At 68.7% G+C, this 56,844-nt stretch carries 54 protein-coding genes and 2 pseudogenes; 19 read left to right on the forward strand and 37 right to left on the reverse strand.

Translation table 11 applies throughout. The features are described 5' to 3' along the window. Window positions 1–42 precede the first annotated feature (42 nt). The 9 genes from NN2_RS14245 to NN2_RS14285 form a co-directional block, all read right to left on the reverse strand. On the reverse strand, window positions 43–861 hold the full coding sequence (locus NN2_RS14245; protein WP_063013860.1) for an NAD(P)-dependent oxidoreductase: 819 nt from the start codon (window positions 859–861) through the stop codon (window positions 43–45). Between the two features lie 29 nt (window positions 862–890). Continuing rightward, the gene (locus NN2_RS14250) at window positions 891–1,412 is read right to left on the reverse strand and encodes a DoxX family protein (protein WP_030517534.1); all 522 of its coding nucleotides are present in this window, start codon (window positions 1,410–1,412) and stop codon (window positions 891–893) included. A gap of 7 nt (window positions 1,413–1,419) precedes the next feature. After that, window positions 1,420–2,316, reverse strand: coding sequence for an alpha/beta hydrolase (locus NN2_RS14255; RefSeq protein WP_174554970.1), 897 nt, complete (start codon window positions 2,314–2,316; stop codon window positions 1,420–1,422). Window positions 2,317–2,579: 263 nt separating this feature from the next. Then, the gene (locus NN2_RS14260) at window positions 2,580–4,241 is read right to left on the reverse strand and encodes a thiolase C-terminal domain-containing protein (RefSeq protein WP_063013862.1); all 1,662 of its coding nucleotides are present in this window, start codon (window positions 4,239–4,241) and stop codon (window positions 2,580–2,582) included. Between the two features lie 52 nt (window positions 4,242–4,293). Next, window positions 4,294–5,670: a cytochrome P450 gene (locus tag NN2_RS14265; RefSeq protein WP_063013864.1), complete on the reverse strand. Its 1,377-nt coding sequence runs from the start codon at window positions 5,668–5,670 to the stop codon at window positions 4,294–4,296. 10 nt (window positions 5,671–5,680) lie between these two features. Beyond that, window positions 5,681–5,872, reverse strand: coding sequence for a ferredoxin (locus NN2_RS14270; RefSeq protein WP_030517538.1), 192 nt, complete (start codon window positions 5,870–5,872; stop codon window positions 5,681–5,683). 11 nt (window positions 5,873–5,883) lie between these two features. Further along, window positions 5,884–6,744: a mycofactocin-coupled SDR family oxidoreductase gene (locus tag NN2_RS14275; RefSeq protein WP_030517539.1), complete on the reverse strand. Its 861-nt coding sequence runs from the start codon at window positions 6,742–6,744 to the stop codon at window positions 5,884–5,886. Between the two features lie 46 nt (window positions 6,745–6,790). Beyond that, window positions 6,791–7,495: an SDR family NAD(P)-dependent oxidoreductase gene (locus NN2_RS14280; protein ID WP_063013996.1), complete on the reverse strand. Its 705-nt coding sequence runs from the start codon at window positions 7,493–7,495 to the stop codon at window positions 6,791–6,793. After that, window positions 7,492–8,298, reverse strand: a complete 807-nt coding sequence (locus NN2_RS14285; RefSeq protein WP_063013866.1) for a TauD/TfdA dioxygenase family protein — start codon at window positions 8,296–8,298, stop codon at window positions 7,492–7,494. The genes NN2_RS14280 and NN2_RS14285 overlap by 4 nt, the downstream gene beginning before the upstream one ends. Before the next feature lie 202 nt (window positions 8,299–8,500). Between NN2_RS14285 and NN2_RS14290 the strand changes: the two genes are divergently transcribed. From NN2_RS14290 to NN2_RS14315, 6 genes are all read left to right on the forward strand, one after another. Beyond that, window positions 8,501–9,979 (forward strand): aldehyde dehydrogenase family protein, encoded by a 1,479-nt coding sequence (locus NN2_RS14290; protein WP_063013868.1) that lies wholly within the window; start codon window positions 8,501–8,503, stop codon window positions 9,977–9,979. Then, complete coding sequence (locus tag NN2_RS14295) at window positions 9,979–11,193, forward strand: CaiB/BaiF CoA transferase family protein (RefSeq protein WP_063013870.1); 1,215 nt, start codon at window positions 9,979–9,981, stop codon at window positions 11,191–11,193. The genes NN2_RS14290 and NN2_RS14295 overlap by 1 nt, the downstream gene beginning before the upstream one ends. A 22-nt stretch (window positions 11,194–11,215) precedes the next feature. Continuing rightward, window positions 11,216–12,403, forward strand: coding sequence for an OB-fold domain-containing protein (locus NN2_RS14300; protein ID WP_063013872.1), 1,188 nt, complete (start codon window positions 11,216–11,218; stop codon window positions 12,401–12,403). A gap of 139 nt (window positions 12,404–12,542) precedes the next feature. Continuing rightward, complete coding sequence (locus tag NN2_RS14305; RefSeq protein ID WP_063013874.1) at window positions 12,543–13,703, forward strand: thiolase C-terminal domain-containing protein; 1,161 nt, start codon at window positions 12,543–12,545, stop codon at window positions 13,701–13,703. A gap of 1 nt (window position 13,704) precedes the next feature. Continuing rightward, window positions 13,705–14,088, forward strand: coding sequence for a hypothetical protein (locus NN2_RS14310; protein WP_063013876.1), 384 nt, complete (start codon window positions 13,705–13,707; stop codon window positions 14,086–14,088). Between the two features lie 84 nt (window positions 14,089–14,172). After that, on the forward strand, window positions 14,173–15,117 hold the full coding sequence (locus NN2_RS14315; protein ID WP_063013878.1) for an alpha/beta hydrolase: 945 nt from the start codon (window positions 14,173–14,175) through the stop codon (window positions 15,115–15,117). 78 nt (window positions 15,118–15,195) lie between these two features. On the opposite strand, the gene NN2_RS14320 is transcribed toward NN2_RS14315, so the two are convergent. Then, window positions 15,196–15,765, reverse strand: a complete 570-nt coding sequence (locus NN2_RS14320) for a CGNR zinc finger domain-containing protein (protein WP_063013880.1) — start codon at window positions 15,763–15,765, stop codon at window positions 15,196–15,198. 102 nt (window positions 15,766–15,867) lie between these two features. Here NN2_RS14320 and NN2_RS14325 point away from each other — a divergent pair, with 102 nt between their 5' ends. From NN2_RS14325 to NN2_RS38945, 5 genes and pseudogenes are all read left to right on the forward strand, one after another. Next, the gene (locus tag NN2_RS14325; RefSeq protein WP_082856994.1) at window positions 15,868–17,130 is read left to right on the forward strand and encodes an epoxide hydrolase family protein; all 1,263 of its coding nucleotides are present in this window, start codon (window positions 15,868–15,870) and stop codon (window positions 17,128–17,130) included. Then, complete coding sequence (locus NN2_RS14330; protein WP_169812410.1) at window positions 17,127–17,759, forward strand: phosphatase PAP2 family protein; 633 nt, start codon at window positions 17,127–17,129, stop codon at window positions 17,757–17,759. Before NN2_RS14325 ends, NN2_RS14330 begins: the two co-directional genes overlap by 4 nt. 76 nt (window positions 17,760–17,835) lie before the next feature. Further along, window positions 17,836–18,741, forward strand: a complete 906-nt coding sequence (locus tag NN2_RS14335; RefSeq protein WP_063013884.1) for a hypothetical protein — start codon at window positions 17,836–17,838, stop codon at window positions 18,739–18,741. A gap of 425 nt (window positions 18,742–19,166) precedes the next feature. Next, window positions 19,167–19,616, forward strand: a pseudogene (locus NN2_RS38940) (M3 family metallopeptidase); the annotation flags it as partial. Between the two features lie 146 nt (window positions 19,617–19,762). Further along, on the forward strand, window positions 19,763–20,746 hold the full coding sequence (locus NN2_RS38945; RefSeq protein ID WP_281208695.1) for a M3 family metallopeptidase: 984 nt from the start codon (window positions 19,763–19,765) through the stop codon (window positions 20,744–20,746). A 15-nt stretch (window positions 20,747–20,761) separates the two neighbouring features. On the opposite strand, the gene NN2_RS14345 is transcribed toward NN2_RS38945, so the two are convergent. Beyond that, window positions 20,762–21,373: an NUDIX hydrolase gene (locus NN2_RS14345; protein ID WP_063013886.1), complete on the reverse strand. Its 612-nt coding sequence runs from the start codon at window positions 21,371–21,373 to the stop codon at window positions 20,762–20,764. Between the two features lie 165 nt (window positions 21,374–21,538). Between NN2_RS14345 and NN2_RS14350 the strand changes: the two genes are divergently transcribed. Beyond that, complete coding sequence (locus NN2_RS14350; RefSeq protein ID WP_063013888.1) at window positions 21,539–22,180, forward strand: TetR/AcrR family transcriptional regulator; 642 nt, start codon at window positions 21,539–21,541, stop codon at window positions 22,178–22,180. A gap of 6 nt (window positions 22,181–22,186) precedes the next feature. On the opposite strand, the gene NN2_RS14355 is transcribed toward NN2_RS14350, so the two are convergent. From NN2_RS14355 to NN2_RS14415, 13 genes are all read right to left on the reverse strand, one after another. Continuing rightward, window positions 22,187–23,491 (reverse strand): cytochrome P450, encoded by a 1,305-nt coding sequence (locus NN2_RS14355; RefSeq protein ID WP_245658702.1) that lies wholly within the window; start codon window positions 23,489–23,491, stop codon window positions 22,187–22,189. Next, window positions 23,488–23,955, reverse strand: a complete 468-nt coding sequence (locus NN2_RS14360; protein WP_063013892.1) for a hypothetical protein — start codon at window positions 23,953–23,955, stop codon at window positions 23,488–23,490. The genes NN2_RS14355 and NN2_RS14360 overlap by 4 nt, the downstream gene beginning before the upstream one ends. After that, a complete protein-coding gene (locus NN2_RS14365) occupies window positions 23,952–25,334 on the reverse strand; it encodes an aromatic ring-hydroxylating oxygenase subunit alpha (protein ID WP_063013999.1) in 1,383 nt (460 codons plus the stop codon). The genes NN2_RS14360 and NN2_RS14365 overlap by 4 nt, the downstream gene beginning before the upstream one ends. A gap of 183 nt (window positions 25,335–25,517) precedes the next feature. Continuing rightward, window positions 25,518–26,768, reverse strand: coding sequence for an acyl-CoA dehydrogenase family protein (locus NN2_RS14370; RefSeq protein WP_063013894.1), 1,251 nt, complete (start codon window positions 26,766–26,768; stop codon window positions 25,518–25,520). Then, a complete protein-coding gene (locus NN2_RS14375; RefSeq protein ID WP_063013896.1) occupies window positions 26,765–27,898 on the reverse strand; it encodes an acyl-CoA dehydrogenase family protein in 1,134 nt (377 codons plus the stop codon). The genes NN2_RS14370 and NN2_RS14375 overlap by 4 nt, the downstream gene beginning before the upstream one ends. A gap of 157 nt (window positions 27,899–28,055) precedes the next feature. Beyond that, window positions 28,056–28,358 carry a DUF4286 family protein gene (locus tag NN2_RS14380; RefSeq protein ID WP_051756868.1) on the reverse strand — a complete coding sequence of 101 codons (303 nt, stop codon included), beginning with the start codon at window positions 28,356–28,358 and terminating at the stop codon, window positions 28,056–28,058. 47 nt (window positions 28,359–28,405) lie between these two features. After that, complete coding sequence (locus NN2_RS14385) at window positions 28,406–29,656, reverse strand: amidohydrolase family protein (RefSeq protein WP_063013898.1); 1,251 nt, start codon at window positions 29,654–29,656, stop codon at window positions 28,406–28,408. A 159-nt stretch (window positions 29,657–29,815) separates the two neighbouring features. Next, window positions 29,816–31,198 (reverse strand): amidohydrolase family protein, encoded by a 1,383-nt coding sequence (locus NN2_RS14390; protein ID WP_063013900.1) that lies wholly within the window; start codon window positions 31,196–31,198, stop codon window positions 29,816–29,818. Then, entirely contained in the window at window positions 31,192–32,520 is a 1,329-nt protein-coding gene (locus NN2_RS14395; RefSeq protein ID WP_063013901.1) for a CoA transferase, read from the reverse strand. The genes NN2_RS14390 and NN2_RS14395 overlap by 7 nt, the downstream gene beginning before the upstream one ends. Before the next feature lie 36 nt (window positions 32,521–32,556). Continuing rightward, complete coding sequence (locus tag NN2_RS14400) at window positions 32,557–33,615, reverse strand: enoyl-CoA hydratase/isomerase family protein (protein ID WP_063014001.1); 1,059 nt, start codon at window positions 33,613–33,615, stop codon at window positions 32,557–32,559. Window positions 33,616–33,774: 159 nt separating this feature from the next. Beyond that, window positions 33,775–35,223, reverse strand: a complete 1,449-nt coding sequence (locus NN2_RS14405; protein ID WP_245658703.1) for a FadD3 family acyl-CoA ligase — start codon at window positions 35,221–35,223, stop codon at window positions 33,775–33,777. Beyond that, window positions 35,220–36,401, reverse strand: a complete 1,182-nt coding sequence (locus NN2_RS14410; protein ID WP_063013903.1) for an amidohydrolase family protein — start codon at window positions 36,399–36,401, stop codon at window positions 35,220–35,222. The genes NN2_RS14405 and NN2_RS14410 overlap by 4 nt, the downstream gene beginning before the upstream one ends. A 35-nt stretch (window positions 36,402–36,436) precedes the next feature. Beyond that, entirely contained in the window at window positions 36,437–37,990 is a 1,554-nt protein-coding gene (locus NN2_RS14415) for an AMP-binding protein (protein WP_063013905.1), read from the reverse strand. A gap of 110 nt (window positions 37,991–38,100) precedes the next feature. Between NN2_RS14415 and NN2_RS14420 the strand changes: the two genes are divergently transcribed. Both NN2_RS14420 and NN2_RS14425 read left to right on the forward strand, forming a co-directional pair. Continuing rightward, window positions 38,101–38,841: an enoyl-CoA hydratase/isomerase family protein gene (locus tag NN2_RS14420; protein ID WP_063014005.1), complete on the forward strand. Its 741-nt coding sequence runs from the start codon at window positions 38,101–38,103 to the stop codon at window positions 38,839–38,841. 167 nt (window positions 38,842–39,008) lie between these two features. Next, window positions 39,009–39,281, forward strand: coding sequence for a hypothetical protein (locus NN2_RS14425; RefSeq protein ID WP_063013907.1), 273 nt, complete (start codon window positions 39,009–39,011; stop codon window positions 39,279–39,281). Between the two features lie 15 nt (window positions 39,282–39,296). Here the strand turns inward: NN2_RS14425 and NN2_RS14430 are convergent. Continuing rightward, window positions 39,297–39,497: pseudogene (locus tag NN2_RS14430) on the reverse strand (ferredoxin); the annotation flags it as partial. Then, window positions 39,494–40,786 (reverse strand): NADH-ubiquinone oxidoreductase-F iron-sulfur binding region domain-containing protein, encoded by a 1,293-nt coding sequence (locus NN2_RS14435; protein ID WP_063013909.1) that lies wholly within the window; start codon window positions 40,784–40,786, stop codon window positions 39,494–39,496. The pseudogene NN2_RS14430 and the gene NN2_RS14435, both read right to left, overlap by 4 nt. Window positions 40,787–40,860: 74 nt before the next feature. Here NN2_RS14435 and NN2_RS14440 point away from each other — a divergent pair, with 74 nt between their 5' ends. Then, complete coding sequence (locus tag NN2_RS14440) at window positions 40,861–41,334, forward strand: hypothetical protein (protein ID WP_063013911.1); 474 nt, start codon at window positions 40,861–40,863, stop codon at window positions 41,332–41,334. Between the two features lie 62 nt (window positions 41,335–41,396). Here the strand turns inward: NN2_RS14440 and NN2_RS14445 are convergent, their stop codons facing one another. The 8 genes from NN2_RS14445 to NN2_RS14480 all read right to left on the reverse strand — a co-directional run bounded on the left by NN2_RS14445 (window position 41,397) and on the right by NN2_RS14480 (window position 49,297). After that, entirely contained in the window at window positions 41,397–42,254 is an 858-nt protein-coding gene (locus NN2_RS14445) for an alpha/beta fold hydrolase (RefSeq protein ID WP_063013913.1), read from the reverse strand. A 102-nt stretch (window positions 42,255–42,356) separates the two neighbouring features. Beyond that, window positions 42,357–42,752 carry a Rieske (2Fe-2S) protein gene (locus NN2_RS14450; protein ID WP_030514582.1) on the reverse strand — a complete coding sequence of 132 codons (396 nt, stop codon included), beginning with the start codon at window positions 42,750–42,752 and terminating at the stop codon, window positions 42,357–42,359. Between the two features lies 1 nt (window position 42,753). Next, a complete protein-coding gene (locus NN2_RS14455; protein ID WP_063013919.1) occupies window positions 42,754–43,908 on the reverse strand; it encodes an amidohydrolase family protein in 1,155 nt (384 codons plus the stop codon). A gap of 27 nt (window positions 43,909–43,935) precedes the next feature. Then, window positions 43,936–45,027, reverse strand: coding sequence for an amidohydrolase family protein (locus NN2_RS14460; RefSeq protein WP_063013921.1), 1,092 nt, complete (start codon window positions 45,025–45,027; stop codon window positions 43,936–43,938). A 272-nt stretch (window positions 45,028–45,299) separates the two neighbouring features. Continuing rightward, window positions 45,300–46,592, reverse strand: coding sequence for a TetR/AcrR family transcriptional regulator (locus NN2_RS14465; RefSeq protein WP_063013923.1), 1,293 nt, complete (start codon window positions 46,590–46,592; stop codon window positions 45,300–45,302). Window positions 46,593–46,657: 65 nt separating this feature from the next. Next, window positions 46,658–48,154, reverse strand: coding sequence for a CoA-acylating methylmalonate-semialdehyde dehydrogenase (locus NN2_RS14470; RefSeq protein WP_063014007.1), 1,497 nt, complete (start codon window positions 48,152–48,154; stop codon window positions 46,658–46,660). Between the two features lie 41 nt (window positions 48,155–48,195). Further along, entirely contained in the window at window positions 48,196–48,414 is a 219-nt protein-coding gene (locus NN2_RS14475; protein WP_063013925.1) for a hypothetical protein, read from the reverse strand. A 58-nt stretch (window positions 48,415–48,472) separates the two neighbouring features. Further along, window positions 48,473–49,297: an SDR family oxidoreductase gene (locus NN2_RS14480; RefSeq protein WP_063013927.1), complete on the reverse strand. Its 825-nt coding sequence runs from the start codon at window positions 49,295–49,297 to the stop codon at window positions 48,473–48,475. Window positions 49,298–49,371: 74 nt separating this feature from the next. Here NN2_RS14480 and NN2_RS14485 point away from each other — a divergent pair, with 74 nt between their 5' ends. The 3 genes from NN2_RS14485 to NN2_RS14495 all read left to right on the forward strand — a co-directional run bounded on the left by NN2_RS14485 (window position 49,372) and on the right by NN2_RS14495 (window position 52,427). Next, complete coding sequence (locus tag NN2_RS14485) at window positions 49,372–50,949, forward strand: methylmalonyl-CoA mutase family protein (RefSeq protein ID WP_063013928.1); 1,578 nt, start codon at window positions 49,372–49,374, stop codon at window positions 50,947–50,949. Then, window positions 50,949–51,362: a cobalamin-dependent protein gene (locus NN2_RS14490; RefSeq protein ID WP_030514574.1), complete on the forward strand. Its 414-nt coding sequence runs from the start codon at window positions 50,949–50,951 to the stop codon at window positions 51,360–51,362. The genes NN2_RS14485 and NN2_RS14490 overlap by 1 nt, the downstream gene beginning before the upstream one ends. Before the next feature lie 324 nt (window positions 51,363–51,686). Beyond that, a complete protein-coding gene (locus NN2_RS14495; protein WP_063013931.1) occupies window positions 51,687–52,427 on the forward strand; it encodes a PP2C family protein-serine/threonine phosphatase in 741 nt (246 codons plus the stop codon). Here NN2_RS14495 and NN2_RS14500 read toward each other — a convergent pair. Then, window positions 52,418–53,518, reverse strand: a complete 1,101-nt coding sequence (locus tag NN2_RS14500; protein ID WP_063013933.1) for a lycopene cyclase family protein — start codon at window positions 53,516–53,518, stop codon at window positions 52,418–52,420. The two genes, NN2_RS14495 and NN2_RS14500, sit on opposite strands and share 10 nt — an antisense overlap. Before the next feature lie 147 nt (window positions 53,519–53,665). Here NN2_RS14500 and NN2_RS14505 point away from each other — a divergent pair, with 147 nt between their 5' ends. Next, complete coding sequence (locus NN2_RS14505; protein WP_146098553.1) at window positions 53,666–54,526, forward strand: hypothetical protein; 861 nt, start codon at window positions 53,666–53,668, stop codon at window positions 54,524–54,526. A 21-nt stretch (window positions 54,527–54,547) separates the two neighbouring features. On the opposite strand, the gene NN2_RS14510 is transcribed toward NN2_RS14505, so the two are convergent. After that, complete coding sequence (locus NN2_RS14510) at window positions 54,548–55,312, reverse strand: SDR family oxidoreductase (RefSeq protein WP_030514570.1); 765 nt, start codon at window positions 55,310–55,312, stop codon at window positions 54,548–54,550. 11 nt (window positions 55,313–55,323) lie between these two features. Then, window positions 55,324–56,754, reverse strand: a complete 1,431-nt coding sequence (locus NN2_RS14515; protein WP_063013937.1) for a DUF1003 domain-containing protein — start codon at window positions 56,752–56,754, stop codon at window positions 55,324–55,326. Window positions 56,755–56,844 lie beyond the last annotated feature (90 nt).

The raw sequence follows: 56,844 nt of genomic DNA on the forward strand, positions 1-56,844 counted from the left end.
GGCCCATCCGCCCGGCGCCGACGAATCCGATCCGCATCCCGGTCACCGCCGCTGATTCATCAGCGCCAGGGTGGCGTCCGCGGCGGTGAGGACGACGCCGGGATCGGCCCCCGCCGCATCGGCCAGGCCAGCCACCAGGGAGACGTCCTTGCGCAGCAGCGCACCGGCGTACTGGGCCAGCCGATCGAGGCTCACCCCGGCGTCGACGATGCGCCCGAGCGCGAAACTGTTCGCGGTGCCGTGCGCGATCACCTCGCCCAGCCGCGCCGGATCCACGCCCAGGCCCGCGCCCAGGGTGAAGGTGCTCATCGCGGTCGCGAGGTTCGCGGTGAACAGCAGATTGTTGAGCAGCTTGGTGACCTGTCCGGAGCCGACCTCGCCGAGATGCACCACCGGGTCGGCGTAGCTGTCGAATACGGGCCGGCAGCGCTGCACGACCTCGGCGTCACCACCGGCCATCACCAGCAGCCGCCCGGCCTCGGCCGCCGGCCCGCCGCCGCTGACCGGCGCGTCGATCAGCGAGATGTTCTGCACCGCAGCGGTTTTCGCAAGTTCGCGGCAGGTGTCGGGATGTACCGTGCTGTGCACGGCCACCACACCGCCCGCGGACATCCCCGCGAGCACGCCGTGTTCGCCGGTGAGGACCTCGCGCACGTCGTCGTCGCCGACCACGCAGACACAGACCAGATCGCTGCCGGCGCCCAGTGCCGCCGGCGTCTCGGCGGTCGCCGCGCCGGACTCCGCGAACGGCTCGAGGGTGGCGGCCCGGCGGGCCCACAGCGTCGTCGGATATCCGGCCGCGATGATGCGCCGCGCCATGGGGCCGCCCTGACTGCCCAATCCGATGAATCCGACTCGCATATCCGTACCTCTTCCGTCGAATGCCGCTGTCACGCCGTGGTTTCCGGCTGCTGCGCGGGAGCCGGTGCCGGACGCCAGAAGGTCGCCAGCAGCCCGGCCGTCGCGACCACGGCCACCCCCGCCGCGATCGCACCGCCCGCCCAGCCCACGACCTCGATATCGGTGGCGTGGTCGAGCGAGAGCCATCCCGGGCCCAGCATGGCCGTGGCCAAGGCGGTGACCGCGAGCACCAGCACGTACTCGTAGCCCTCCTTGAAGACGAAGAATCCGTTGGGGCGATGCGCCAGCAGCCCCGCCACGAGCATCACCGAGATGATCGCCGCACACGCCAGCGGCGTGAACAGGCCCACGATCAGCAATGCGCCCGCACCGATTTCGGTGACGACACTCAGCCAGGCCTGCAGGATGCCGTTGCGCAACCCGAGCCCGGCGAACCAGCGGGCGGTCCCGTCGATGCGGCCGCCGCCGCGCCAATGGTTGTAGCCGTGCGCGATCATGGTCGCGCCGACCACCAGGCGCAACAGCAGCAGTGCCACGTCGGCGACATCCATCTTCGCCTCACCTTCCGGGCCGCGTACCGTCGGCCCCGTCGAATTGGGTTGCAGAGCAGGAGAACCCGTCACCGGCGGCGAGCAGGCACTCCTCGGCGAAGGCCAGCACCCCCAGGTGGTAGGCGCGCGCGGAACGGCCCACGCTCAGGTTGTGCCCGCTGCCCGGCTGCCGGTTGAGTACCACCCGGGGCGCCGCGGTGAACGCCGTGCCGGCATGCGCCATCCCGTCCGGGTCGTTGCGCCACACCCGTTCGTGATCGCCGAGGGTGAAGCGCACCGGCACGCGGATCCGACCGGCGAGGGCCGGGAATTCGGTATCGGCCCAGTCGGTGACGGTCGCCGCTTCCAGCCGGGGTCCGTTCGCGGCGATCGCCGCGCCGCCGACCAGGTCGGGCGGATACAGCCGGGCCGGTTGCCAGAGCAGTTCGTTGAGTCCACGCGGTCGCGCACCGGGCCCGCGCGGCCCGGACAACATCGTCGCGGCCGCGGCGCTGTATTCGCGTCCGGTACCGGCTACTTCGAGGCCCAGCAGGTCGCGGCCGCGATCGTCGGCGGCCATCCGCAGGGCCAGCTCGCACCCGGCCGAGTGGGCGATCAGCAGTATGCCCGCATCGCGCGCGTCGGGAAGCAGTTGTGCCACCGCCGAATACATCAGGTCGACGCGCCGCCGCGGATCCCACAGCCGATCGGCGTGCGGTGCCGACGCACCGTAGCCCGGCCGGTCCAGCGCCAGCACGGTGAAGCCGAGGTCGCGGGCGGTGTGCAGCAGCGACAACTCGGGGTGTCCCGGACAGTCGAAGTAGACCGAGGTGGTAGCGCCGCCGTGCAGCGCGACCAGCACCGCACGCGGCTCTCGCGCCCGCATCAGAAGTCCCGACACCGCGATTTCGCCTGCCTCGGTCACCACCCGCTCCGGTGCCGTGGAGGAACGGTGTGCACCGAGTAGATGCGGCAGTCCGTCGGACGCGGCAGCGATGGGTATGGACGCGCTGTGCTGTGCTCTCGGGCGGGGTGTCGCGGCCGCCACATGGAGATGCCGCGCGGTCCGTGCATGATGGTGCTCCGCCGCTGCCGGCAGCCGGCCGTCCGCCTCCGGCGTGCCGGTCTGCTTCGCTGCCGGCGTGATGGGCCGGCTCGCTGCTGGGGCGGGCTGCTCCGCGGCCGCGGTCATCGCTCGCTCCGCAGCAGCAGCACGCCGCTCGGAGTCAACCCACCGCTGCTGGTGACCGCCACCCGCGCGCCGGCGACCTGACGCGGCCCGCATTCACCGCGCAGCTGGGCGACCGCCTCGTGGATCAGGCCCATGCCGTGGGTGCGTCCGTGCGAGAGCTGCCCGCCGTGGGTGTTGAGCGGCAGAAGTCCGTCGCGCGCGATGTTCTTACCGCCGTCGAGGAAGTCCTTCGCCTCGCCGATCTTGCAGAAGCCCAGTGCCTCGATCCAGGACAGGCAGTTGAAGCTGAAGCCGTCGTAGAGTTCGGCGACGTCGACGTCCTCGGGCCGCAGATCGGTGCGCGACCACAGATGCGCCGACTGCCCGAGCACCTGCGGTTCGTGGGTGAGGGTGCTCTGGTCCCACTCCACCCGCTCCAGGATCTGAGTGCCCACGGCCTCCACGTACACCGGGGGTTTGGCCAGATCGGCAGCGGCATCGGCGGCCGAGACGATCACCGCCACCGCGCCGTCGCAGGGCACGTCGCAGTCGTAGAGGCCGAACGGACTGGTCACCGGGCGTGCCGACAGGTAATCGTCCATGGTGAGCGGATCCCGGTACACCGCAGTGGGATTCAGCGCGGCATTGGCACGCTGGTTCAGCGCGATCCAGCCCAGCGTCTCCTTGGTCGTGCCGTAGCGATGGAAGTGCCGCTGCGCGTTCTGGGCGAGGGTGTGCGCCGCGGAGGTCGCCCCGAACGGCAGCTGCCAGCTGGGGGTGCGGCCACCGCCCAGCGGTGCCGTCGCACCGGTGCGGATCAGTTCGTTGTAGGTGGCCTCCCACACCGTCCGGAAGCACAGCACGTGCCGGGCCAGTCCACCCGCGACGGCCAGCATCGCCGCGATCACCGAGCCACCCGGCCCGAAGGTTTCGATGCCGCCGTTGTACCAGACCGGCCGCAGCCCCAGCGCCGACTCGAGGGCGGTCACCCCACCCTCACCGAATCCGCCGACGTTCCCGCCGCCCGGGTACGAGGAGATTCCGTCGATATCGGCCATCGTGAGCCCGGCGTCCGCGATCGCGCGTTCACAGGCCTGCACGGTCAGCGCCAGCGGGGGAACCATCAGCCGCCGTCCGATCTCGGACATTCCGATGCCGGTCAGCGCCACCCGATCCTCGAATTTGGCGGCGGAGACCCGAGGCCGGACGTGCTCGGCGAAGCGGTCGGGGTCGATCTCGTCGGCCGGCAGCGGTGCCGGCTCCGGTTGTTCGGCCGTGGGCCGGAACAACGGAAGCCACACGTCCTCGTGCTGTTCGAACACCACCTCCATCCGCATACCGAGCACCAGGTCGGCGGCGTCGCAGCCGATGACGGTGGTGGTCAGGCGAATTCGCGGATCCTCCACCAGCGCGACCTGCCCGACCACATACGGCGGTGGCAGCCCCGGCAGTCCGAACCGCTCGTTGTGCGTGAAGCCGATGAGCGTCGCCACACCGGAGACTTCCCGCACCCCCATCTCGGTGCCCCGGCAATAGCGGCACACCGGCTGCGGCGGATGGATCAGCTCGGCGCAGGTCCGGCACTGCTGGATGCGCAGCCGATCGTCGGCGCCGGCGGTCCAGAAGAACTCGTTCTGCGCGGTGAGTTGCGGTAGCGGCCGCCCGGACGCGGTGGTCACCTCACGCCTCCTGCTTGTCGGTGCGAAATGCGAATTCGGCTGTGCGCGAGGCTCAGTGGATGTCGGCCTGTTCCTTGCGGGCGGTCACCGGCGCCGCGAGCTGTTGCTCCTCGCAGATCGCCTGCAACTTCTCCAGCGTCGCGTCGAGCCCCTCGCCCAGCCGCGGGCCCGGGGTGAAGGTCGCCGGCAGATGCCGCATGCCCTGGATGACGGCGATGGTGTCGTAGTGCACCGTGGTGTCGGGGTCGCAGCGGTAGTCCGGCATCCGGTCCAGCACCGCGAGCAGCATCCGCTTGAATACCGTGCGGGCCAGATTGGAGCCGATGCAGCGGTGGATCCCGAGCCCGAAACTGTAGTGCCGGTTGCGATGCCGGTCGAGGATGATCTCGTTGGGGTCCTCGAAGATCGACGGATCGCGGTTGGCCATCGCCCACGACAGCCACAGCCGATCGCCCTCGGCGAATCGTGTGCCGACCACCTCGCAGTCCTCGGCGATGGTGCGGCCGTCGCCCGGGGCCGGCGTGTAGTACCGCAGGAATTCCTCGGTCGCCGAATCGAGCAGGGTCTCGCGCTCCGCGCTGAGGATTTCGCGCTGGTCCGGATGCTCCGACAACCATTCCAGCGAATGCGCGGTGAGCGCCGTGGTGGTGTCGAAACCGCCGCCGATGATCAGTGCCAGCATGCCGAGCATCTCGAGGTCGGGCAGTTGGGCGCCGTTGACCTTCGCCCGCACCACCGCGTCGATCATGCCCGGCCGCGGATTCTCCTTGATCTCGATCAGGTTGTTGAGCAGATCCAGGCCCATCTCCCGGTGCATCGCGGTGATCCGCTCGATATCCGGGGAATCGGGCGGGGTGTAGACCGCGGCATGGACCGGTTCGTTGTAGACCGTCCACTTCTTCAGCGGAATGCCGAGCATCGCCAAGGTGAGAACGGCGGGAACGATATTGGCCAGATCGTCGACGAAGTCGATGCGGCCGGATTCGATCTTCTCGTCGATCGCCGCGCGCACGACCTCGTCGATGAACGGAATCCAGCGGTTGACCGCCGCCGGGGACAGATACGGGTTGAGCGCCGACCGCAGTTCGCGATGCTCGGGCTCGTCCATCTCCAGGATCCCGCCCCGGATGGCGGCGGCGCGTGGCGGTTTCGGAATCGAAATCCCTTGATAGCCACGGCGTTCCCCGGCGGTGTCGTGATCGTTGGACACGTAGGGGCAGCGGGCGAGCTCGAACACCTCGCGGTTGCCGGCGGCGACCCAGTGGCCACCGTAGGTGTCCGACCAGGCGATCGGGCAGTGCTGCTGCATGTCCTGGGTGATGGACAGGAAATTGTCGCGATACTCCGGGGCGTACCGGTCGAACGAGTACTGCGGTTGTTTCCGCTCGTCGTCCGCCGGTCCGGCCTCGGTGATGTTTTCGGCGGTCACGGCGTTCCTCTCAGGTGATGGTGATCGCTCGTTCCGGGCACGACTGGGCGGCCTCGCGGACCTGTTCCTCCTGATCCGGGGGAACGTCCTCGCTGACCGCCGAGGAGTGGCCGTCGATTTCACTGAGTACGAACGACTTCGGAGCGACCATGGCGCACAGGGTGTGTCCCTGGCAGCGCTCCGGATCGACGCGAACCTTCACGGTGTCTCCCCTTAGATGTGATAGTCGTACCACTTGAGGTATCCGCCGGCGTCCACCCGCATCTGCATGCCGGTGACGTAGCGGGATTCGTCGGAGGCCAGGAACAGCACCATGTTGCTGGTGTCCTCCGGCTCGATCCACGGCACCGGCATGGCCTGCTGCACATGGAACGCGGGCTGCGCGTCCTGCAGGGTCGGCTTCTCGAGATCGGGCCGGAACGAGCGGTACATGGGCTCGCTCTGCAACATGTTCGTATTGCAGTTGGTCGGATGGATGACATTGGCGCGGATATTGCGCGCGGCGATATGCGTCGCCAATTCGTGCATGTACATCGACAATCCGCGCTTGGCGACCATATAGGCGATGCCGCCGGGATCCTTGCCGGGCTGATCGACCTTGGCCACATCCATCAACGCCGCGGTCGAGCCGGTGGCGATGATCGAGGCGCCGGTGTCCAGATACGGCAGTGCGGCGTGCACGGTGTTGATCACGCCGATCAGGTTGGTGTCGATGACGTCGGTCCAGGCCTGCCACTGCGGTTCGCCCTTCATGCCGGCGATGCCGGCCTGGGCCACCACGACATCCAGATGCCCCAGCTCGTCGACGCCGCGTTTCACCGCGTCGCGCAGCGCGGCGATATCGCGGACGTCGGCCTGCACGGCGACGATCCGGCGGCCGGTCTTCTCCACCAGTCGTTCGGTTTCCTCGAGGTCTTCCGGCCGCGCCATCGCATAGCCGATGGTCTCGATGTCCTTGCAGATGTCGACGGCGATGATGTCGGCGCCCTCGGACGCCAGCTTCACCGCGTGACTGCGGCCCTGCCCTCGTGCGGCACCGGTGACGAGGGCGACTTTGCCTTCCACGCGTCCCACTGGTGGTCCTTTCGGTTGTGTTGTGCCTCAGCGCGTTTCGCGCCGGTTAGGTATTGCGGCCGCCGTTGACACCCAGGATCTGGCCGGTGATGTAGCCGGCTTCCTCGGAGACGAGGAACGCGCAGGCGGCGGCGATGTCCTCGGGCCGGCCGACCCGGCGGACCGGGGTGCGGGCGATGTGGTCCTCGATGGATCCGCCGAGCAGCTGGGCCTGTTCGGTCTTGCGCAGCATCGGTGTATCGATGAACCCGGGCGGGACCGCGTTCACGGTGATGCCCTCCGGGCCGAGTTCCAGGGCCAGCGATTTCGTCAGTCCGTTGACCGCCGACTTCGCCGAGACGTAGTGCGACATGAAGGGTTGCCCGGAATGGGTGCTGGAGGAGGAGATGTTGACGATCCGGCCCCACTGCGCGGCGCGCATATCGGGCAGGACGGCCTGAATGCTGTGGAAGACCCCGTGCAGGTTCACCGCGATGGTGCGTTCCCACTGCTCGAAGCTCAGGTTGGCGAAGCGGCGGTAGCCTTCGGCGCCGGCGGAGTTCACCAGCACCGTCACCGGGCCCAGTTGTTCCCGGATCGCGGTGAGCGCGGCGTCGATCTGGGCGCGGTCGGTGACATCGGCGGTGTGGTCGAATTCGGACTCGCCGGGTTTGATGTCGAGAGTGGCCACGCGAAAGCCGTCGGCGCGCAACCGATTCGCCACGGCCAGTCCGATGCCGGACCCGCCCCCGGTGACCACCGCTGTTCTCACGCCCACGGTTCGGCTCCCGCGATCGTGGTGCGGTGCAGTTCGCGTTCGGAGCTCGCGTCGTAGTGCAGGGCGCGGTGCAGGATTCCGGTGTTGTCCCACACCACCAGATCACCGACCGACCAGTCGTGGGTGTAGGAGAAGCGCGGCTGAGTCGACCACTCCAGGAGTTCGTCGAGCAGTGCGCGGCTCTCGGCCGCGTCCATGCCCACGATGTGGTCGGCGGTGGCGCCGATGACCAGTGAGCGGCGGCCGTCCCGGCGTTGCCACACCAGCGACGTTTCGTGCGTGGGCAGGTGGCGCCAGTCGGCGACCTGCTCGGCGGTCGGGTCGGGGTGCACGAGGCGCTGGGAGGCCTCGAAGCTGTGCACGACGCGCAGGTTGTCGTAGCGCTTGCGTTCGGCCTCGGACAGTCCTTCGTAGGCGGCGTAGGTGCTGGCGAACTGGGTGCCGCCGCCTTCCATCGCCACATGCCGCGCGGTGAGCACGGTCGCCTTGGCCGGCACGTCGTTGGTGGTGTCGTCGATATGCCAGAAGAAGGTGCCCTCGAGATATTTCGCGGCCCGGTTCTTCTCGGGATCCAGTGTGATGGTGAAGATTTCGCGGCCACCGGGAGCGAGCACCGTGCCCAGGCGCCGGCAGAACGCCAGCTGGGCTTCGTCGTCGAGATGCAGTCCGCGGACCACCAGGACGCCGCGCCACTTCAGGGCCTCGAGGCACCGGCTGATCACCGTGTCGTCGTGCAGATCCTCGACCCCGGTGACCTCCACTCCGATGGTGGGGTTCAGCGCTGTCGTCTCAACCACAAGAATCTCCCTTCCAATTGTGAGAACCGTACTCTCGCTCGGCGTTTCTCCGCAAGGTTTCCCTGGATTCGAGCACGTTCCGAGGGTGACCGGGTAACGGCGGCGATCGGTGGGACGCGTTCGGCCATTGCTGGGGCCGAACCTGCTCGGATACATTATTCTCCATTGTTGAGAATGGAATTTCCATAGACGAGGAGACGGGATGCCACAGGGCAACGCGACGGCCGGCGACGGGCGCGCCGTCACCAGACGAATGCTGATCGACGGTGAACTCGTCGCGGGGGAGCGCAGTTTCGCCTCACTCAATCCGGCCACCGGAGAGATCTACGGGTACGCGCCCGAGGCGAGCATCGCCGACACCGAGGCGGCGATCGCGGCCGCGCGCCGGGCCTTCGACACCACCGACTGGTCCACGAACACCGAATTCCGCGCGCACTGCCTGGAGCAGTTCTACGCGGCACTGCGCGCCAACGTCGAAGACCTGCGCGAGCTGACCATCGCCGAGGTCGGCGCGACCCGGATGATGACCCACGCCAATCAGCTCGAGACACCGTTCGAGATCGTGAACTACTTCGCCGGTCTCACCCGCACCTACCCGCGCACCGAGGAACTCGGCGAGGTGGAGGACCGCGGCCGCATGCACCGTCGCTGGGTGGAGCGCGAGGCCTCCGGTGTGGTCGCGGCGATCGCGGCCTACAACTATCCGCATCAGCTGGCGCTGGCGAAACTGGCGCCGGCGCTGGCCGCCGGTTGCACCGTGGTGCTCAAGGGCGCCCCCGATACGCCGCTGGCCACACTGGCGCTCGGCGAGGTGATCGCGGAGCACACCGACATCCCGGCGGGGGTGGTGAACGTGCTGTCCGGATCCGATGTCGAGGTGGGCAGGACGCTGACCACTCATCGCGATGTCGACGTCGTCAGCTTCACCGGATCGACCGCGGTGGGCCGCCAAATCATGTCGGCGGCCGGCGATTCGCTCAAACGCGTCTTCCTGGAACTGGGCGGCAAATCCGCGATGGTCGTGCTCGACGACGCCGATTTCGGCACCGCCGCGATGTTCGGCGCCTTCAGCATCTGCAGCCACGCCGGGCAGGGCTGTGCGATCACCACGCGCATGCTGGTGCCGCGCGAGCGCCACGACGAGGTGGCCGAGATGGTCGCCGGATTCATGTCCAAGGTCAGCTACGGCGACCCAGGCGATCCGAAAAACTATATGGGCCCGCTGATTTCGGAACGCCAGCGCGACAAGGTGCACGGTCTGGTGCAGCGCGCGGTGGAGGCCGGCGCGAAACTGGTGTGCGGCGGGGAGAAGGTCGACCCCGGCTACTTCTACGCCCCGACCCTGCTCGCGGGCGTCGACCCGGACAGCGAGATCGCCCAGGAAGAGGTGTTCGGGCCGGTGCTGGCCCTGATCCCGTTCGACGACGACGAGGATGCGGTTCGCATCGCCAACAACTCCGTCTACGGGCTGTCGGGCGGCGTGTTCTCCGCCGACGAGGACCGGGCGCTGGCGGTGGCGCGGCGCATCCGCACCGGAACGATGAGTATCAACGGCGGCAACTACTTTCATCCCGATGTGCCGTTCGGCGGCTACAAGCAGTCGGGCATCGGCCGCGAGATGGGTGTGGCCGGGATCGAGGAATTCCTCGAGCAGAAGTCCTTCGCAGCGGTGGTGGCGTGATGAGCGGCGGCAAACCCCTGGACGGCATCCGCGTCCTCGAGGTCGCGATGTACGGGTTCGTCCCCTCGGCCGGTGCCGTGCTGGCCGAATGGGGGGCGGATGTGGTGAAGGTGGAACACGCCCGCACCGGTGATCCGCAGCGCGGGTTGCGCCAGATCGGCCGCTTGAAGGTCGAGGGCGATCCGAATCCCAATATCGAGCACGCCAATCGCGGCAAACGCAGTATCGGACTGGACATGTCGGTCCCCGAGGGGCGCGAGGTGATCTACGAGCTGGCGAAGACGGCCGATGTGTTCCTCACCAGCTTCCTGCCGCAGGCGCGCGCCAAATTCGGCATCGATGTCGACGACATCCGCGCGGTGAAGCCGGACATCGTCTACGCACGCGGCAGCGCGCTGGGACCGCGCGGTGAGGAATCGACCAAAGGCGGTTTCGATATGACCGCGTTCTGGTGCCGTGGGTCGGTCGCCGCGACCATCACCCCGGAGGGGATGGACGGGCTCATCTCCCCGCCCGGTCCGGCCTTCGGCGACACCATCTCCGGCACGAATCTGGCCGGCGGTATCGCGGCGGCGCTGCTGAAACGCGAACGGACCGGCGAACCGTCGGTGGTCGACGTCTCGCTGCTGGGCAGCGGCCTGTGGTCCATGGGCCACACCATCGCGCTGTCGGCACATCTGCGGCAGCCGCTGATCGCGCCCGCACCCGGTTCGCACGGGGCGCCGACCAATCCGCTGTCGGGCCTCTACGAGACCGCCGACGGCCGCTTTCTCTCGCTGGTCATGTTGCAGCCCACCAAGTTCTGGGCCGACGTCATGCGCCACATCGACCGGCCGGAGCTGGCCGACGATCCCCGCTTCGCCACGGCGGAGTCGATCGCCGCCAATACCGAAGCGGGCGTGGCGATTCTGCGTGAGGCGATCGGGCAGCGCACCCTCGCCGAATGGACCGAGAAACTCGCCACCATGGCCGGGCCGTGGGCGCCGGTGCAGGACAGCCTGCAGGTCGGCTCCGATCCGCAGATCCGCGCCAACGACTACCTGGTGCAGGTCGGCAGCCTCGAAATGGTCGCCAACCCGGTGCAATTCGATCTCGCCGCACCCGATACCGGGCCCGGGCCGGAATTCGCGGCGCACACCGAGGAAGTGCTGCTGGAGCTGGGATTGGACTGGGATCGCATCATCGCGCTCAAGACCGCCGGCGCCATCACGTAGTTTCGCCCGCAGGAAGGCTGACATGCCCTGTGTCGCATCGATCGGAACCTATCTGCCCTGCTGGGGCGGACCGCGCGGCCGTGTGCCCGGCGCGGACGAGGACGCGGTGACCCTGGCCGTGGAGGCCGGGCGGGCCGCCCTCTCGGGCGCCCCGCGTGCCACCGCGTATGTCGAGCGCGTCGTCGTGGTGAGCCGGGATCTGCCGTTGCTGGAGAGCAGTAATGCCGCGGTGCTGCTGGCCGGACTGGGTTTGGATCCCGAGCTCGAGGTGATCGAACGACTCGGCGGCGCGCCCGCGACACTGGACGCGCTCAGCTCCGCCCGCCCGCGCACGCTGATCATCGGCGTCGACCTGGATCCGGCCGGTGCGGCCGCGGCGCTGGTCGCCGAGCGCGGACTGGCGGTGCGGACCGCGGCCCGGGTGGCGCGCAGTCTGCCGGTGCGCACCCGCAACGCCACCGGCGATGTCCACGATTACGGTGATCCGCGGCTGCTGCACGAGCGCGGCCTGCTCGCCTCGCTGGCCGCGGCGTGGGTGGATACGCCGGTGATCGTGTCGGGCGTCGACCACGAGCAGGCGGCCCACCTGTGCGTCGGTGACCCACCACGATTGCCGACGACGGGGGCCGGGTCGAGCCTGTTCGCCCTTGCGGCACTGGCCGACTGGGGACAGACGGGGCTGCTCGTCGGGGTCGAGCAGGCCAGTCTGTCGGGGGTCACGGTCTCCGCGGGGCCGGTGCGGGTATACCGGCGCGAGCCCGCGGTGCGAGCCGAACCGGAGGCGGTCGCGGTACCGGGTGCCGACATCCCGATCTCGCTGGCCGCCTACGAGCGGGCCTTCGAGGCCAAGGTGCGCTGGGAGGCCGGTCGCCACCCGGGCCGCGACGAATTGGATTTCCCGCCGCGCTATCGCCTCGGTGACGACGGCCGGCTCAGCACGGACTACACGCTGATTCCGCTGCCGCGCACCGGAACCGTGTACACCGAGGTGACGGTGCACGTGCCGGTGCCCGGTCTGCGAACACCGTATTCGCTGGTGATCGTCGAACTCGACGAGGTGGACGTGCGGGCACTGGTCAAGGTCACCGGCACCGATCCCGGCACGGTCCGCATCGGCGACCGCGGGCGCATGGTCCTGCGCCGGGTCGCGGTGCGCTCCGGAGTGCCGGACTACGGGTACGCGTTCGAGCCGGACACGGAGGCGGCATGAGACATAATCGCGCAGCGCTCGTGGCGCCGAAGGGGGGTGCGGGCGCTCCCGCGAATTACGGAGGCGGCATGAGACATAATCGCGCAGCGCTCGTGGGGCCGACCGGGGTGCGGGCGCTCCCGCGAATTACGGAGGCGGCATGAGACGGGTGGCACTGGTCGGCGCCGGGATGACGCCGTTCGCCGAACATTTCGCGCTCGGGATCAAGGATCTGCTGCCGATGGCCTTCGCCGAATGTGCGGCGTCGGTGGACAAGGGGGTCGCGAAATCGGACCTGCAGGCGGCGTGGTTCGGGGCGATGGGCACCCCGGACGGGTTCCCCTCGGGCATTCTCGCCGACGTGCTCGGGGTGCCGGACCTGCCGGTCACCCGCGTCGAGAATTCGTGTGCCACAGGCAATGACGCGGTGCGCAACGCCCTGTTCGGCATCGCCTCCGGTGCCTATGATGTGGCGCTGGTGATCGGCGCGGACAAACTCCGCGAAACCGCCTCCAAGGACATGTTGTGGGAGTGGGAGGCGATGACCCGCGATATGGCGTGGGACTACCCGCTCGGCCTGATCGCGCCGGCCGGCTTCGCCCTGCACGTCGCTCGCTACCTGCACGAATCGCCCGCCGGACGCGAGCATCTGGGCATGATCGCGGTGAAGAACCACCGGCACGGCGTCTCGAATCCGAAGGCGCGCTTACGTTTCGAGATCTCGCTGGAGCAGGCCCTCGCCGCGCCGATGGTGGTGGACCCGTTCGGCGTGTACGACTGCGCGCCGCAGAGCGACGGCGCCGCCGCGCTGATCCTCGCCGCGGAGGACGTGGTGGATCGCTACACCGATCGGCCGGTCTGGATCAGGGGAGTGGGTTTGGGCCTGGATTCGGTGATGCACCAGCACAAACGGGATATGACCACATTCCCGGCGACGGTGCGCGCGGCGAAACAGGCCTTCGCGATGGCGGGACTGACTCCGGCCGATATCGATGTCGCGGAGGTGCACGATTTCTTCACCGGCATCGAATTGATCAGCTACGAGGATCTCGGCTTCGCCGACCGCTTCGAGGCCTGCAAACTGGTCGACACGGGCGCGACCAGCGTGGGCGGTGCGCTGCCGGTGAACCCGAGCGGAGGTTTGAAGTCCAAGGGCCACCCGCCGGGGGCCACCGGTGTGGCGCAATGCGTGGAACTGTTCGAGCAACTGCGCGGCCATGCCGCGAATCAGGTCGACGGGGCGCGAATCGGATTGGCGCACAACCTCGGCGGCCCCACGGCGGTGTCGGCGGTGACGATTCTGGAGGGTCCCCACGGCTGAGATGTCCCCGCGCTGCGAATCCGAGGTCGTCGCGCTCGTCACCGGGCGCGTGGCCCGGCGGCGTGCCGTATTGGATTGGGCCGCACACTATGTCGGCCGTGACGGCACCGTGCATGTCGTCTGTGACGGCACCCTGGCTCCGGCGCTGGTGAGCTCGATCATGGTCGGCATGTTCGTCGATGCCGAACAGGTCGAACACGCCGATTTCGCGCAGACGGCGATGCTGCTGGCGCCGCACGGCTGTAACTGGACCTGGCAGCATCTGCCCTTCGGGGCCATCGGGCACGCGGTGGCCCTCGCGCGGCGCAAGAGCCTGCTCGCGGTGGTGCCCGCGCGATCGCAGTTTCTGCGCCCGCCGTCCGTGCGAATCGTCTGCCCGCGGTGAATGCCGCTGCGCTCCCTGGCAATCGGCCGCTGTGAGACACCTGTCCGAACTATAGTTTCGTTCGGGTGTGAGAAGGAGATCGCGATGGACCTGTCTCTCGTAGCGCCGGAACTGCGCGGACCCGCGCGCTGGTTGCCGCCGCTGACGATCGGCCGCCGCTGGGCATTGCGCCTGGTGCGCCTGGCCGCCGCGCATCGGCCCGCCCGTCGAATAGCGGGCGTGCGCATCGAGCACCTCGCGGCCGGCCGCGTACCGCTGCGTGTCTATCGCCCCACGGGCACTTCTTCGCCGGTTGCGGTGTTGTGGATTCACGGCGGCGGATACGTTCTCGGCAGTCCGGTCCAGGACGATGCCTTCTGTTCGGTCACCGCTCGCGACCTCGGCGTCACGATCGTCTCCGTCGACTACCGCCTCGCACCCGAACATCCCTTTCCGGCTCCACTGCAGGACTGCTGGATCGCATGGATGTGGTTGCAGCGCAACGCCGCCCGATTCGGTGTCGATCCCGCGCGGGTGGTGCTCGGCGGGCAGAGCGCCGGCGGCGGCCTGGCCGCCTGCCTGTGCCAGCGGCTCGTCGCCGACGGCGGCTCCCGCCCGGCCGCCCTGTGGTTGAGCGCGCCGATGCTCGACGACCACACCGCCGCACGCCGCGATCTGGACGCCCTGCGCCATCTCGGCTGGACCAACGACAACAATCGCTACGGCTGGGGCAGCTACCTCGCCGCCCCACCCGGCAGCGCCACCGTGCCCGATTTCGCCGTAGCCGCCCGTCGCGTCGACCTCACCGGCACCCCGCCGACCTGGATAGGCGTCGGCACCATCGACCTGTTCCACGACGAGGACGTCGCCTACGCGGAGCGTCTGCGCGCGGCGGGCGTGCCGGTCGAACTCGACGTCGTCCCCGGCGCGCCCCACGGTTTCGACAGCTGGGCGCCGGGCGCGGGCCTCGCCCGCGAATTCCACGCACGGTCTCGCCGGTGGCTGGCGACGACGATGGGGTTGACGGTTCACGAACGCGCGCATCGCTGATCGTCGTCTCTGCGACCACGTTGCGTGACGATGCTCGTGCAGTTCAGGTTCGGCCACGACGCAGGAGCTTCCGTATCCTCAGCTCCGGGTGTCCTTGCGGTGGGCGGCGTTGAAGCGCGCCTTCTTCTGGCGGTTTCCGCAGGTGTTCATGTCACACCATTTGCGGGTGCGGCTCCGGCTGGTGTCGAAGAAGGCGGCGCGGCAGGTCGGTGATGCGCACAAGGCCAGTTTTCCGTCTCGTTCGCCCGCGATGATGTTGATCGCGTCGGCGGCGATCACGCCCAGGGCGTCTTCGACGCAGGACGGCGAGGTAAGTCGCCATCGCCGTGTGCCCTCGGGTGTCAGGATTGCCGTGGCCCGGCCCTGAAGGCTGCGGTCGTTGATGATTCGGACGGCATGTGCGGGGAGTGGGTCGTGAATCGCGGCCGCTGTCGCGGCGGCGTGAATTGCCTCCCGTAGTTCCTGGGCCAGCTCGAGCTGGGCGGTGGTGCAGGAGTCCACGGTCAGCTCGTTCACCGCCAGCCAATCGACGAGTCGCTGCGGCGTCGGGATGCGTTCCACCGGATCACCGTGACGCTCCGACAAAGTTCCCGTGAAGCTCGTCGCCAGCACGGTGCCGAGGCGGAAATCAGGAAACCCAGCAGGCATGGAACCACCTTAGCTGGTTGCAGCCTGTCGCCAGTGCATGTTAGAACCGTCTTAGCCGGTTCGCGCAGTCCGGAGCCGGCTCCGCGACGACCAGGAGGTCTCATGTCCGCGCTCGGCCACCTCGATCCGGTTTCCACTCCCGATTCCACTGACGTAGAGCCGTTCGAAGCCCACGCAACCGACGCCGAACTCGACGATCTGCGCGCTCGATTGGCCGCGGCGCGGCTACCGGAGGCTGAGACGGTCCCGCTCGGCGCGTCCGGCCCCCGCCGATGGGCGCAGGGAGTTCCACTCGCCGACCTCGTCGAGGTCGTGAATTACTGGCGCACCGAATACAACTGGCGTTCGTTCGAGGAGCGTCTCGATCGAATCGGCCAGTACCGCACGGCAATCGACGGCCTGGGAATCCACTTTCTGCACCGGCGATCCGCGCGCCCGGATGCGATTCCTCTGATCCTGACGCACGGCTGGCCGGGCAGCATCGCCGAATTCATCGACGTGGTAGACGATTTGGCAGACCCGAAGGACGCATCCGCGCCGGCGTTCCATGTCGTGGTCCCGTCCCTACCGGGCTTCGGTTACAGCGACAAACCGGCCACCACCGGGTGGGGCACCGAAAAGATCGCCGCCGCATGGGTGGAACTGATGGAAAGGCTCGGCTACAGCAGGTTCCTGGCCCACGGCGGCGACTGGGGAGGCAACATCACGACGGTTCTCGGCGGCAGGTTCCCGGAACATGTGCTCGGCATCCATTCGCTGTTCGCCGAGGCCCCGCCCGGATCGGCAACGGACGGGCTGACCGCGGCCGAACGCAGGTGGGCCGAGGAGACCCGTCATTTCTGGCGCCACCGCGCCGCATACGCGAAGCAGCAGGCCACCCGGCCACAGACCATCGGCTACTCGCTCCTCGACTCACCGGTCGGACTCCTCGCCTGGATCCTCGACAAGTTCGCCGAGTGGAGCGACACCGACGACAGCCCGTTCGAAACGATCTCCAAAGATCGCATTCTCGACGACGTCACCCTGTATTGGCTGACGTGCACCGGCGCATCGGCAGCCCGCATCTATTACGAAAGCCACAACTCGCTCGACCCCGACCTCCGAGTCGACGTCCCGTCGGCAATCACCATGTACCCCCGCGACATCGAAAAATGCCCGCGCCCCTGGGCGCAGGAGCGGTACCGGCGGATCGTCCGATGGAACGCACCCGAATGCGGCGGACATTTCCCGTCGCTGGAAGTTCCCCAGTATTTCGTGAAGGACCTGCGAGAAGGCCTGGCCGCAGTGTCGGCCGCCGGTCTGCCCACGCGCTGCGGATCGAGCGTGCTCCCGAGTTCGCGCGACAGCGCAGAATATCCATCGTGAGTCTGGACACGACTATCCTGCGGTGGCTTTCGCTGCATAGGACACCGGCTTTGACAACGGTGGCGCGGGTGGCAATGGATGCCGGGATGAGCAATACGGTCATAGCCGCGGCCGGGGTCGTGGGCTTGGTTGTCGTGGCCGCGAAACGCTGGTGGTGGCAGGGGATTACGATCGCCGCGTCGGTAGTGGCGGCGCAGTCGGCAGCCAGGGCTCTGAAGCATATGATCCACCGGGAGCGCCCACCGATGGACGTCTCGGTCGTTCATGTCGGTGCGTTCTCGATGCCCTCGACCGTGGCCGCGATGACGGCCGCTGTCGCGGTCACCGCCTATTCGGTCCTGCCCTGGCCGGCGGAGCACCGGCGCTGGGTGGGAGGCGTCATCGCCGCGCTCCTCGTCTGCATCGGTATCGCGATGGTCTACCTGGGGGCGCACTGGCCGACGGATGTGCTGGCCGGTTGGGGTCTGGGCGCGGCAGTTGCCGGAATTGTCATGATGGTGGCCAGAGTCGCCTCTCGACGTGTCCGCAAATCGGCAGCGCCCGCGAGCGGAATCCTTGACACCCCCGACGTTGCCACTCGGGTGCATTCCTCCGGTCGGCTTCCGGGCAACCGTCCGCCGGGACCTTGACACGGTGTCGGCCGCAGCGTTCGACTAGGGAATTTCTTGTTTCACCTCGCATGATGACGGTCGGAGAGGTTGACTTATGCGCAGCGGAGGGTTGACGGGTCCGAGGCTCCGGCGCGGAGCGGGCTACCGCGGAATCGGCATAGCGGCGGCAGTGATCGGGCTCTGCATCGTCTCGCTGGGGGTATCCCAGACGGCCACAGGCGAACCAGTGGCAAATGCTGTCGACACCGGGTTCTCCGTTCCCTTCTCCGGGGCGCCCGGATACGAGCAGGTGGCGCCGACGCGGATGAGCAGCCCGGATCAGCTGAACCAGCCGCTCGGCGAGGCGGCGGCGGATCGGATCGCCGCGCAGATCGGGCTCGACCGCGCCGATGCGTTGACCGATCAGCAGTATCAGGATTTGAGCAGCGGTGGGGGAGTCGGCGGCAACCGGGACGCGGCGAATGTGATCAACGCGTGCGTCGACATCCTCACCAATACGGTCGGCCGACCGCTCTATTCCGATGTCGGCGGGCAACGTACGCCCTCGACCCTGGCCGGTTACGGGTTGTATGTGAATCCGAGCGGCATGCTGGAGAGCCCGGCCAACGCCGACGCGCCGACACGGCAGGTGAATACCCTGATCGCGCCCGGCGGCTATGTCGGTAACTGGTTGCGGGACAACGGTGCGACCCGGAGTCTGGTCGCGCTGTACCGGTCCGCCTACACGGTGCAGGCCGCTTACGGGTTTGTGGCGCAACAGATTTCGGGTGCGGCTCAGCTGGTCACCAACACAGAGGGAAAGACGAGCACCGTGGTCGGCATGTCGATGGCGCCGCCGCTGTGGATCGTGAACTTCGCCCTGATCTACATCTTGAAACCCGCCTCGGCGGCGGCCATGCCCGCCTACTGGGCGCCCATTCCCGGCCCCGTGGTCGACGCCATGAAGGCCAGTCCCACCGGGCAGGTCCCGTTCGGCGAATACGCCTCCTACTTCGGGTAGTTCCCGCACACGGCCGGCACGTGGCGGTTTCCCGAGGTCCCGGAGATCCCGGCCGCGGTTAGAGTCGGGGCATGAGTAGCGAACCGCTTGCACTGCCCTCGGCCGAGTGGCCGGACTGGCTCGGCGATTACGTCCGCGGCCGGCTGCGGACCGCGGCGGAAACGGTGGCGCAGCTGAAGGCCGCGACACCCGCCGACACCGCCGGCGTGCTCGAACTGTGGAACGACGCCGACATCGCGCTGCGCGGGGCCGATTCGGCCGCGCACCTGTTCGCCGAAGTCCACCCCGACCCCGGGGTGCGCGGACCGGCCGAGGAATTGGTGCAAGAGGTCGATCGAGCCCGGACCGCGCGCGATCTCGACCGCGATCTCTACGACATCGTCGCCGCCACCGACTCCGCGAGCCTGGACGAGGTGTCGGCGCGCATGCGCGAGCATGTCCTGCGCGATTTCCGGCGCAGCGGTGTGGACCGCGACGAGCCGACCCGGGACCGGCTCCGGGCGATCTCCGAGCGGCTCACCGTACTGGAACAGGAATTCGGCCGCACCATCCGCGAAGACGTCCGCTCGATCCAGGTCTCACCCGGCCGACTCGACGGGCTGCCAGCGGATTTCGTCACCGCGCATCCGCCCGGGGCGGACGGACTCGTCACGGTCACCACCGACTATCCGGACTATCTGCCGTTCCGTACCTACGCCCGGGACGCCGAGGCGCGCCGCGCCCTCACCGTGGCGTTCGAGAGCCGCGGCTGGCCCGCCAACGACGCTGTGCTGCACGAGATCCTGGATCTTCGTGCCGAGAAGGCACGGCTGCTCGGCTTCGACAGCTGGCCCGATTACGACGCCGACGTCAAGATGATCGGTAGCGGGCACGCCATCGCGGAATTCATCGAGCGCATCGCGAGCGCCGCCGACGCCGCGGGCCGGCGCGATCTCGCGAGACACTGCTGGCCCGGCGCCGCGAGGACGAGCCCACCGCCACGAGCATCGACCGCTCCGAGGTCGGCTACTACACCGAACTCGTGCGCCGCGAACAGTACGACGTCGACGCCCGGGAGGTGCGCCGCTACTTCGATTTCCCGCGCGTGCGAGCCGGTCTGCTCGAAGTCACCGGCCGCCTCTTCGGACTGGAGTATCGACCCGTCGACGTCCCGCGCTGGCACGAGGACGTCACTGTCTACGACGTCTACGCCGACGGTGAACGACGCGGGCGGATCTATCTGGACATGCATCCCCGCGAGGGCAAATACAAGCACGCCGCGCAATTCGACCTCGTCGGCGGTGTCGCCGGAAAACTCCTGCCCGAGGGCGTGCTGGTGTGCAACTTCTCGCGCGGACTGATGGAACATCAGCACGTCGTCACGCTGTTCCACGAGTTCGGGCACCTGATCCACCACGTCGTGGGCGGCCACCAGGACTGGGCGCGCTTCTCCGGGGTCGCCACGGAATGGGACTTCGTCGAGGCCCCGTCGCAGATGCTGGAGGAATGGGCGTGGGACGCAACCGTTCTCGCCACCTTCGCCGTCGACGAGACCGGGGCGCCCATCCCCGCCGAACTGGTGGACCGCATGCGGGCGGCGAAAGAATTCGGCAAGGGCGTTTCGGTCCTCACACAGGTCGGCTACACCGAGGTGTCCTATCTGCTGCACCAGGACAGGCCCGCCGACCACGACCCGGTGGTCGTCGATGCCGTGACGCGGCACAGCGGAATCGCCGAGGTGCCGCAGACCCATTTCCAAGCCTCGTTCGGGCACCTGGCCGGCTACACCTCCGCGTACTACACCTATCTGTGGAGCCTGGTGATCGCGAAGGATCTGTTCTCCGCGTTCGACGCCGGCGACCTGTTCGATCCCGTTGTGGCGCAACGCTACCGCGACCGGATCCTGGCACCGGGTGGTTCGCGCGACGCGGCGGATTCGGTGGCCGACTTCCTCGGACGCCCCTTCACCTTCGACGCGTTCGCGGCCTGGCTGGACCGTGCACCCACGCCGCATACGGTGTCGTGAACGGGGCGTACGTCGTCAGTTGTGCGTCCAGTCGGGTTGCAGCAGGTCCGCCACCCGGGTTTCGCGGCCGAGGAGCGCGACGTCGCGGAATTGCAGCAGTATGGCGCCGGTCGGTGCGTGAATGGTCATCGAGTCGCCGATCCTGAGTTGCAGCAGCCGGGAGCCGTCCGTCCGGTCGACCCAGTGCGGCACCTCGTCGGCGGCGAGGCGGTCGAGCCGAACGAAGTGAACGGCGTGCACCTCGTCGGCGTTGGGGTCGAGGGCACCGGGATCGTCGAGGGCGACGACGATGGGAGTGATCGCGAAACCGGACGCCGCCGGGAAATCGTCGAGCCGGCCGAGGACATGGGTGGGCGAGGCGACCAGGCCGACTTCCTCGTGCAATTCCCGTAACCCCGCCGCGATCGCGCTTTCGTCACCGTCGACCCGCCCGCCGGGCAGCGCCCACTGACCGGCGTTGCGGCCGCGATAGGCCCGTTTGATCACGATCACGCAGGGGTGACCGTCGTGTTCGAGTACGCACAGCACGACTGTCGCGCGGCGCATTCCGGGCGCATCCGGAGTTGTTCGGAAGCCGAACTCGCGCAGGCGTAATGCGGCGAGGTCCCGGAAGTTCTGCACGCTCATCCCTCGATCTTGTCATCAGGATGCCGCGGCAGCCCGGTTCGCCCCGAAGCCGCCTCGCATCCCGCTTCCCTCGGTGCCGGGTGCACAGCGTAGCCACCCTGGGAAACAGACGGGCCCACCCGGATGGGAAGCTGTCCGGACAGTTTCCGTCGGTGAGTGGAGGGCATGGAGTTGAGTACCGCGCCGTCGCTGGGCCGTCCGGTCGGAGCCAGTGGTGTGCAGACGCGCCGGCGGATCATCGCGGCCACCATGCGGTGTGTCTCCGAGGTGGGGTATTCCCGTGCGACGATCCGGGAGATCGCGCGGGTGGCGGACATGACCAGCGGTAGCTTGTACCACTACTTTCCGAACAAGTCCGAGCTCGTGAAAGCGGCGTTCCTGGAGCTGTCGGAAACCACGGTGCCGCGCTTGGCCGCGGCCGCCGACCGGGTCGACGGTGTGCTGGACAAGTTGATGGCGGTGCTCGACGAGGGCGACCAGGTGATCAGCGACTACCCGTTCGCGGCGGCGTTCGACCGCGCCATCCGGGTGGAGAGCCCCGCACATCTGCACCTACCCGAGGACAGCGACACCATCTTCACCGCGCTGCGTGCGGTGATCAGCGGAATCGTCCGGCAGGCGGAGCACGAGGGCGCGCTGAGTCAGGGGTTGGATCCCGCCTCTGCTGCGGACGCGGTGTATGCCCTTTTCCGGGGGCTGTACGACCAGGCCGCGACTGCGGCGCCGCAGGATTATCATGCGGCGGTCGATGCGTCGAAGATGCTGTTGCGGGGGAGTTTGTTCGACTTCACCCAACCCCCACGGTAGCCCCGGTCATTCGGCGGGGCTGTAGCGGATGTGCAGCCGGGTGACGCCACGCAGGATGAAGGTGGGCAGATACCGGTACCGTCGCGCACCGGCCGGACCGTGCCGGTCCTCGTCGACGCGGATATCCCGGGTGCGATCGAACAGCCGATTCAACGCGGCCAGCGCTTCGGCGCGCGCCAATGGTGCGCCGGGGCAGGTGTGTACCCCTCGCCCGAATGCTACGTGGGTGCGCGCATTGGGCCGCTCGGGGTCGAAGGTGTCGGGATCGGCGAACCGGCGCGGGTCGCGATTGAGCGCGGCATTGACGAGCATCACGATCGTGCCCGCCGGCAGGTCCACGCCCCCGACGGTCACCGGCACCTTGACCAGCCGGAAATCGCCGCGTATGGGACTTTCGTAGCGCAAGGTCTCCTCGATGAAGTTGGGCAGCAGGTCGCGATTCGCGCGCAGCCTGCCTTGCAGCTCCGGGTCCTCGGCGATGAATTGCACTGCCGTGCCCAGCAATCGGACCGTGGTCTCCTGCCCGGCGGCGAACAGATTCGCCGCCACCCGGACCGCGTCGATCACCTCGGGGGTACGGCCGTCGGGGAAGGTCGCGGACGCAACGCCGGTCAGGACGTCGCTGCGAGGATGGGCGCGGCGGTCGGCGATGTAGCCGGAGAATTTGTCGTACAGGTAGTCGAGCGGGGTGTGCCCGAGGGCTTGTCCGCGGCTGCTGCCGAGGACACTGCTGTTGCCGAGCAACGCGGCGCGGAACTCTTCGTGGTCGGCCTCCGGAACACCGAGCAGATCGGCGATGACGAGCATCGCGAACGGCTCGGCGAAGGCGGAGTTGAACTCGACCCGGCCGTCGGTGAGAGCCTCGTCGTACTGACGGTCGGCCAGCCGCCACATGAACTCCGCATTCTCCTTCAATCGCTTCGGTGTGATCATGCGTGCCAGCAGCGCCCGGTGCGCGGTGTGATCGGGCGGGTCCATCGTCGGCAGTTGATCGCTCATCGCCACTTCGTCGCGATGCGCGGCGATCAGGTCCGAGATGTCGTCACCGGTCAGTGGGACCGGGAAACCCGGGAACGGTCCGGTCACCGACAGGCAGGAGGAGAACCGCTCGGTGTCGCCGAAGATGGCGAGTGCCTCGTCGTAGCCGGTCACCATCACCACGTCGTGGTGCTTCTCTCGCCGCAGCGGGCACTCTTCGCGCAGCGAGGCGAAATAGTCGTACGGGTCGCGCAGCAGTTGTTCATCGGTGAAAAAGTCGACGGCGTCGATATCGGTTGTAGCGTTGTCCTGCACTGTGATTCGCTCTTTCACGAGATATCGATGCCTTCGTAGCTTCCGAGCATGTCGTTGCTGGGCAGAGCCATCTGCAGGTATACGTCGATATGCCGGATCAGCCCGGCGTCGTCGAATTCGTAGACCGACATCGAATTGACGATGCTGGAGAAATTTCCGACCTTGCTGCGTTCCTCCAATTCGAGGAATACCACATTGCGGTGTTCGGTGATGCGTTTGAAGCTGCCCTCCCATTCGGCGGATTTCGCCCAGCCGGTGAGAAATTCGATGTACTGGTCCCAGTTCATGACCTCTTTGAAGTTGCCGATTCGCTCGAACTCCGCGACGGCGACCATATCGGCCAGCGCCGCCCAGCTCGCGGCCGAGAATCCGGGCTCCTTCGCCTCATCGACGAGCCGTTTCACGGTGGCGCCGTATTCCAGCACAAGGTGCGACAGGCCGGTGTGCTCGCGCGCGACGGCGGAGATGTCGTGCGATGTCATTTGCCGGCTCCCTCGACATTTCGCCGGCCGACCGCGAGATACCGGTCCAGTACCGAATGGAAGTGCGCGATCACAATCTCCTCACCGACCAGCGACAAGTATTCGAGTCGGTTGCTGCGCAGACCGCGCTGCTGGCGTGGCATCTGCTCGTAGTCCTGTTCGAGTGCGAGGAAGTACTTGTAACTCCCGGGGTCGTCGACCTCGACGGGTGCCGCACGGACGGCGTCGCGGAAATCTTCCGGTAGATACATGTAACTGCATACGTGCCAGATACAGCGGTGCGGGTCGCCGTCGGGGTGCGGCGACGACATGATGACGTGGCATTCGCCCGCACGGATCGTCATGAAGAAGTTCGGGAAGAGAAACCAGCCGTGATTGTCGCTCATCTGCGCATCCGTCAGGCCGCTGACATCGAGACCCTGTTCGGTCAATATGGCACGGGTGGCTTGTTGGAGCAGGGTGCGTGCCGTGACACCGGCCGGGAATGCGAGGTCGCGGCCGGAGTCGCGGAAGCCGGCGACCAATTCGTCGAAAGCGGGCAGAACGCGCGCGACGCCTGGGAAGGTCTCGGTAAGACCTCGGATGCCCTCGACTTGTTGTTCGGGAGTGAAGTGCTCGGCATTCGCGACCTCGAACGGTGCGACCGCGACGCTGTGATCGTCGAAGAAGCGATAACGGGCCTTGGTTCCGTCGACGTCGATGGCGCGCAACAGTTCCGGGTGGATGCCGGCGATATGGTAGCCCTCGGAGAAGGCATCCATGACCACCTTCCAATTGCAGTTCAGTCCCTCCCGCACATCCATCACAGTGGTCATCCGGTCGAGGTGGTACGGCGCGAGCAGTTCCGCGACGTCTGGTCCGATGAAGTCCATGAGGGGTGCGGCGTGCGGATCAGGGTTCAAGAAGATGAATCCGGCGAAGCATTCGACCGGGACCGTGAACAACGAATGCTCGGATTTTTCGATATCGTCGCCGTAAGCGTCCTGACGCAGAATTCCCTTCAATCTGCCTTCGAGGTCGTAGGACCACAGGTGGTACTGGCACAGAAATCCCCGCTTCGCATTTCCGGACCCACTGCACAGCGGGTTGCCGCGGTGCCGGCAGGCATTGACGAATCCGCGGATGGTCCCGTCGCGACCGCGGGCGAGGACGAAGGACTGGTCGAGTATCCGATACTCCTTCCAGTCGCCGGTTTCCGGAAGGTCGTCGACCCGGCCGGCGATCTGCCATACCCGCGACCAGATCGCATCTCGTTCCTTTTCGGCGAACGCCGGTGCGGTATAGCGGTCGGTCGAGATGCGTGTGCCGAACCGGTCGTTGCCGAACTCTCGTGCGCTTGCCGCGGTATCGACCCAGTCTCCGGGTTTCGCTGAATTCATGGGCTTTCCTTCGGAATTCGCGCAGCCGATGCGCGGATACGGCGAGATGTCATCGGTGAGAGCGAACCGGATTCGCAACGACCAGGGGTACCCGACGCGGCTACTAATCAATCAGTTGATTGATTAGTAGCCTGCATCACAGTCCTGGTCGGTGTCAAGGTGTCCGAGGAATATCGGTACCGGCTAACGCCCCCGCCGCACCTGATCGAACGGCACATCCCGGTCGGCGGCGTCCTCACGGGGCATGCCCAGGACGCGTTCGCTGATGATGTTGCGGGCCATTTCGGTGCTGCCCCCGGCGAGGCTCCAGGCCTGCCGGTAGAGGTACTCCTGGCCGGCTCGGCCGAGGCCGGGTCCGTCGCCCGGGTCGCCGGTCGCGGCGGCGGCGCCGGCGATGCGCAGGGCGGCATCGGACTGCAGCCACGAATTGCGGGCGCTGAACAGGCGCACGATCGAACCGGCCGCGGGGGCCAGATCGCCGGCGGCGATGCGGGCGCCGACATGGGCGATGAGCTGGTCGTGAACCAGATTCATCGCATGCGCTTCGCCGATGTCCTCGCGCACGCGCGGGTCGGCGAGTTGTCCCGTGCGCCGGGCGATCTCGATGAGGGCGCGCACATCGCGGCCACTGTGCTGGCCCACGCCGCTGGCGTACGGGGAGGCGCCACCGACCGCGCTGCGTTCGTGCTGCAGCCACCGGTTCGCGACGGCCCACCCGCCGTCGACCTCGCCGACCACGGCATCGGCCGGGATCCGGACATCGTCGAAGAACTCCTGACAGAATTCGGTGGACCCGTCGACCTGGGTGATCCGGCGGATGGTCAGTCCGGGGGAGTGCACCGGCACCAGGAACATGGTCAGCCCGGCGTGTTTGGGCACCTGCCAGTCGGTGCGGGCCAGGCACAGCGCATAGTCGGCGGCATAGGCGCCCGAACTCCAGATCTTGGACCCGTTCAGCACCCACTCGTCACCGTCACGATCGGCGCGGGTGGTGAGGCCGGCCAGGTCGGATCCGCCGCGCGGTTCGGACAGGAATTGCACCAGCAGCTCCTCACCGCGCAGCGCGGCGGCGATGTGGGTGCGTTTCTGCTCCTCGCTTCCCATGTCGAGAAGTGTTGCGGCGCAGATGGTGAGGGTCGGGATATTGAGCGCCAGCGGCATCTCGTACGGGCGTGACTCCTCGGTGAAGGCGCGCTGATGGGCCGGGCTCAGGCCCAGGCCGCCGTATTCGGCGGGAAAGCAGATCCCGGCGAAGCCGCCGTCGTAGAGAATGCGCTGCAGTTCGCGAGCGCGGGCCCACACCTCCGGCGATTTCTGCTCACCCGAACGGACCGGCGGCGCCGGCGGCAGCGTCTCCCGCAACCAGCGACGGGCGCGGTCGCGGAAACTGTCGACCGATTCGGTTGTGGTGGTGGCGGATTCGGTGGTGCTCATGCGGGGATCGTCTCCAGCAGATCGGTGAGCCGGCGCCGGTGTTCGGCCGGGGTGCCGTACAGGGCGCGTCCGAGCGTGACCCGGCGCAGATACAGATGCAGATCGTGTTCCCAGGTGACGCCGAGCCCACCGTGGATCTGCACGCATTCCTGCACGATCTCGCCGGCCGTGGCGCCGACGAAGGATTTCGCGACGCCGACCGCCTCGGCCGTGTCGATGGTGTCGTCGCCGAAGCTCGCGGCCGCGGCCCAGGAGGTGGCCCGGCATGCCTCCAGGGTGGTGGCGATGTCGGCGGCCCGGTGTTTGAGCGCCTGATACGAGGCGAGCGGACGGCCGAAGGTGTAGCGGTCGAACATCCACTGCACCGTGGCCTCGAAGGCTCGCTGCGCGGCTCCGGCCATCTCCGCCGCGCTCAGCGTGGCGGCCACCAGCAACTGCGCCTCGGCGGCGGCTGCGGCGGCTTCGGGATCGCGCTGCACCACGGCGTCCGAGGCGACCGATACGTCGTCGAAAACGACTGTGGCCGTGCGACGCACGATATCCAGGGTCCACACCGGGGTGACGGTGACACCGGGCGCGTCCGTGGCGACGAGGAGCTGCACCGGGCCCTCGGGCCCCTGGGCGTCGACGATCAGCAGATCGGCCTGGGCGCCGTATTCGACGCGATCCTTCACCCCCGACAGCCGGTACCCGGCACCGTCCGGCGTGGCCACGGTGTCGAAGGTGGCGGGAGCCGGACCCGTGCCCGGTTCGTAGTGGGCCCAGGTCGCGATCGCGGCTCCGGCGAGGACGTCCGCTATCGCCGCGTCGAAATCTCCTGTGCTGCCGAGCAATCCGGTCAGCGTGGCATTCACCGCGAGCAGCGGCCCGGGGGCGCACGCGCGCCCGAATTCCTCGGCGAGCAGCGCGAGGTCGGCCATCGGCGTGTCCGATACCGCGCCGCCGCCGAGCCGTTCGGGGACCAGGGGTGCGGTCCAGCCCAGCTCGGCGCCGCGCCGCCACCAGTCCCGATCGAAGCCGTCGGGGGAGTCGGCGAGGCGGCGCACCGTGTCCACGGGCACGGTGGCGGCGAGAAAATCGCGGGTGGTGGTCCGGAACAGCCGTTGGTCGGCGGTGGGGGCGGCAGTCACGAATGCGGTCCTTACGCAAGGGCCTCCCGCGAACCCGGTGAGGTGTGCGGATATCGAGTTCGCGGGAGGCGGGGCACCCATCGGCGACGTCGAGAGGCCGGCGCGTCGCCGATGGGAGTGGTGGCCGGTCGACACCCCGGGGTGGCGACCGGAGTTTCTACAGCGGTTCCCAGAAGGTGATCTGGGTGGCCTTCGGGTCGATCGCCGGGCTGAGGGTGGATCGGCCTTCCGCCGAGTTGGCGCGCAACTGCTTGAAGACCGCCTCGGCGTCGCCGTCGATCTCGTAGACCGCCAGATACCGGTGCGTGGCGCCCTGTCCCTCGAGCTGCGGGGCCCGATACCGCGAACACGAGCGGATGCCCTCGATCTGCAGCAGTTCGGGAATGTGCACGTCGTTGTACCAGGTGTTGTATTCGTCGTCCATGCCCTCGCGCGGGGTGGAGAAGACCAGCATCTGCATGGTGTGTGCCTAACGATCAGTGGTGGGGGACAACCGCTTTCGCGCCGTCAGGCGCGCTGGGCGTACAGTTCGGCCCATTCCTTGCGGGGCCGTACGGTCAGATCGACATCGGCGGCCTGGGCGCGCAGCGCGCCGACGGTCGCCTGCTCGCGCGGGATGTGCGCGAACGGTTCCCAGTTCAGGAACCGGCAGGCGTTCTGCCAGGTGATCTTGGAGATGTCGGCGTCGTCGGCGCCCGCCGCCTCGAGTTCGGCCAGGACGAATTCCGGGGCGTCGGGCCACAGCGAATCCGAATGCGGGTAGTCGCATTCCCACGCGATGATGTCGATGCCGATCTCGTGCCGCAGCTTCAACGAGGTCTTGTCGGTGACATAGCAGGCCATGACGTGGTCGCGGAACACATCCGAGGGCATCTTTCCGCCGAAGTCGCGGCGCAGCCACTTCTGGTTGGTGTAGTGGCGGTCCGAGCGGTCGAGGAAATACGGGATCCAGCCGATGCCGCCCTCGGACAGCGCCACCTTCAATCCCGGATAGCTGCGCAGCGCGGGGCCCCACAGCAGATCCTGGACCGCGATCTGGGACACGCTGGGCGCCAGCACCATCAGATTGTCGATCGGCGCGTCCGGGGCCATGCGCAGGGCGCCGAAGCCGGGCCCGATGTGCAGGTTCATCACCAGGCCGGTATCGGCGAGCGCGGCGAACACCGGACCCCAGTACTCGATGTCGTGATAGGACGGGTGACCCTCCACGTGCGGAATCTCCGACATGGTCACGCCGTGGAATCCCTTGGCCGCCACCCGCTGGATCTCCGCCACCGCCAGTTGCGGATCCCACAGCGGCAGAATGGCATTCGGGATGAACCGGCCCGGATAGGTGGCGCACCACTCGTCGATGTGCCAGTTGTTGTAGGCCTGGATCATCGCCACGGTGATCTCGTCCTTGAACTGACTCAGGTGGCCCGCGCTGAAGCCGGCGAAGGTCGGGAAGCACATCGAGGCGAACACGCCGTTGGCATTCATATCCCGTACCCGGTCGTGAATGTCGTAGACGCCCGGACGCATCTCGGCGTAGCGGGTGGGGTTCTTGTCCCACTCCTCCTTGGGCCAGCCGACGACCGCGTTGAGCCCGGTGACGCCGACCGGCCGGCCGCGATAGGTCCACTGATCGATGCCCTGCTCGTTGGTGAGCAATTGTGGCACGTACTCGGCGTACTTCTTCGGCGTATGCCGGTCGAACATGTCGGCCGGCTCGACCACGTGGTCGTCGATGCTGACCAGGATCATGTCATCGATATTCATGAGGTTCCTCGTGCTGGTGCGGACGGCGGCGGCCCGGCGCGGCGGGCGGCAGTGCGAGATGATGAATCTCTGTTATGGAGAATCATACTCTCCTATTTGGCTGCGACGATACACCCGATTCGGCGTCCGCACGGCAAACGGCCGATTCCGCCCTGCCCGCTACGTCGCCCGATAGACGACCTGCCCGGCGACGATCGTGGCGGCCACAAGCGACGAGTCGAGCACCTCGCCGAGTTCGGTGGGCGGAACGCGCAGCAGGGTCAGGTCGGCGGTGTGGCCCGTGGCGATGGTGCGGGGAATATGCGGCCTGGCGGCGGTGCCGAAGAACAGCGACAACGCGGTGACCGGTGACAGCGCCTCCGCCGGTCTGCCCGGGCCGCGATCGGTGGCGGCGCGCACCACCGCCCAGGGGTCCGGGTCGCCGAAGGGCGCGTCGGTCCCGGCCGCCACCCCGACGCCCGCGGCGAGCAACGAACCGAGCCGCCACAGATCGGGCCGGTCCTCGGCGGGCACCTCGCGGGCGTACTGGGCGGCGCGCTCGATCAGGAAATGCGGTTGGGTGATCACCGGAATATCGTTGCGGCGCAACCAGGTCAGCACCTCGGCGGGAACGACGGCACCGTGTTCGATGCGGTCGCCGGGCACCACCCCGGCCAGATCGAGGGCGGCCATGGTCAGGATCAGCTGGACCCGGGTGACGCAGTGCACCGCCGCGGCCCGCCCCGCACTGTGCAACCGGCGCAGCCGCACCACGAAATCGTCGAGGTCCGGCAGGGCGGTGTCGTCGAGCAGAATTTTGGTGGGCCCCAGACGGAAACGCTCGACGTGCGGATCCTCGATATCGGGTTCGGCCATACAGTAGACGCGCTGCACGATGCGCCCGTCCAGCACCCCGGCGGCCAGCGTGCCGACCTCGGGCCGGGTGAGATCCGGTGTGGCATCGGTGAATCCGGTGATTCCGCGTGCCGCGGCCACCGCCGAGACGGGGGCCGGGTCCGGTGCCAGGCAGCCGAGCCGGTCGCCGAGCCAGGTGTCCATTCGCCACAGCCGGCCCGTGACCCGGCCCTGCGGATCACGTTCCACCCCCGGCAGATGACAGTTGTCGACCTCGAGCAGGGCGCAGGCGTGGGAATCGAGGATCCACAGCGCGCCGGAACGATGCTGCACCCGCACCGGCCGCCCGACATCCATGCGGTCCAGCGCCCACCGGTCGATCGCCCCGGCGACATCGTCGTGGTAGTCCACGGCGCGGATCCAGGCATGTCCGGGTGTCCGGCGTGCGGCCTCCCGCAGACGTGCCGCCAGTGCGTGCGGGCCGTGAATCCGGTCCGGTCCCACCGGAATCGACTCGGAGCGCGCGGCGAGTGAGCGCAGGTGGATGTGATGGTCGTGCAGGCCGGGCACCAGCCATCCGCCGCGCGCGTCGATATCGTCCTCGCCGGCCTGTGGCCGCAGACCGCACCCGCATTCGGTGATGGTGCCGCGTTCGCAGCGGATATCGGTGTGAGCGCTGCCGAAGACGGCGGCGTTGCGAATCAACATGCGACACCACCCGGGAATGCGGACTCGGCGTGCGTCTGTGCGGAGCGCGGGGACAGGACTGCCTGCGTGTGTCCGGTGTGCGCGCACCGGACCTGCCAGCGCCCGTCATGGGTGAAGACCCGGTGCGGGCCCGCGCAGCGCGGTGGCGCGGCGGCGAAAGCGGCCGTGACCGAGCGCATCGAGACGTCGGCCAGGACACCGCCGCCCGCCCGTACGGCCGCGCAGACCGCCAGTGCCGCAGCGATTCCCGAGAGCGGGTCGCCGATCGCATCCGCGCAGAACACCGGCATGCCGTGTCCGGTGCCGACGAGCCCGCCGGCCACCGCTGCGTCGTCGCCGAAGGCCACCCGCATCGGCTCGGATCGGCCGTAGCCGGTGAGACCGACCCAGATCTGGCCGGGACGCAGCCCGCGCCGGTCGGGCCCGAGCCCCAGTTGCGCCAGCGCGCGGGGGCGGGAGGCCTCGATCACGATGTCGGCGGCCGCCAGCAGCGCCGCCAATTCGTCTCGCCCGGAATCGGTGCGGAAGTCGACGGTGCGGAATTCGTGTCCGGCGTGCAGGGGGTCGAAGAAATGGTGATCCGCCCGCGCACCGTCGGGCCGATGCGGACTCTCCACCTTGATCACCCGCGCCCCGGCCCGGCCGAGAATATGGGCGCACAGCGGCCCCGCCCACATCGAGGACAGGTCCACCACCAGCCGCCCGGTCAGGTCTCGCCAGGGTGCCGGCGCCGCGAGCCGGGACAGCTGCCACGGTGGCGTGCCCGGATCGGCCTTCGGTCCGCCGGGGGGAAGGGCGGCGGCCGGGACTCCGAGCAGTTGAGCGCGGTCGGCGAGGTCGGCGGCGGAGACGTCGATGGCGGACTGCGCCAACGCTTTCCAGTGGTCGCGGGTCCGGTGGGCGCCGATGATCGCGGGCACGGCGGCGATATCGTCGGGGCGCGACAGGGTCAGTGCGCACCAGCCGTCGGCGGTGCGCAGCAGGCGGGTGGACCCGCCCGCCGAGCGTGTGCCCGCGCGCCGGAAACCGTGGTCGACCGCCCGCGCGGTGAGTACCGGACCGGGAGCCAGCGTCACCGCCCGTCCCAGCGCGGCGGTCGTGCGCGCGAGCAGGCTCAGGACCTCGCCCAGCCGGGCGAAGGCGGGCGCGGGGGAGATGTCGGGCGGCCCGCCCGCGGGCCCGGTGAGGTCCATGGCTCCCGACGCCGCCCAGCCACAGACCTCGCACCCGAACGGGGACGCGTCCGTCGCACGCGGCGGCCACAGTTCGGATACCCGGTGGGCGAGCGTGGCCGGCGGGGACAGTGCGGCTGGATGGTTCATCTCAGGCCTCCTCGGCGAGGGTGTGCGCGGCCGTCGTTACGACGGCCCGCCGGTGGGCTCGATGCGATCCACCAGGCCCCAGCGCAGGGCGGTGTCGACGTCGATGGTGGCGCCGGTGAGCATCGCCCAGGCGGCCCGCCAGCGCCCGATCCGGCGCGGCACGCTCACCGTGCCGCCCGCGCCCGGGACCAGGCCCATACCGACCTCCGGGAAGCGGAACCAGGTCCCCGGCGCCGCGGTGACGATGCCGCCGAACGCGGCGATCTCGGCGCCCGCGCCGACACAGGCGCCGTGGGTGTCGATTCGCAACCGGGCGGACAGGCGGTCCAGCACCCGCCACGGCGCCCGGTCCAGGCGCACCAGATAGGCGGCCACCGGGTCTGCCGCACAACCGAATTCGTCGAGGTCGCCGCCGCTGCAGAAGGCCGGTCCCGCGCCCGCGAGCCGGACCGAGGTGATACTCGGGTCGGCCTCGGCGACCTGCGCGGCCGCGAGCAGTTCCTCGCGCAGGCGGGCGCTGAGCGCGTTGCGGCGGCGCGGCCGATCCAGCACGATGGCGAGTTCACCGCCCGCGCGGTCGATCCGGACCAGGTCGCCGGATTCGTCGTCCGGTGTCCGGGCCGGCCCCCGAGCCCCGAGCCAATCGCGGAATTCCGTGCCGCCCAGCAACATCGAGTAGACCGCCGCTTCGGCGGCCAGCGCCGGGAGGGTGGGCAGCGCGGGAGTCTGCCGCAGCAGGTGACCGCAGGCCAGCGCCGCCCGGGGCGCGTGATCGACGGCGGCGGCGAGTATCTCCACCGCGGCGGCGCAATCGGTCACCGTGACCACGCGCCGGTCCCGCAGCGGCAATTCGCTCACCGAGACGGTCGCCGCCTCGAGAATCGGATGCAACCGCGCCGGCACCGGATCACCGGCGACGGCGACGGTGAGTGCCGCGCCGGTGGCGATCGAGCCGGCGATATCGGCGATCTGTTCGGGACTCGAGCGCCGCAGTCCGTCCAGGTCGACGACGGTGAGCGGCCGTTGCGGCCTTCCGTCGCGGTCCAAGCTCAGGTCGGCGAATCGCAGGTCTGCGTCAGCAGCGCTGGTGGTCATCGTCACCGCCGTTCTGTGAGGCCGCGAATGCTCGCGGGCAACCGGATGCGCGCACGGGAACCGGAACAGGCCGGACAGATTCCCGTGCGCTCGGCGCTGCGGCGGCCCGCGCCGGCTCCCCGGGGCGTCCGGGTCCGGGGGCGGCGCGTGTGAAACGGGTTACCGCAGCTGGTCTTTCATCACCTTTCCGGTCGCGTTGAGCGGTAGTTCGTCGAGGAACACCACGGCACGCGGCACCTTGTATCCGGCCATGTTCTCGCGGCTCCAGGCGATGAGCTCGGCCTCGGTCAGCGGCGCGCCCGCGACGACGAACGCCTTGCCCACCTGGCCCATGCGCTCGTCGGGCACGCCGATCACCGCCGCCTGCACCACCGCCGGATGCTGCAGCAGCACGCCTTCGATCTCCGCGGGATAGGCGTTGAAGCCGCCGACGATGAACATGTCCTTCTTCCGTCCGATGATGCGCAAGCGGCCGCCCTCGTCCACGGCGCCGAGGTCGCCGGTGTGCAGCCAGCCCTCGGGGTCGATCGCCTCCGCGGTGGCCGCGGGATCGTCGAGATAGCCCTGCATGACGGTGTAGCCGCGCAGCAGCACCTCGCTGTCGGCGGCGATGCGGACTTCCACACCGTCGCACGGGGTTCCGGCGGTCGTCGCGATCTGCTCGAAGGTGTCCCCCGGGCGTGAGGCGGTCGCGGTACCCGCCTCGGTGAGCCCGTATCCGGTCATGATCGAGCGGAACGGGAGTTCGGTCTTCACCCGGCGGATCAGTTCCACCGGGATGTCGGCCGCCCCGGTGACCGCGGACCGCAGCGACGACAGGTCGTAGCGCCCGCGCGCCCCGAGCAGCGAGTGGTACAGCGTGGGCGGGCCGGGCAGCATCGTGATCCGTTCGCGCGCAACGAGTTCGCAGACGCGGTCCACATCGAACACCGGCACCGGCAGGATGGTGGCGCCACGGATGAACGAGGCCAGCACGCCGGCCTTGTAGCCGAAGGTGTGGAAGAAGGGATTCACCGCCAGGTAGCGGTCACCTACGCGCAGATCCGCCAGCTCACACCATTCGGTGTACAGCCGCAGATTCTGGCGATGGTTCATCATCACGCCCTTGGGGCGGCCGGTGGTGCCCGAGGTGTAGATGATGTCGGAGATGTCGGTCCCGGCCACCTCGCGTTCGAAAGGTGAACCGCTGGACAGGAAATCGGAGGCGAGGTCGATCACCGGCACGCCGTCGGGCCCGCGCAGTTCTCGCCCCAGGAAGCCCTGCTGTACCAGCAGCAGTTTCGCTCCGCTGCGGCCGATCACATCCGCCGCCTCCGCCGCCTGGAACCGGGTGTTGACCGGAACCAGCACGCCGCCCGCGGTGAGCAGGCCGAAGGCGGCCACGATCCAGGCCGCGGAATTGGGCGCCCAGATCGCCACCCGGTCGCCCTTGCCCACCCCGGCCTCCGCGAAGGCGCCCGCGGCCCGGCGCACCCGCTCGACGAGTTCGGTGTAGCTCAGCCGCAGATCGCCGTCGACGACCGCCTCGGCGTCACCGAAGCGATCGGCCGAGGAGGCGACCATCTGCGGGATGTTCTCCCAGCTCATACCGCGGGCCGCACCGCTCATACCTTCAGCAACCTCGCCAGGTTGCCGCCCATGATCTTCTCCTGGTTGGCCAGCGGCATATCTTTGATCTCGTTGATGTAGCGGGCCGGTTCGGCCAGGCCCTCCGGGTGCGGGTAGTCCGAGCCGAACAGCACGTTCTCCACCCCGATCAGATCGGCGATGGCCTGCAGATCCTCTTCCCAGAACGGGCTGACGTGGATGCTGCGCTTGACCGCCTCGACCGGATCCTGGAAGCCGAAGCCCTCCGGCGCCTTCTTGTACACATCGTGCAGATTCTCGAGCAGCGGGGCCAGCCAGGAGGCACCGTTCTCGATGACGGCCACCTTCAGCTCGGGGTGGCGGAACAGCGCGCCGTGGCACACCCACGAGGCGACGGCGTCCTGGATCGGGCGCCATTCGGTGGTCATCCGGAAGGTGTTGGTCTTGAACGGCAGCATCTCGAGGTTGCTGCCCTCCCATTCGGCGTTGAACCGCGAATAGCCGCTGTCGGAGGAGTGCATCGTCACCAGCACGTCGTGCTCGACCACGCGCTTCCAGAACGGGTCGAATTCCGGCAGGGCGAACGAGCGCGGCCCGCGCAGACCCGGCACCGGAGCCGGGCGCACCAGAATCGCCTTGGCGCCGTGTTCGACACACCAGTCGAGCTCCTCGATCGCCTTATCCACGATCGGCAGGCTCACCACCGGCACCGTGAAGATGCGGTCCTTGTAGTTGAAACCCCACTCCTCGAGCAGCCACTGGTTGAGCGAATGCACCACGGCGTGAATGAGATCGGGGTGATGGCGCATGCGCTCCTCGATGAGGCTGGCCAGGGTCGGGAACATCAGCGTGCGGTCGAGCTGTAGCTCGTTCATGAGCTCGAGGCGCGGGCCGGGCTCGTGGAACGCGGGAATCGAGCGCATCGGCTTACCGAAGATCTCCCGGCGGCTCTTACCCTCGGGATTGCCGTTCTTGAAGTACTCCTCCATCGCGCCGGGCCGCGCGACCACCTCGAAGGTGGGATTGGGGATGTACTCGCTGATCTGGCCGAGGACCGCGATCTTGGTGCGGCCGTTGAGTTCCACGTACTGGATGGCGCCCTCGAACTCCTTCGGCAGGTACCGGGTGAGGGCCTCTTTGGTTTCGTACAGGTGGTTATCGGCGTCGAAGAGCTGGTACGGCAGCTCGATCTTCGTCATAAGAGTCTCCTTTGTTCGTTATGAGAATCATATTCTCAGTTTTTGCGCGTGGCAACGTCCTGCCCGGCCACGGCGGCGCGCACGCGGTATTTCTGGACCTTGCCGCTCGGGGTGCGGGGGAAGTCGTCGACGATGTGCAATTCCTCGGGCCACTTCTGCTTGGCCAGGCCGGCCTCGGCCAGATGCGCCTGCACGTCGGCCAGGGTCGGGGTGGTGCTGCCGGACCGCAGCCGGACCACCGCGGCGGCATGTTCGATGAGCCGCGCATCGGGCGCGGCGACCACGACGGCTTCGGCGACCGCGGGCATGCGGTGCAGCACGTCTTCCACCTCGACCGCGCTGATGTTCTCGCCGCCGCGGATGATCAGATCGGTGGTGCGGTCGGTGATGGTGAGATAGCCGTCCTCGTCCAGCCGCCCGACATCGCCGGTGCGGTACCAGCCCTCGTCGTCGAAGGCGGCCGCGGTCAACTCCGGATCCGTGTAGCCCAGGCACAGATCCGGTCCGCGACTGAAGATCTCGCCGTCGTCGGAGAGCCGGATCTCCACCCCCGGCAGCGGGCAGCCGTCGGTGTAGAGGCGTTTGTCCTGAGGATCCGTGCAGTCGGAGCCGGAGATGGACGGATGTTCGGTGCTGCCGTAGGCGCGGTAGGCGATGATGCCGAGTTCGGTGAGCCGGGTGGTCACCGCGGCCGGCACCGAACTCCCGCCCAGCCCCGCGTATTTCATCTGCCGCAGATGCGCGTCGGTGAACGACGGATGGTCGAGCAGGCTGGTGAGGTAATAGGGCACCCCGCCCGCCACGGTGGCGCCGAATTCCGACATCAGGGCCAGCACCCGGCCGGGATCCCACACATCCACGAGGTTGATCTCCGTCCCGTCGAGCACCGGGATGAGCAGGGCGTTGACCATGCCGATGAAATGGCCGACCGGTGCGGCCGTGAGCTGGGCGCCCAGATCGGGCGGGTAATGCGCACTGAGCTGGCGCGTTTCGAACCCGAGGGTGCGATGGCTGTGGACCACGCCCTTCGGGTCGCGGGTGGTGCCCGAGGTGAAGGCGATCAGCGCGGGGGAGTCCGGTGCGACCGTGACGATTCCGGGCATCGGCTCTTCGTCGAGCAGGGAGTCGAAGTCGCGGCCCACCACGCCGACGATCGGCACCTGCGCGCACAGATCGGGCTGAAATTCCATGGCGCCGAAGCGTTCCGCGGTGACGAACACCTTCGGACGCACCGCGTCGAGGATGTAACCGATTTCCTTGCGGCCGTAGAAGTGCACGATCGGCACCATCGTGGCCCCGAGGAAGGAGGCGGCCCAGAAGGTGGCCGCGGCCTCCATCCAGTTGGGTAGCTGGAAGGCGACCACATCGCCGGGGCCCACACCGCGGCGGCGCAATCCGGCGGCGAGCCGGCGGGCGAGGTGCTCGACCTCGCGCACCGTGCCCGACCAGGGACGCAGCTGGGAATGAACCCGGAACGGGACCTCGGGTGCCCCGGCCAGGCCCCGCGTCAGCATCTCGCCCATGGTTTCGCGCGTCCACCATCCGCGCGACTCGTACCGATCGATCAACTGCTGCGGGATCTTTCGCATGGCTGAGCTCCAATGCCCGACGAATGGGAAGGCCGGCGGGACCGGACCCGAATACGGAGATGATATTCTCAGATTCGGAGAAGCAACATATCCAGAACGGAGAACGTGTGATGGTCGACCTCGAGGTGGACGGCGGGATCGCGGTACTGACCATCAACCGTCCGCAGGCGCGCAACGCCATCGCGCCCGAGACGATGGATCAGCTCGATGCCGCGATCGACGCCGCGGCCGGCGCCCAGGTGCTGGTCGTGCGCGGTGCGGGCGAGCGCGCGTTCGTCTCCGGCGGAGATCTCAAGCAACTGGCCGCGATTCGCACCGAGGAGGGTGCCGCGCAGATGGCCTGGCGGATGCGCGGCATCTGCGATCGGCTGGCCGCGTTCCCGGCTCCGGTGGTCGCGGCGCTCAACGGTCACGCCCTCGGCGGCGGTGCGGAATTCGCGGTGGCCGCCGATATCCGGATCGCCGCCGACGACATCACCATCGGGTTCAACCAGGTGGCGCTCGCGATCATGCCCGCCTGGGGCGGAGCCGAACGGCTCGCGAAGCTGGTCGGGCGCAGCCGCGCACTGCTGCTGGCCGGCACCGGGTCCCTACTGTCCGCCGCGGAGGCGCAGCAGTACGGCCTGGTCGATCGGGTGGTGCCGCGGGCGGATTTCGAGCGGGAGTGGCGGTCACTGGCGACCGCGCTGGCCCATCCGGCCTCGGCGCCGATCAAGCGCGTGGTCTCCGGCGCCACCCCGCCCGAGGCGGTGGAAGCCTTTGCCCGGCTGTGGGTTTCGGATGCGCACTGGGAAGCCGCGGATCGGGTGCTGAACCGCGGTTCGGCCCGCGGCGCGACCGCGCGGGCCTAGGACCGGTTCCTCGCCGAGCCGGCCCGCTGTATCCGTCGGGTGTGGTTTGCCGGATTCGGCGGCGGTCAACACTATGTTTCGGCCTCGCCGGCCTGGTTCCGGCAGGCCGTCGTTGTTGTTTGCCGTCGGAAAACGACCTGCGCCACATCGGCGCAGAAGGAGGATACGTGCGCATCATCACCACCGGTCTCGCCGCCACGGCGTTGACCGTCGCCGCGGTCGCGGGGGCCGGCGTCGCTGCGGCCGATGACGATTCGGGGCTCAACCCGCCCAAGGAGATCATCACCGTGGATATCAATCTCCTCGGATGTTCGATCGGCGCCGGACTCGGCGCGCAGCTGGTTCCCACGCTGAGCGCCGGCGGATTCGGTGGCCCGGTGGGCATCGACGGCGGATTGGCCTCGCGGCTGCGCAGCGCCGGCTGCCTGCCCTGGCGCTGACGGCGCGAATTATTCGGTCGCGCTGTCGATTTCGGTGATGGCGTGCACCGGGCAGTCCAGCAGTGCCCGGTGCACGCCGTCGCGATCGGCGGGTGCGACGACACCGTCACCTTCCAGCGACGCGTAGCCCCAGTCGTCGAGCGAAAAGTACTTCGGCGCGTGTTTGGCGCAGGTGCCGAAGCCGTCGCAGACGGTGCGATCGAGTCGGATCTTCACAGCGAGGTCACCGCTTCCACATCGAAGGGGCGGACGGCGGCGAACGGCGTGGCCGCGCAGATCGCGCAGCCGCCGCCGCGGTGGCGCGCCACCGCATCCGGGAATTCGTCGAGCAGGGTCCGGGCCGCATTCGTCGCCGCGTCGAGGGTGCCGCAGGCGCCGCGGCCGCGCAGCACGGTCGCCCAGCGGCGCAGCCGATCCAGATCGGCGGCCTCGGCGACCCCGTCGCGCAGTGCGGAGGCGACCGCGCTCATCGCCGCGGTGCCGTTGAAACACGAGCCGCACTGACCGGCGTTCTCGCGGTCGAAATAGTCCAGCACCGCCGCCGCCACCGCGACCGGGCAGTCGTCGGGCGTGAGCAGTGCGACGGCGCCGCAGCCCAGTCCCGTCCCCAGCGCCCGCAACGTCTCGTGATCGAGCCGGGCGTCGAGGATGCGGCTGTTGGTGAGGCCGTTGAAATAGCCGCCGAGCAGCGCGCCGTGCACGCGGTCCGCGGCGACGCCGTGCAACTCGAGCAGGGCGCGGAACGAAAACCCGTGCGGCAGTTCGTAGATCGCCGGTTCGCGCCCGCCCCCGGTCACGGTGGCCAGGAAGGTCCCCGGCGAGTCCGCGGTGCCCACGGCACGGAAGGCCGCCGCGCCGAAGCGGTGAATCCATGCCAGCTGGGCGAGAGTTTCCACGTTGCTGACCAGTGTGGGGCGTCCACCGACGCCGGCCGCATACGGACGGGGCGGCTTGTCGGTGGGTGTGGCGGGCCCGCCGTCGATCGCACGGACCGCCGCCGTCTCCTCCCCGGCCACATATCCGGCGGCGACGGTGACGATCTCCATCGGCACCGCGAGCTCGGCGGGATCGGTCTCGGCAAGCGCGCCGGCGACCGATTCGGCGGCCCGGTCGTCGGAGACGTACAGCACCGCGCGATCGGCGGCGAGAATCGTCGCGGCGGCTCGTAATCCGTCCAGCACCAGATGGGGGCGCCGGCGCAGCAACCAGCGGTCCTTCCCCGAGGCCGGTTCGCCCTCCTCTCCGTTGGCGACGACCACCGGCCGCACTCCGGCATCGCAATGCCGCTGTACCGACAGCAGTTTCGTGCCCAGCGGGAAGCCCGCGCCGCCGCGCCCGCGCAGGCCCGACTCGACGACCTCGGCGAGCAGCCGCGCCGGATCCTCGATCGGCGCGTACCCGCCGCTCGCCCGGTACGCCGCCGCCGACTCGGTGCCCTCGCCGCCGGTGATTCGCGGCGCGGTCCCCGGTGGTGCGCTGACTATCGGATTCGCGATCGCATCCATCGATCCGTCCTTCGGAATATCGTCCGCCGCCGAAAACTGTCGGCGCGGAAATGGCTGTGCCTACAATCGGCGGCATGCGTACCGCAGTAATTCGTGTCGATGTGGATCCCGCCGGGGAACTGCCGCCCGCGGAATTCGGGAAGAAGATATCCGCGCTCATCTCTCGCGCTGCGAAATCCGGAATATCGGTGACCGCACCCGATATCGATCGGCTTCCCGCACGCCGCCGCGAAATCCAGGTGCTGATCGACGGTGACGACACGGCCGCCGTGCGCGAACACGCGGTGGGAATGTGTGCCGATATCTTCGGCTCCGCCGTCCGGCCCGGGGCGGTCACCTTCGTCAGCCGGGGGACCGACGACGACGCCCACGGTGTCCTCGCCGGATTCGGCATCACCGGAGAGATCGATCGCAGCTGCGACGCGGCCGGCTTCGACACCCTCACCGTCCGCCTGGCGCGCACCGATCTGGAGCGCATCCCGGAGAGCCGGATCCAGACCGCGCTCGAGGCGGCGACCAACTCGGAGGTGGTCATCGTCACCAGGTGAGCACGGCGGTGAGCCGCCTGCGAGAGGCTCACCGGCCCACCGCGATTCGCCGATTTCCACCGCTACTGCCGCACGAAGTCCAGGATCGCCGGCGCGGCCAGCACCCAGGTGTCGAAGATGTTCCCCTCGCCCCGGGCGCGCGCCTTCTGACCCTGCTGCCAGGCGTCCTCGGGCCACGGCGGATCGATCAGGACCGAACCCTCGATCAGGCAGTGCACTTCCATCGACGTCCGCTTGGGGTGGTCGATATCGTGCTCACCTCCCCGGATGATGAGCGTGGGAATCCTCAGCTTCGAGAACTCGTAATCGGTCACCCCGGGAATCGTCTGACCTGGTTTCGGAACATAGGCGTCGAGCCAGCGCAACATCTGCGCCTGGAATTCCTCGGCGTCGAGAGCCAGCAGCCGGTCCTTGTTCTTCGGATTGTCCTGGATGCGTTCCTGCCATTCCGGCAGTTCGATCAGGCCCTCGATGCCCTTGATCTTCGCCGCGGTGATGTTGGGAATGATGTAATGCGAACCGAGCGCGATCAAGCCGTAGTTGCCGCCGACGATATTCCACACGATCAGCTTCGTCGCGATCTCCGGATACAGCATCGCCGTCAGAATGGAATCCCGCGCACCGCCGGAGCCGCCGGCGATGATCACCGGACCCGTGTCCAGATGCACGAGCAGATCGTGCAGCACCTCGGCGCGCATATGCGATTCCGTGGGACCCCAGAACGCGACCTCACTGCGGCCGCAGTTGGGCCGGTCCCACAGCAGGACCCGGTGGCCACCGGCGACCAGGGCCTCGGCCAGCGGCCGCAACCCCGGAATTTCGATGCTGAACCGGCCACCGGGAGTGAGCACGATCAGCGGACCGGACTCTCCCAGAACTTCGTAATAGACCTCACCACCGCGGATTTCGGCGATCGGCATGGACAGACCTCCTCGTCTGTGTCGGATCGAGCTGCGCTATTCGTCGCCTGATGGGGCGCCCTACGTGGTGACACTTCGTTGCCGCCTCCGGGCGCTGACCCATCAGGCCGTGACCAGAACGTCGTTGCCGACCACCCGCACGGGATAGGTGCGGATACTCCATTCCGGTTTCACCGCGGTGGTGCCGGTGGCCAATTCGAATCCCCACTGGTGCCACGGGCAGTAGATGTATTCGCCGCCGCGCACGCTGACCGCGTCACCGGGAACCGATTCGTCGACCGCGGTCAGTCCCCGGGTGCGGCCCGAACACAGCGGGCCGCCCTCGTGCGGACAGTAATTGGCGATGGCGTAGAAGGTGCCGTCGACGTTGTAGACGCCGACCCCGTGGCGGCCGATCGGCACGAGTTTATGTGTACCGGGCGGAATTTCGTCGACGGTGGCGACGGCGTGCTCACGCCCCTGCGGCAGCCGCGGCGTGGCCGCGAGATCGTCGCTCATCTCAGAACACCCGCACTTGCCCGGGCAATACCGGCACGGTATCGGGCAGGTTGGCGTAGGTTTTCAGCCCGTTGCCGAACATCACCGGCTCGCGGGTGTGCTCGGGCAGATGTTTGACCAGCCAGCGCGGATCGTCGAAGGTCCAGTGCGGATAGTCCGAGGAGAACAACAGAATCCTGTCCGCCTCCATCCATTCCAGCGCCCGGGTCAATTCCGTCTTGTCCTCGGGATAGTCCAGGGGCTGGGTGGTGAACTTGATGTGCTCCTTGACGTACTCCGACGGCTTGCGCTTGATCTCGACCCATGCTTTGCGCGCCTCGTAGATCGCGTCCATCCGCCACATCAGCGGCAGGATCCAGGTGAACGCATGCTCGACCAGGATGATCCGCAACGCCGGGAAGCGGTCGAAGACGCCGTCGAAGATCAGGCTCATCACCTGATTCATCGCCAGTAGCGAGTAGGTGACCATGAAATCGTGGTTGTAGCTGGGATATCCCACCGGCGGCATCGGCAGCATCTCGAAATTCCCGCGGGAGAGGTGGCAGGCCACCGGCAGGTCGTGCTTCACCGCGGCCGCCCACACCGGGTCGTACATCGGATCGCCCCACGCCGGCCGCGGTTCGGCGCGAATGAGGATCTGCGCCATATACGGATGTCCGGCCCATTTCTCGATTTCGCGGACCGCGCCGGCCGGGTCCTCGGCCGCGGCGCTGATGGAACCGCGATAGCGCTGATGCCAGTTGTTGTGACCGTCGAGCCAGTCCTGATCCAGCCAGGTGTTGACCGCCGCCGCGGCCGCCGAGGTCGCCTCCGGCAGCCGTGCCTGGTGCAGGCCCGGCTCGAGGATGGCGATATCGGAGCCGGCGCCCATGATGAGCTGCCGGAACAGCGTGTCGGGATCGCTACCCGGGAAACCGCCGTCGGGTGTGAAGGCGTCCACCCGCATCGCGTAGGCGTAGGCGAAGTCGGGGGCGTCGTAGAAGATGGTGCTGCCGACGTGGCGGTTGAGGAAATACTTGCTGCGGAACGGCTCCGGGTAGAGTTCGGCGAGCCGTCCCGGCCGGGGCACCGGGTGGACGTCGGAGTCGACCACCCGGACCGCGACCCGATCGGTGCTCGGAATCCGTTCGCGTACCTCGGTATTCGCCTGCGTCATGGGTATCCCTTTCGATTCCGATACCGGTTACCGCGTCGTCGCCGCGGCGGGAATGTCGATGCCGTACAGTCCGGCGGCATTGCGCCACAGCAGCTTCTCGCGCTGGGCGGAAGTGAGCGCCGACGGCAGCCGCGCCGGATCGTCGAGTTGCCAGTGCGGATAGCTCGAGCCGAACATCACCATGTCGTCCTTGCCGGTGAATTCCAGCCAGTCTCCGGCGAATTCGACATCGCCGGGCCCGTCGAGCCGGCCCTGGACGAAGTAGATCGAGCCGGGGAGATAGTCGCTGGGCATGCGCGGCGCCCACGGCGTCTGCTCGAGGTGCGGACGGCCGAAGGTGTCCATCCGCCACATCATCGGGGTGAGCAGGTCGGCCGCGCCGTCGGCCCACACGAAGCGCAGATCGGGAAAGCGTTCGAACACGCCCTCGGCGATCATGTTCATCTGGTGGTACAGATAATTCAGCGCCATGAAGCCGAGGTACTGCTCGTAGGTGCGCGGATGTCCGGACGGGGTGGGCGGATAGGCCACGCCCGAACCGGATTCGATATGCACCGCGACCGGCAGCCGCGCGGCCGCCGCGGCCTCCCACAGGGGCCAGAACTGTGGCTTTCCGTAGAGTTCGCGCGACTGCAGCGGAATGCCGATCTGCACGACGCGCGGATGGGAGCCCCAGCGTTCGATCTCGCGGACCGCGCCGGAGATGTCCTCCGGATTCACCCGCAGCGTGCCTCGGTAGCGGTCGGCGTAGGTGCCGGAGTCCAGCCAGCGCGAGATCATCATCTCGTTGTGCGCGCTCGCGATCGCGGTCCCCAGATGGCGGTCGGGCATGATGCCGCGGGTCATCGGATGCAGGACGGCGATGTCGGTTCCGCGCTCGCCGAAGAGCACCTGCCCCACGGCATCGGGCTCGGAGCCGGGATATCCGCCCTCGGACAGGACGGTGCCCGGGGCGTATTCACCGCCGGGCGCGCCGTACCAGTCCATCTCGACATCCGGATAGCCGCGAGCGCTGTACGGCTCGCGCAGCCAGGTGCGCAGTTCGGGGTTGCCCTGGAAGAAGATGTGCACGCTCGCATCGATCAGCGGGCTGGTGCTGCCGTCGGGGAGAGTGATCATCGGCCCTCCTGCGGGAAATGCCGCGCAGCTGCGGGATTCGGTCTCGGCGAGGCGGAACGGTCCGGCTCGGGATGGTCGGTCATGCGGGCTCCGTTGCGGGAATTCGAATGCGTTCGCGGGCTGCCGTCGGCCCGGCGGTCGGGGAGAGTGCCCGAAAGGCTGTGCGGCGGACGGACCGGTGCGCGTTCGCCGGAGCGAATGCGCGAACCAAATATTTGTTCCGCAACTGTACGTCGAAACCCGCCCGGCGCACAAGGGCCGCCGTCCGGCGGTCAGGCGGCGGGGGCGGTGCGAGTGGCGCCGCACAGCAGAGTCGCGCGGGAATGTGCGTGTGCCGCATCGATTCCCACGCGCGCGACCACCGGCGGGGGCATCCAGATCAGGTCGCGCACACACGCCGACAGCCGGCTCTTGGTGATGCCCTCGATGGTGATCTCGCCGTCGGCTCGGCCCTGGTCGACGATGGTCGCGATCTGACGTGCGCGACGGCGCAGGACCTCGATCACGTCGCTGGTGTCGGGGGGAGTGGACCGGAACCACGCGCGCTGGATCGCGAACTCGAGGTCGAAACGCCACAGGGCGTTGAGATTGATCCAGGTCAGCGCGTCGAGTTTGGCGACGGCGGAGCTGTCGGTGCCGACCACCGCTGCGTAGGCGCGCGAAATCTCGTCGTGGAAGGACCCCATGATCGAATCCAGCAGCGCCTGTTTCGATTCCACGGTCCGGTACACGCTGCCTGCGCCCATTCCGGCGGCGGTGGCGATATCGCGCATGGTGGTCGCCTCGTAACCGCGGCGGGCGAACTCCGCGCGTGCCACCGCGCGCAGCCGGGCGGTGCGGTCGTCGTCGCCGGTGTCGTCGGGATTCGCCCAGGTGGCGATGCTCTCGCGCGCGGCGCGCAGGGCCGCGGAGCGATCGAGCGCGGCGGGCGAGGCCGGCACGGCGGGCAGGCCGTCGAGCAGCAGGCGGCACACCACCGTGGCGACGCGGTCGGCGGAATTCTCGCGATGCAGGACCGACAGGCCGATGTGCAACATGGTCTGGCACAGCTGTTCGGCCAGCACGGAACGGTCCACGGCCGCGGTGAGGTAGCCGTGATCGGCCGCGGCGTCGAGCAGGGCGCGCATGGCTGTCGTCGGTGCGGAGGGTGGGTCGGCGGCGAGCGCGACGAGCGCGGTGCCGGCGCCGGTGTGCGGTTCGTAGATCGACAACTGCAGTGCCGCGCGGTGTTCCAGCGCGCAGGCGGCGAGGGCGGTGGCGTAGCCGTTCACAACGTCGAAGGCCCGGTCGGCGCCGGTGATCGCCGACGGCGGCTGCGCCGACCGGGCCACGGCATCCAGCGCCGCGTGGTAACGCTCGAGCAGTTCGACCGCGATCGCTTCCTTCGATTCGAAGTGGTGGTAGAGACTGCCGGGCAGGATGCCGCAGGCATCGGCGACGTCCTTCACATTCGTCCCGGCGTACCCCGCGGAGGCGAACAGTTCCGCGGCCGCGCGCAGGATCTCGGTCCGCCGCACGCTGTCGGCGCGAGCGGGAACCGGCGCGGTGGACTGTGATCGTGGCATCTGCTCAGTGTGACCGATCTTCGCGACCCGTACGACGCGGCCCGGAGCGCGTGCCGTCCGGGTGGTCAGTCGTTGCGCGGGAAGCCCAGATTCAGCCCGCCGTGGCTCGGATCGAGCCACCGGCTGGTCACGGCCTTGGTGCGGGTGAAGAAGTGCACACCCTGTACGCCGTGCGCGTGCGTGTCACCGAACAGCGAGCTCTTCCAGCCGCCGAAACTGTAGTAGGCCATGGGAACCGGAATGGGGACGTTGATGCCGACCATCCCCACCTCGACCTCGTACTGGAAGCGCCGGGCCGCGCCGCCGTCGTTGGTGAAGATCGCGGTGCCGTTGCCGTAGGGGTTGCCGTTGATCAGCTCGAGGGCCTGCTCGTATCCGTCGACTCGCACCACCGCGAGGACCGGGCCGAAGATCTCCTCGCGATAGGCGGCCATCTCCGGGGTCACGTGGTCGAGCAGCGTCGGTCCGAGCCAGAAGCCCTGGGACACATCGATATCGGCGTCGGCGGTGCCGATCGCGCCGCGGCCGTCGACGACGATGCGGGCGCCCTCGGCCTCGGCGGTATCGACGGCGGTGGCCACCTTGTCGCGGTGCGCGCGGGTGACCAGCGGTCCCATATCGGCCTCACCGTGCCCGTCGCCGAGGCGCAGGCCTCGAGTGCGCTCGGCCACCCGGGCTACCAGCTCGTCGGCGATATCGCCGACCGCGACGGCCACCGAGATGGCCATGCAGCGTTCTCCGGCCGACCCGTATCCGGCATTGACCAGCGCGTCCGCGGCCAGGTCCAGATCGGCGTCGGGAAGGATCACCGCATGGTTCTTGGCGCCGCCGAGGGCCTGGACCCGCTTGCCGGTCGCGGTGGCGGTGGCGTAGACGTACTCGGCGATCGGAGTGGAGCCCACGAAGGAGACGGCCTTGATCGCCGGTTCGGTCAACAGCGCGTCCACGGCCTCCTTGTCGCCCTGCACGACGTTGAAGACGCCGGGCGGCAGTCCCGCCTCCTCCCACAGCTTCGCCAGCCACAGCGCTGCGGACGGATCCTTCTCACTGGGTTTGAGCACGACGGTATTGCCGGTGGCGACCGCCAGCGGGAAGAACCACATCGGCACCATGGCCGGGAAGTTGAACGGCGAGATGATCGCGACCGGACCGAGCGGGGCTCGCACCGAGTACGCGTCCACGCCGGTGGAGACGTTCTGCGTGAACCCGCCTTCCACCAGATGCGGTATTCCGCAGGCGAATTCGACCACTTCCTGACCGCGCGAGACCTCACCGAGGGCATCGGAGAACACCTTGCCGTGTTCGGCGGTGATCAGTCCGGCCAGTTCGGATTTGCGGGCGTTGAGCAGTTCGCGGAAGCGGAATACGATCGAGGTGCGCCGGGTCAGCGAGGTGTCGCGCCAGCCCGGGAAGGCGGCCGCCGCGGACTCGACGGCGGCGCGGACCTCCTCGGGCCCGGCCATGGCGACCGCGCCCGTGACCCGTCCGGTGGCGGGATCGGTCACCGGGGCGGTGCGCGCGGCGACGCCGGGCCGGAGGCCGCCGTCGATCCAGTGGCCGATGTGCGCGCCGTCCGTGGCGGCGGTCGGTTCGATCGTGCCGGTCACGACCGGGCCCCCGCGTGCGCACCGGTCATGGTGGTCAGCGGCGCCGCGCCGTACCAGCCGCAGGGCAGGCCGCAGCTGGCGGTGATCTCGATCTCGCGGCGATGGTCGGCGAAGGTGCGAACGGTGCGCACCGCCTCCGCGGCGTAGCCACAGCGCGGGCAGGTGCCGAAGTAGTCCAGTATCTGGCGGACCGCGATATCGACGGGCGGCTGCATCAGTACCTCCGGGTCACGAGTTGAGTTGTGCGGCAAGGGATTCGCGTATGTCGTGCGGTCAGTCCAGGAACAGGTCCGGGATCGGCCGCTCGCCGCCGCCGTAGCCCGACAGGTCGCGGACTCCGGATTCGATGAGCACCTCGGCGTCGATGTAGCAGTTGCCGGTGGTGTATTTCGCGGGCCGGGAAAGGATTTCGGCGGCGGCATCGCCCATGATGCGCGGATCGCGCGCCGAGGCGAGCAGGTCGGACCCGTCGGCCATATTCGCCACCGCCGAGGTCGCGATGTAGGTCTGCGGCCACAGGCAGTTCACCCCGATCGCCGCCTCGGCGAATTCGGTGGCCCAGCCGAGCGACAACAGCGTCATCGCGTATTTGGACTGGGTGTAGGCGGGATGCGCGCCCAGCCAGCGAGGGCTGAGGTTCAGTGGCGGCGAGATGGTCAGCACATGGGCCTCGGGTGCCTCGCGCAGCGCCGGCAGGCAGGCCTGGGTGAGCAGGAAGGTGCCGCGCACGTTGATCTCCTGCATCAGGTCGAAGCGTTTGGCCGGAAGTGAGTCGGTCGGCTCCACCGCGATCGCACTGGCGTTGTTGACGCAGATATCGATGCCGCCGAAGCGGTCGACCGCGGTCTGCGCCGCGCGCCGCACATCCTCCTCGCGCCGCACATCGCCCACCACCGCGACGGCCTTCCCGCCCGCGGCCTCGATCTCGGCCACGGCGGTGTGCACGGTGCCCGGCAGTTTCGGATGCGGTTGCGCGGTCTTGGCCAGCAGCACGATATTCGCGCCCCGGGCGGCCGCGGCGACGGCGATGGCGAGGCCGATCCCGCGGCTTGCGCCGGAGACGACCATGGTGCGGCCGGCCAACGGATATGCGGGCATGACGCTCCTCGAAGTCAGTCGTTCGCCTTTGATGGTATTGGCATTCTCTTTTTTTGCAAGTAACGTATTCAAGGATGAACGACGACGTCCAGACCTCCTCCGGCATCCCGCTCGCCCCGGTCTACGGCCCGGGCGATCGTGTCGCCGAACCGCCCCCGCCGGGCGAATATCCCTTCACCCGAGGCAATTTCGGCACCGGCTACCGCGGGCGGCTGTGGACCTTCCGGCAGTACTCGGGGTTCGGCACCGCCGAGGAATCCAATCGCCGCTACCGCTATCTGCTCGATCAGGGCGGCACCGGACTCTCGGTCGCGCTGGACCTGCCGACCCAATGTGGTTACGACTCCGACGATCCCGAGGTGAGCGAGGAGATCGGCCGGGTCGGCGTGGCGGTGGACACCCTCGCCGACGCCGAGATCCTGTTCGACTCGATTCCGCTGGACAAGATCAGCACGAGCTTCACCATCAACGGCACCGCCGCGATCCTGCTGGCGTTCTACGTGGCCGCCGCCGAACGCCAGGGCGTCGCCCGCGAAAAACTCACCGGCACCATCCAGAACGACATCCTCAAGGAGTACGCGTCGCGGGGCACTTGGATCTGGCCGGCGCAGCCCTCCCTGCGGTTGATCGCCGACACGATCGAATTCTGTGCCGCCGAGGTGCCGCGGTTCAACGCGATCTCGGTGGCGGGCGCGCACTTTCGCGACGCGGGCGCGACCGCGGTGCAGGAGATGGCGTTCACCCTCGCCGACGGAGTCACCTATTGCGATACCGTCGTCGAACGCGGCCGCATGAGTATCGACGACTTCGCGCCGCAGATCTCGTTCTTCTTCTACACCCACGGCGACTTCTTCGAGGAGATCGCGAAATACCGTGCCGGACGGCGGCGGTGGGCCACGCTGGTGCGGGAGCGCTACGGCGCGACGACCGATCGCGCGTCGATGTTCCGGTTCGGCTGCGTCTCCGGCGGCGCCTCGCTCTACGCGCCCCAGGCGCAGAACAATCTGGTGCGCGTGGCCTACGAGGCGATGGCCTCGGTCCTGGGCGGGGTGCAGTCGATGTTCACCGCCGCCTGGGACGAACCGTTCGCGCTGCCCAGCGAGGAGTCGGCGACACTGGCGCTGCGCACCCAGCAGATCCTGGCCTACGAGACCGGTGTCACGCGGGTGGCCGATCCACTGGGCGGGTCCTATTTCGTCGAGGCGCTCACCGATGCGACCGAGGAGCGGATCGTCGAGATCATGGCCGATCTCGACGCGCACGGCGGCATGGTCCGCTGCATCGAGGACGGCTATCTGCAGGGCCTGATCGCCGACGAGGCCTACCGCGCCCACCAGGACATCGAATCCGGCGCGCGCCCGATCGTCGGGGTCAACCGATTCACCTCCGACGAACCCGCACCCGAGATCGGCACCTACGAATTGGATGCCGCGGGAAGGGATCTGCAATTGAAGCGACTGGCCAAGGTCAAGGCGGACCGGGATTCCGGCGCGGTCGCCACCACGCTGTCGGCGCTGTCGCGCGCCGCCGAGGGAGACGAGAATCTGATGCATCGGCTCATCGACTGCGCCAACGCCTACTGCACGGTGGGGGAGATGACCGCCGCGCTGAAATCGGTGTGGGGCGAATTCCGGCAGCCGGTGGTGTTCTGATGCCCGCGCGCGTACTGGTCGCCAAACCGGGCCTGGACGGCCACGATCGTGGTGCGAAGATCGTCGCGCGCACACTGCGCGACGCCGGTTTCGAGGTCGTCTACACCGGCATCCGCCGCCGCGTCGAGGAGATCGTGTCCATCGCGGTGGCCGAGGATGTGGCGGTGGTGGGGCTGAGCATTCTGTCGGGCGCGCACCTCGGACTCACCACCAAGGTGGTGGAGGGATTGCGCGCCGCCGACGCCGCGGATATCGCGGTCGTGGTCGGCGGCACCATCCCGCAGGCCGATGTGCCGAAACTCCTCGAGGCGGGCGCGGCGGCGGTGTTTCCGACCGGCACCCCGCTGGATCACCTGGTGCGCGAGATCCGCGCGCTGACCGCGACGGTGGCGGGCCCGGCCGAGCCGAGATGACCGCGACCCACCGCACACCGCAGGTCACGGCCGGGCGAAGGGGCGGCGTCGCACCGGTCACGGACACGCACGTCCGAGCGTCCGAGAACGGGCGGTCCGGGCATTTCGGGTGCCGAACGTGGCCGATGGACGCCCAGAATGCGCGCTGGACGGCGGCCTGTAATGAACTCGTGCCCCTTTTCACAGGTTGAGCACGGTCCCAGCTGACATAGTCTGAGCAGGCGAGTTCTGTTCAGGGCAGTTTCGGAGCCGGTCGCGGTCCAGGCGATCGTCGGCGCGAACGAGCGGAACCGCAGTCGGCAGGGGCAGTCGAGGAGGTCGGCCGTGCACACAGCGGTGACGACGGCAATCACACGGCGTGAGTTGATGCGGCTCACGGGAATCACAGCGCATTCGGTCAGCCGGCGTGGCGGCCGGTCGCTGAATGCCGACGCGGTGTCGGGTTATATCGACTCCGCGGTCGGGCGCAGCGCCTTCGCCGTCGCCGACGGCATCGGCGATCATCTGCTGGCCGCGCGGGCGGCGCGCACCGTGGCGCAGGTCGCGGCGCGGGTGGCTGTCGGTGGCAGTGCGGCCGCCGGAATCCTTGCCGCCCGACAACAATTGCTGCGCGAATTCCCCGAGCCCTCCGCCGACAGCGTGGTGGTCGTGGCCGTGTGCCCGACACCGGACCGTATCGACGGCCCCTGTGATATCGCCTGGGTCGGCGACTGCCGGGCCTATCACTGGAACGGGCGGGTGCTGCATCAGATCACCAGCGATCACACCGTTGCCGAGATGATGAACGCGCGCGGCATCACCGTCGCGCCCCGGATGCACCATATGGTGACGACCTCGGCGCGGACCGTGCAGCCGGAGGCGGTGGGCCACGGCATCACCGGCACCGGCGCCGGGCGCTGGCTGCTGAGCACGGACGGGGTGCACAAGACCTTGCCGATGACCGAGATCAAGCAGATCCTCGCCGACGCCGACTCCGCGTCGACCGCCGCGGACGCCCTGGTCGAGGCGGCGATCACGGCGGGTGCCACCGACAACACCACCGCGCTGGTCTTCGATCACGGCTGAACAGCGGGCCCGCCCGCGCGGCCGCGACCGGCACCCGGCGCGGCGGCCGCGGCCAGGATCCGGCGCAGCGGCCACGGAAGTTCCCGGAACAGCGCGGTCATGGCGGCGGCGGTGCCGCGCAGATCGGTGCGCCCGGACAGGTAGGCGCGTTGCAGGTCCGGGGGCAAGGCGAAGAAGGCGTCGAAGAAGACCGGGAGTTCCTCGGGCGGCAGCGCGAGCAGCGCCCGCAGGCCGGCCCGGCGCAGGGCGTACACCAGGCGTGCCGGGACCGGCCACAGGCTCTGCCCGGCGGCCACGGTGTCGGCGGCGGCGAGTGCGGCGCCGACGCTGTATCCGGTCGCAGGATGCAGCAGTCCACCCGCCGCCCCGAAGACGCCGTCGCGGGCCCGGCCGCCCTCGACCGGGAAGCGCACCCGTTCGATCGGTGCGTCCGCGCCGAATTCGATCCCCCGGCAGCGTAATCGGTGTTCCAGCCGGCGCCGCAGCTCGCCTTGGCCGATCGCCGGCCGTCCGGCCAGGCAGGTCTCCTCGAACAGCACCCGGCCGCCGCCCAGCGGGATCGTGTACAGGAACGACGCCGGTTCATCGGCCTCGGTGCCGTTGTCCCGGGACCAGTCCATGAAGACGGCCGGTTCGCGATCACGGTGCAGCACAACGCCGTAGGCGGTCTGCTCGGCTCGTCGCACGTCGCGGGCCAGGCCGCGGGCGTCGACCACGCGCTGCGCGGTCGGTGTCCGGCCCGAGGCCAGCCGCACGCGGTCGGGCCGCTCGATGTCCAGGACCCGGTCGGCGATCACCCGCACGCCGGACAGGTCCAGCGCGTCCTGCAGCGCCGCGGTATCGAAAACCTGATAGGTACGGGCGATTTCGACCTCGCGGATACCCCGGGCGAGCGGCCGCTCGATCGTCGCGGCCACGACCCGGGCCGGTAGCCAGTCCGGCAATTCGTCGGCCCACGTGCCGTAGGTCGCGGGCCACCGGCGCCACGGATGCGGATCGATCGCGGTCACGGCGAGTCCGCGGACGGCCGCGCGATGCGCCAGCGCCCGCCCGGACGGGCCGAGCCCGCAGACGATGAGATCGGCACTCATGCCGCCATTGCAGCAGATCGGACGGACGCGGTGTGACCGGCCGTCGCATCACAGCGGGTGTGTCGGGTCCGGTAGGGTCGACCCACGATGCCCGGGGGGACCACAACCGCGGAGGGCGCTGCCCCGGGACGCGGAAGGTGGCAGCAGATGACGTATCCCCCCGGATCCGGGCCGTACGGCTACGGCCCGCAACAACCCCACGACTCGGGGTGGGGGCGCGACCCGAACCAGCCCGGCTCGGGCTGGGACGCGGCACCGAGCGGGTGGGAGACGCCGGCGTGGGATCAGCAGATGCCCGCGCCTCATTGGGGGCAGCCCGCTCCCGGCGGCTATCCGACTCCGCCACCGCCGAAGAACAACAACGGGCTCGTCGTCGGCATCGTCTTCGGCGTGATCGCGCTGCTGGTGATCGCCGGCGGCATCGTGGTGGTCGCGACTCGCGACTCCGGCGGCGACGACCGGGCCGGCGGAACCAGCACGCCCGCGCTCGTCCCCGCCACCACCGACGCCCGGACGACCACCGCGGCCCCTACCACCAGTGCGAGTCCCGACACGTCCGGCCACCTGAGCTATCAGGAATACGGGCACGACTGGAACTTCAAGGCCGGCGATGTGGAACTGCACGCCGACTGGGTCGAGGGCCGCGACCATCCCAGCTGCGCCGATATCGAGGTCGGGGGCAAGCTCACGTCGCTGGGCTGCCGGTACGCCGCGGAGATGGTGTACAAGGCCGAGGGCGGTTCGCTGATGCTGACCCAGTTCATCATGGGGATGTCGAGCAGTGACACCGCCGCGACCGCACCCGGCGCGTATACCGACGACGACCTGAAACTGCGGCCCGGCACCTACATCTCGAACTTCACGACCGGCAAGTGGAAGGACGACGCCGAGAAGCAGTTCCTCGTCGTCACCTTCGCCACCGCGACCAGCTCGGTGGACGAGGGCACCGTGAAGAAGTACCTGAAGTACCGGCACGACGACATCCTCGGCGCCCTCGCCTTCCGCTGACGGGGTGTGCGGTCGCCCGGTTCAGATGCCGCCGGTCGCGAGCAGGCCGCCGTCGACCCGCACCACCTCGCCGGTGATCCATGCCGCCTGATCGGAGACGAGGAATCCGACCAGCGCGGCCACATCCTCGGGCGTGCCCAGGCGCCGCAGCGGATAGGTCGCGGCCACCGCCTCCTCGTTGTCGGTGACCAGGGCGTCGGCGAATTTCGTCTTGACCACGCCCGGCGCGACGGCGTTCACCCGGATCGACGGACCCAGCTGCCAGGCCAGTTCCTCGGTGAGCCGGATGAGGGCCGCCTTGGACGCGCCGTAGGCGGCGATCACACCCGTCGAGCGGATGCCGGCCACACTCGCGAGGTTCACCACCGCGCCGCCGTGCTCGCCCATCCAGGCCCGATAGGCCTGCTGCACATAGCCCAGCGCCGCGACCACATTGACGTCGAAGATCTTGCGCACCGCGCCGAGATCGGCCTCCATCAACGACCCGTAGACGGGGTTGATGCCGGTGTTGTTGATCAGGATGTCCAGGGATCCGAATTCGGCGACGGCGGTGTCCACCTGCTCGGCGCGCGCCGCCTCGTCACCCGAATTGCCCGCCAGCGCAACGACTTTTCCCGGATGGCCGAGCGCGCGCAGCCGGTCGGCCGCCTCGGCCAGCGGTTCCGGTTTGCGGGCGGTGATCAGCACGTTCGCCCCACGCCGCAGCAGCTCCGCCGCCACCGCGTACCCGATACCGCGGCTCGCGCCGCTGACCAGCGCACCCTTACCCAACAGATCCTCGCTCATGGATCGCGACCTTACGTCAGGTGGGCGCGGGCGGCGTCGCGGACCCGGGGCGGGGTGCTGCGCAACACCTGGAAGCCGGCACCCGAGACCATGACCGGGATGCGCCGGGCCGCCTGCAGGTAGCGGATCCGCGCGGACCGGGGCAGCTCCGGCCACGGCAGCGGTTCGGCGTCGTCGGGATCGGGATGGGCGGCTCCGCCGAGCAGAGCGCGCCGATCCGCGATCCGGCGTTCGTAGTCCAGCCGCGCGAGCAGCCCGATCTCGTCGTCGTCGAAGGTGACCGCGAAGGCCGGATCGAAGGCGGGCACCATGAAGCAGCCGATCGCGGCCAGATCTTCGCCGATACCGCGGGCCTGCAGCCGGTAGGTGCGGCGGTCCTGGTCGCTGAGTTCGTTCCAGTGGCGCAGGGCGGCGGCGTCGGCCGGCGCCTCACCGGTGGTCATGACGGTGTGGGCGCGGGCCTGGTGGTCGACCCGTTCGCTGGTTTCGTGCAGCGCCCGCCCGAGTTGTTCGCTGACCCGGTCGGTGACGTATCCGGTGAGACTGTCGATGACACGGTCCTGTGCGGTGAGCCGGGCCTTCATCCGCCGGCATTCGTGCAGGACCGCCTGCGCGTCGAGGAAAGTCTGCTCGGAACGGCGGTCACCGGTGCGCCCGAGCACGTCCTGGCCCACCATGATCACGATCATGAACACCAGTTGCGCGAGCGTGGACAGAAACGCCATGAAGGCGAACGGGTACGGGTCCACCCGCTGAATTCCCGCCTGCGCCAGCACAACCCACAGAATCTGCGAGCCGAGCGCGAGATAGAAGCCCCACACGCTGCCCAGTCGCTCGGTCAGCCACACCGCGATCCGGTCGTTGGTGCTGACCGCCTGGTCGGCGGCCTGCGGCGGCGGCTGCACCCGATGCCGTTCGATCCACGGATGCGGTGTCGACTCGAGCAGGCTCAGGCCCCGGCTGAGCGCGCGGTCGTGGTGGTCCAGATGTGCCTGCAGATCCGCGACCTGGGCGAAGATCGCCTCGGTGTTCTCGTAGGTCTGCACCGACCGGCGGTCGGCGGCGGCGCTGAGCACCCGCTGGCCCACCAGGATCACCAGGCACAGGATCAGCTGTGCGACATTGTCGACGAACAGCAGGAACGGGAACGGATACGGGTCCACCGGGCGCAGCGGCCCCCAGGTCGCCAGCGCCATCCAGGCGCTGAACCCGATGAGCACCAGATACAGCGCGGGCATCGATCCGATCCAGCGGGTGAGGACGGCCGCGACCGCGTCGTTGACGCCGATGCGTTCGTCGGCCATCGTCACCGCACCGGTGTGCGTCTCGAAATCCAGAGCGGTATCGACATCGGCGTCGGTGGGCGCAATCGCGGTCGCGCCGCTGTGCGCGTTCGGTTCACCGCCGCTGCGTATCTCGTCGGCCCGGCTGTCGCTGCTCACCTCTACGGCCCCCTCGCCTGCGCTCGTCCGATACCGCGCACTGTACGTGCCCTCTATGGCACGTGCGCATCGCTACGCGGGGGAACAGGT

The organism is Nocardia nova NBRC 15556 (assembly GCF_001613005.1).
GTDB lineage: Bacteria > Actinomycetota > Actinomycetes > Mycobacteriales > Mycobacteriaceae > Nocardia > Nocardia nova.

Bases quoted from the DNA above. Each gene is read 5' to 3' on its own strand.
- NN2_RS14315 (WP_063013878.1), top strand. From the start codon at position 14,173: ATGGACCTGTCTCTCGTAGCGCCGGAACTGCGCGGACCCGCGCGCTGG.
- NN2_RS14475 (WP_063013925.1), bottom strand. From the start codon at position 48,414: ATGCAGCCGCCCGTCGATATCGCGGTCCGCCAGATACTGGACTACTTC.
- NN2_RS14440 (WP_063013911.1), top strand. From the start codon at position 40,861: ATGCGTACCGCAGTAATTCGTGTCGATGTGGATCCCGCCGGGGAACTG.
- NN2_RS14505 (WP_146098553.1), top strand. From the start codon at position 53,666: ATGACGTATCCCCCCGGATCCGGGCCGTACGGCTACGGCCCGCAACAA.
- NN2_RS14510 (WP_030514570.1), bottom strand. From the start codon at position 55,312: ATGAGCGAGGATCTGTTGGGTAAGGGTGCGCTGGTCAGCGGCGCGAGC.
- NN2_RS14420 (WP_063014005.1), top strand. From the start codon at position 38,101: ATGGTCGACCTCGAGGTGGACGGCGGGATCGCGGTACTGACCATCAAC.
- NN2_RS14305 (WP_063013874.1), top strand. From the start codon at position 12,543: ATGAGACGGGTGGCACTGGTCGGCGCCGGGATGACGCCGTTCGCCGAA.
- NN2_RS14500 (WP_063013933.1), bottom strand. From the start codon at position 53,518: ATGAGTGCCGATCTCATCGTCTGCGGGCTCGGCCCGTCCGGGCGGGCG.
- NN2_RS14325 (WP_082856994.1), top strand. From the start codon at position 15,868: ATGTCCGCGCTCGGCCACCTCGATCCGGTTTCCACTCCCGATTCCACT.
- NN2_RS14360 (WP_063013892.1), bottom strand. From the start codon at position 23,955: ATGACATCGCACGACATCTCCGCCGTCGCGCGCGAGCACACCGGCCTG.
- NN2_RS14345 (WP_063013886.1), bottom strand. From the start codon at position 21,373: ATGAGCGTGCAGAACTTCCGGGACCTCGCCGCATTACGCCTGCGCGAG.
- NN2_RS14490 (WP_030514574.1), top strand. From the start codon at position 50,949: ATGCCCGCGCGCGTACTGGTCGCCAAACCGGGCCTGGACGGCCACGAT.
- NN2_RS14395 (WP_063013901.1), bottom strand. From the start codon at position 32,520: ATGAACCATCCAGCCGCACTGTCCCCGCCGGCCACGCTCGCCCACCGG.
- NN2_RS14485 (WP_063013928.1), top strand. From the start codon at position 49,372: ATGAACGACGACGTCCAGACCTCCTCCGGCATCCCGCTCGCCCCGGTC.
- NN2_RS14335 (WP_063013884.1), top strand. From the start codon at position 17,836: ATGCGCAGCGGAGGGTTGACGGGTCCGAGGCTCCGGCGCGGAGCGGGC.
- NN2_RS14435 (WP_063013909.1), bottom strand. From the start codon at position 40,786: ATGGATGCGATCGCGAATCCGATAGTCAGCGCACCACCGGGGACCGCG.
- NN2_RS14370 (WP_063013894.1), bottom strand. From the start codon at position 26,768: ATGAGCACCACCGAATCCGCCACCACCACAACCGAATCGGTCGACAGT.
- NN2_RS14390 (WP_063013900.1), bottom strand. From the start codon at position 31,198: ATGTTGATTCGCAACGCCGCCGTCTTCGGCAGCGCTCACACCGATATC.
- NN2_RS14385 (WP_063013898.1), bottom strand. From the start codon at position 29,656: ATGAATATCGATGACATGATCCTGGTCAGCATCGACGACCACGTGGTC.
- NN2_RS14445 (WP_063013913.1), bottom strand. From the start codon at position 42,254: ATGCCGATCGCCGAAATCCGCGGTGGTGAGGTCTATTACGAAGTTCTG.
- NN2_RS14365 (WP_063013999.1), bottom strand. From the start codon at position 25,334: ATGAATTCAGCGAAACCCGGAGACTGGGTCGATACCGCGGCAAGCGCA.
- NN2_RS14450 (WP_030514582.1), bottom strand. From the start codon at position 42,752: ATGAGCGACGATCTCGCGGCCACGCCGCGGCTGCCGCAGGGGCGTGAG.
- NN2_RS14380 (WP_051756868.1), bottom strand. From the start codon at position 28,358: ATGCAGATGCTGGTCTTCTCCACCCCGCGCGAGGGCATGGACGACGAA.
- NN2_RS14250 (WP_030517534.1), bottom strand. From the start codon at position 1,412: ATGGATGTCGCCGACGTGGCACTGCTGCTGTTGCGCCTGGTGGTCGGC.
- NN2_RS14350 (WP_063013888.1), top strand. From the start codon at position 21,539: ATGGAGTTGAGTACCGCGCCGTCGCTGGGCCGTCCGGTCGGAGCCAGT.
- NN2_RS14410 (WP_063013903.1), bottom strand. From the start codon at position 36,401: ATGACGAAGATCGAGCTGCCGTACCAGCTCTTCGACGCCGATAACCAC.
- NN2_RS14405 (WP_245658703.1), bottom strand. From the start codon at position 35,223: ATGAGCGGTGCGGCCCGCGGTATGAGCTGGGAGAACATCCCGCAGATG.
- NN2_RS14480 (WP_063013927.1), bottom strand. From the start codon at position 49,297: ATGCCCGCATATCCGTTGGCCGGCCGCACCATGGTCGTCTCCGGCGCA.
- NN2_RS14245 (WP_063013860.1), bottom strand. From the start codon at position 861: ATGCGAGTCGGATTCATCGGATTGGGCAGTCAGGGCGGCCCCATGGCG.
- NN2_RS14320 (WP_063013880.1), bottom strand. From the start codon at position 15,765: ATGCCTGCTGGGTTTCCTGATTTCCGCCTCGGCACCGTGCTGGCGACG.
- NN2_RS14460 (WP_063013921.1), bottom strand. From the start codon at position 45,027: ATGATCACTCTCCCCGACGGCAGCACCAGCCCGCTGATCGATGCGAGC.
- NN2_RS14300 (WP_063013872.1), top strand. From the start codon at position 11,216: ATGCCCTGTGTCGCATCGATCGGAACCTATCTGCCCTGCTGGGGCGGA.
- NN2_RS14455 (WP_063013919.1), bottom strand. From the start codon at position 43,908: ATGACGCAGGCGAATACCGAGGTACGCGAACGGATTCCGAGCACCGAT.
- NN2_RS14310 (WP_063013876.1), top strand. From the start codon at position 13,705: ATGTCCCCGCGCTGCGAATCCGAGGTCGTCGCGCTCGTCACCGGGCGC.
- NN2_RS14295 (WP_063013870.1), top strand. From the start codon at position 9,979: ATGAGCGGCGGCAAACCCCTGGACGGCATCCGCGTCCTCGAGGTCGCG.
- NN2_RS14400 (WP_063014001.1), bottom strand. From the start codon at position 33,615: ATGACCACCAGCGCTGCTGACGCAGACCTGCGATTCGCCGACCTGAGC.
- NN2_RS14465 (WP_063013923.1), bottom strand. From the start codon at position 46,592: ATGCCACGATCACAGTCCACCGCGCCGGTTCCCGCTCGCGCCGACAGC.
- NN2_RS14290 (WP_063013868.1), top strand. From the start codon at position 8,501: ATGCCACAGGGCAACGCGACGGCCGGCGACGGGCGCGCCGTCACCAGA.
- NN2_RS14415 (WP_063013905.1), bottom strand. From the start codon at position 37,990: ATGCGAAAGATCCCGCAGCAGTTGATCGATCGGTACGAGTCGCGCGGA.